The organism is Novosphingobium sp. RL4 (assembly GCF_035658495.1).
Lineage (GTDB): Bacteria > Pseudomonadota > Alphaproteobacteria > Sphingomonadales > Sphingomonadaceae > Novosphingobium.
Genome location: NZ_CP141945.1, coordinates 1350687 through 1407035, shown reverse-complemented (window position 1 = coordinate 1407035; position 56349 = coordinate 1350687). Strand labels below are relative to the sequence as shown.

Annotated in this window: 50 protein-coding genes, 2 pseudogenes and 1 riboswitch (2 of these 53 running past the window's edge); of the genes and pseudogenes, 24 read left to right on the top strand and 28 right to left on the bottom strand. The window is 64.8% G+C overall.

Translation table 11 applies throughout. The features are described 5' to 3' along the window. From cobA to U9J33_RS23140, 8 genes are all read right to left on the bottom strand, one after another. Positions 1-331 carry the beginning of a uroporphyrinogen-III C-methyltransferase gene (gene cobA / locus U9J33_RS23175; protein WP_324699305.1) on the bottom strand. The gene continues 452 nt to the left of window position 1, outside the view, so the window shows 331 of its 783 coding nt (coding positions 1-331); the start codon lies at positions 329-331; its stop codon lies off the left edge, out of view. Beyond that, on the bottom strand, positions 331-666 hold the full coding sequence (gene nirD, locus U9J33_RS23170) for a nitrite reductase small subunit NirD (protein ID WP_185999436.1): 336 nt from the start codon (positions 664-666) through the stop codon (positions 331-333). The genes cobA and nirD overlap by 1 nt, the downstream gene beginning before the upstream one ends. A gap of 5 nt (positions 667-671) precedes the next feature. After that, positions 672-3176, bottom strand: coding sequence for a nitrite reductase large subunit NirB (nirB, locus tag U9J33_RS23165; RefSeq protein WP_324699304.1), 2505 nt, complete (start codon positions 3174-3176; stop codon positions 672-674). 221 nt (positions 3177-3397) lie between these two features. Then, a complete protein-coding gene (locus U9J33_RS23160; protein ID WP_324699303.1) occupies positions 3398-4603 on the bottom strand; it encodes an alginate export family protein in 1206 nt (401 codons plus the stop codon). A 73-nt stretch (positions 4604-4676) separates the two neighbouring features. Beyond that, on the bottom strand, positions 4677-5939 hold the full coding sequence (locus tag U9J33_RS23155; RefSeq protein WP_324699302.1) for a nitrate/nitrite transporter: 1263 nt from the start codon (positions 5937-5939) through the stop codon (positions 4677-4679). A 134-nt stretch (positions 5940-6073) separates the two neighbouring features. Beyond that, complete coding sequence (locus tag U9J33_RS23150; protein ID WP_279388388.1) at positions 6074-6202, bottom strand: hypothetical protein; 129 nt, start codon at positions 6200-6202, stop codon at positions 6074-6076. Between the two features lie 54 nt (positions 6203-6256). Beyond that, positions 6257-7471, bottom strand: a complete 1215-nt coding sequence (locus U9J33_RS23145) for an ABC transporter substrate-binding protein (RefSeq protein WP_054436249.1) — start codon at positions 7469-7471, stop codon at positions 6257-6259. Continuing rightward, positions 7468-8049, bottom strand: coding sequence for an ANTAR domain-containing response regulator (locus tag U9J33_RS23140; RefSeq protein ID WP_132469701.1), 582 nt, complete (start codon positions 8047-8049; stop codon positions 7468-7470). Before U9J33_RS23140 ends, U9J33_RS23145 begins: the two co-directional genes overlap by 4 nt. A 126-nt stretch (positions 8050-8175) precedes the next feature. Then, positions 8176-8298, top strand: a riboswitch (TPP riboswitch). A 55-nt stretch (positions 8299-8353) separates the two neighbouring features. Between U9J33_RS23140 and tenA the strand changes: the two genes are divergently transcribed. Then, entirely contained in the window at positions 8354-9016 is a 663-nt protein-coding gene (tenA, locus tag U9J33_RS23135; RefSeq protein ID WP_185999431.1) for a thiaminase II, read from the top strand. A 16-nt stretch (positions 9017-9032) separates the two neighbouring features. On the opposite strand, the gene U9J33_RS23130 is transcribed toward tenA, so the two are convergent. Beyond that, positions 9033-9386 carry a YbaN family protein gene (locus U9J33_RS23130; protein ID WP_054436300.1) on the bottom strand — a complete coding sequence of 118 codons (354 nt, stop codon included), beginning with the start codon at positions 9384-9386 and terminating at the stop codon, positions 9033-9035. Between the two features lie 260 nt (positions 9387-9646). Beyond that, positions 9647-11530 carry a potassium transporter Kup gene (locus U9J33_RS23125; RefSeq protein WP_054436250.1) on the bottom strand — a complete coding sequence of 628 codons (1884 nt, stop codon included), beginning with the start codon at positions 11528-11530 and terminating at the stop codon, positions 9647-9649. Between the two features lie 143 nt (positions 11531-11673). Here U9J33_RS23125 and U9J33_RS23120 point away from each other — a divergent pair, with 143 nt between their 5' ends. The 7 genes from U9J33_RS23120 (at position 11674) to U9J33_RS23090 (ending at position 19926) form a co-directional block, all read left to right on the top strand. Then, complete coding sequence (locus U9J33_RS23120) at positions 11674-12009, top strand: hypothetical protein (protein ID WP_324699299.1); 336 nt, start codon at positions 11674-11676, stop codon at positions 12007-12009. A 98-nt stretch (positions 12010-12107) separates the two neighbouring features. After that, positions 12108-12197 carry a K(+)-transporting ATPase subunit F gene (kdpF, locus tag U9J33_RS23115; RefSeq protein WP_324699298.1) on the top strand — a complete coding sequence of 30 codons (90 nt, stop codon included), beginning with the start codon at positions 12108-12110 and terminating at the stop codon, positions 12195-12197. Positions 12198-12222: 25 nt separating this feature from the next. Beyond that, entirely contained in the window at positions 12223-13926 is a 1704-nt protein-coding gene (gene kdpA / locus U9J33_RS23110) for a potassium-transporting ATPase subunit KdpA (RefSeq protein WP_324699977.1), read from the top strand. Positions 13927-13937: 11 nt separating this feature from the next. Further along, a complete protein-coding gene (kdpB, locus tag U9J33_RS23105) occupies positions 13938-15953 on the top strand; it encodes a potassium-transporting ATPase subunit KdpB (protein WP_324699297.1) in 2016 nt (671 codons plus the stop codon). Between the two features lie 12 nt (positions 15954-15965). Continuing rightward, the gene (kdpC, locus tag U9J33_RS23100; protein WP_324699296.1) at positions 15966-16574 is read left to right on the top strand and encodes a potassium-transporting ATPase subunit KdpC; all 609 of its coding nucleotides are present in this window, start codon (positions 15966-15968) and stop codon (positions 16572-16574) included. Beyond that, positions 16571-19243: a sensor histidine kinase KdpD gene (locus U9J33_RS23095; protein ID WP_324699295.1), complete on the top strand. Its 2673-nt coding sequence runs from the start codon at positions 16571-16573 to the stop codon at positions 19241-19243. The genes kdpC and U9J33_RS23095 overlap by 4 nt, the downstream gene beginning before the upstream one ends. Then, positions 19240-19926 carry a response regulator transcription factor gene (locus tag U9J33_RS23090; RefSeq protein WP_324699976.1) on the top strand — a complete coding sequence of 229 codons (687 nt, stop codon included), beginning with the start codon at positions 19240-19242 and terminating at the stop codon, positions 19924-19926. The genes U9J33_RS23095 and U9J33_RS23090 overlap by 4 nt, the downstream gene beginning before the upstream one ends. On the opposite strand, the gene U9J33_RS23085 is transcribed toward U9J33_RS23090, so the two are convergent. Continuing rightward, entirely contained in the window at positions 19902-20567 is a 666-nt protein-coding gene (locus U9J33_RS23085) for a YitT family protein (protein WP_082370126.1), read from the bottom strand. The two genes, U9J33_RS23090 and U9J33_RS23085, sit on opposite strands and share 25 nt — an antisense overlap. 249 nt (positions 20568-20816) lie before the next feature. On the opposite strand from U9J33_RS23085, the gene U9J33_RS23080 reads away from it, so the two are divergent. Further along, entirely contained in the window at positions 20817-21197 is a 381-nt protein-coding gene (locus U9J33_RS23080; protein ID WP_054434945.1) for a winged helix-turn-helix domain-containing protein, read from the top strand. Here the strand turns inward: U9J33_RS23080 and U9J33_RS23075 are convergent, their stop codons facing one another. Together U9J33_RS23075 and U9J33_RS23070 are read right to left on the bottom strand one after the other, a co-directional pair. After that, positions 21198-22202: a cytochrome c peroxidase gene (locus tag U9J33_RS23075; protein WP_324699294.1), complete on the bottom strand. Its 1005-nt coding sequence runs from the start codon at positions 22200-22202 to the stop codon at positions 21198-21200. It abuts the gene before it with no gap. Between the two features lie 8 nt (positions 22203-22210). Beyond that, entirely contained in the window at positions 22211-22930 is a 720-nt protein-coding gene (locus U9J33_RS23070; RefSeq protein ID WP_324699292.1) for a hypothetical protein, read from the bottom strand. 78 nt (positions 22931-23008) lie between these two features. On the opposite strand from U9J33_RS23070, the gene U9J33_RS23065 reads away from it, so the two are divergent. Further along, on the top strand, positions 23009-25066 hold the full coding sequence (locus U9J33_RS23065) for a TonB-dependent receptor (RefSeq protein WP_324699291.1): 2058 nt from the start codon (positions 23009-23011) through the stop codon (positions 25064-25066). Positions 25067-25349: 283 nt separating this feature from the next. On the opposite strand, the pseudogene U9J33_RS23060 reads toward U9J33_RS23065, so the two are convergent. Beyond that, a pseudogene (locus U9J33_RS23060) lies at positions 25350-25774 on the bottom strand (integrase); the annotation flags it as partial. Between the two features lie 195 nt (positions 25775-25969). Further along, a complete protein-coding gene (locus tag U9J33_RS23055; protein ID WP_324699290.1) occupies positions 25970-26890 on the bottom strand; it encodes a LysR family transcriptional regulator in 921 nt (306 codons plus the stop codon). Positions 26891-26987: 97 nt separating this feature from the next. On the opposite strand from U9J33_RS23055, the gene U9J33_RS23050 reads away from it, so the two are divergent. Next, positions 26988-27857: an aldo/keto reductase family oxidoreductase gene (locus tag U9J33_RS23050; RefSeq protein WP_324699289.1), complete on the top strand. Its 870-nt coding sequence runs from the start codon at positions 26988-26990 to the stop codon at positions 27855-27857. Between the two features lie 34 nt (positions 27858-27891). Here the strand turns inward: U9J33_RS23050 and U9J33_RS23045 are convergent, their stop codons facing one another. Both U9J33_RS23045 and U9J33_RS23040 read right to left on the bottom strand, forming a co-directional pair. Then, positions 27892-28536 (bottom strand): alpha/beta hydrolase, encoded by a 645-nt coding sequence (locus U9J33_RS23045; protein ID WP_324699288.1) that lies wholly within the window; start codon positions 28534-28536, stop codon positions 27892-27894. Positions 28537-28791: 255 nt separating this feature from the next. After that, entirely contained in the window at positions 28792-30060 is a 1269-nt protein-coding gene (locus U9J33_RS23040) for a S41 family peptidase (protein ID WP_324699287.1), read from the bottom strand. A gap of 110 nt (positions 30061-30170) precedes the next feature. Between U9J33_RS23040 and U9J33_RS23035 the strand changes: the two genes are divergently transcribed. Beyond that, positions 30171-30788, top strand: coding sequence for a helix-turn-helix domain-containing protein (locus U9J33_RS23035; RefSeq protein ID WP_324699286.1), 618 nt, complete (start codon positions 30171-30173; stop codon positions 30786-30788). 481 nt (positions 30789-31269) lie between these two features. On the opposite strand, the gene U9J33_RS23030 is transcribed toward U9J33_RS23035, so the two are convergent. Next, positions 31270-31689, bottom strand: coding sequence for a GNAT family N-acetyltransferase (locus U9J33_RS23030; protein ID WP_054434307.1), 420 nt, complete (start codon positions 31687-31689; stop codon positions 31270-31272). Positions 31690-31957: 268 nt separating this feature from the next. On the opposite strand from U9J33_RS23030, the gene U9J33_RS23025 reads away from it, so the two are divergent. Together U9J33_RS23025 and U9J33_RS23020 are read left to right on the top strand one after the other, a co-directional pair. Next, positions 31958-32749 (top strand): SDR family oxidoreductase, encoded by a 792-nt coding sequence (locus U9J33_RS23025; RefSeq protein ID WP_324699975.1) that lies wholly within the window; start codon positions 31958-31960, stop codon positions 32747-32749. Between the two features lie 5 nt (positions 32750-32754). After that, complete coding sequence (locus tag U9J33_RS23020; protein ID WP_185999348.1) at positions 32755-33663, top strand: glycosidase; 909 nt, start codon at positions 32755-32757, stop codon at positions 33661-33663. A 567-nt stretch (positions 33664-34230) separates the two neighbouring features. Here U9J33_RS23020 and U9J33_RS23015 read toward each other — a convergent pair. Next, positions 34231-35127, bottom strand: a complete 897-nt coding sequence (locus tag U9J33_RS23015; protein ID WP_324699285.1) for an AraC family transcriptional regulator — start codon at positions 35125-35127, stop codon at positions 34231-34233. Between the two features lie 189 nt (positions 35128-35316). On the opposite strand from U9J33_RS23015, the gene U9J33_RS23010 reads away from it, so the two are divergent. Both U9J33_RS23010 and U9J33_RS23005 read left to right on the top strand, forming a co-directional pair. Then, positions 35317-36048 (top strand): SDR family oxidoreductase, encoded by a 732-nt coding sequence (locus tag U9J33_RS23010; RefSeq protein WP_324699284.1) that lies wholly within the window; start codon positions 35317-35319, stop codon positions 36046-36048. A 425-nt stretch (positions 36049-36473) separates the two neighbouring features. Further along, a pseudogene (locus U9J33_RS23005) lies at positions 36474-36806 on the top strand (hypothetical protein); the annotation flags it as partial. A gap of 259 nt (positions 36807-37065) precedes the next feature. On the opposite strand, the gene U9J33_RS23000 reads toward U9J33_RS23005, so the two are convergent. Then, positions 37066-37401: a TfoX/Sxy family protein gene (locus tag U9J33_RS23000; protein ID WP_324699283.1), complete on the bottom strand. Its 336-nt coding sequence runs from the start codon at positions 37399-37401 to the stop codon at positions 37066-37068. Between the two features lie 679 nt (positions 37402-38080). Here U9J33_RS23000 and U9J33_RS22995 point away from each other — a divergent pair. Further along, entirely contained in the window at positions 38081-38470 is a 390-nt protein-coding gene (locus U9J33_RS22995; RefSeq protein WP_221937268.1) for a putative quinol monooxygenase, read from the top strand. 7 nt (positions 38471-38477) lie between these two features. Here the strand turns inward: U9J33_RS22995 and U9J33_RS22990 are convergent, their stop codons facing one another. Next, a complete protein-coding gene (locus U9J33_RS22990; protein WP_324699282.1) occupies positions 38478-39143 on the bottom strand; it encodes a glutathione S-transferase family protein in 666 nt (221 codons plus the stop codon). Positions 39144-39228: 85 nt separating this feature from the next. On the opposite strand from U9J33_RS22990, the gene U9J33_RS22985 reads away from it, so the two are divergent. Then, the gene (locus tag U9J33_RS22985) at positions 39229-40194 is read left to right on the top strand and encodes a helix-turn-helix transcriptional regulator (RefSeq protein WP_185999345.1); all 966 of its coding nucleotides are present in this window, start codon (positions 39229-39231) and stop codon (positions 40192-40194) included. 92 nt (positions 40195-40286) lie between these two features. Next, positions 40287-41141, top strand: a complete 855-nt coding sequence (locus tag U9J33_RS22980; RefSeq protein WP_324699280.1) for a LysR family transcriptional regulator — start codon at positions 40287-40289, stop codon at positions 41139-41141. A 231-nt stretch (positions 41142-41372) separates the two neighbouring features. Here U9J33_RS22980 and U9J33_RS22975 read toward each other — a convergent pair whose 3' ends face one another. Both U9J33_RS22975 and U9J33_RS22970 read right to left on the bottom strand, forming a co-directional pair. Beyond that, on the bottom strand, positions 41373-41945 hold the full coding sequence (locus tag U9J33_RS22975) for a hypothetical protein (protein WP_324699279.1): 573 nt from the start codon (positions 41943-41945) through the stop codon (positions 41373-41375). A 455-nt stretch (positions 41946-42400) separates the two neighbouring features. Then, complete coding sequence (locus U9J33_RS22970; protein ID WP_324699974.1) at positions 42401-43843, bottom strand: efflux transporter outer membrane subunit; 1443 nt, start codon at positions 43841-43843, stop codon at positions 42401-42403. Between the two features lie 90 nt (positions 43844-43933). Between U9J33_RS22970 and U9J33_RS22965 the strand changes: the two genes are divergently transcribed. The 4 genes from U9J33_RS22965 (at position 43934) to U9J33_RS24905 (ending at position 49257) form a co-directional block, all read left to right on the top strand. After that, positions 43934-44554: a TetR/AcrR family transcriptional regulator gene (locus tag U9J33_RS22965; protein WP_185999343.1), complete on the top strand. Its 621-nt coding sequence runs from the start codon at positions 43934-43936 to the stop codon at positions 44552-44554. A 72-nt stretch (positions 44555-44626) separates the two neighbouring features. Beyond that, a complete protein-coding gene (locus U9J33_RS22960) occupies positions 44627-45712 on the top strand; it encodes an efflux RND transporter periplasmic adaptor subunit (RefSeq protein ID WP_420719900.1) in 1086 nt (361 codons plus the stop codon). Then, positions 45709-48846 carry an efflux RND transporter permease subunit gene (locus U9J33_RS22955; RefSeq protein WP_324699277.1) on the top strand — a complete coding sequence of 1046 codons (3138 nt, stop codon included), beginning with the start codon at positions 45709-45711 and terminating at the stop codon, positions 48844-48846. Before U9J33_RS22960 ends, U9J33_RS22955 begins: the two co-directional genes overlap by 4 nt. 150 nt (positions 48847-48996) lie before the next feature. Further along, positions 48997-49257, top strand: coding sequence for a winged helix-turn-helix transcriptional regulator (locus tag U9J33_RS24905; RefSeq protein WP_420719899.1), 261 nt, complete (start codon positions 48997-48999; stop codon positions 49255-49257). 223 nt (positions 49258-49480) lie between these two features. On the opposite strand, the gene U9J33_RS22950 is transcribed toward U9J33_RS24905, so the two are convergent. Both U9J33_RS22950 and U9J33_RS22945 read right to left on the bottom strand, forming a co-directional pair. Further along, a complete protein-coding gene (locus U9J33_RS22950; protein ID WP_324699276.1) occupies positions 49481-50878 on the bottom strand; it encodes a HAMP domain-containing sensor histidine kinase in 1398 nt (465 codons plus the stop codon). A 7-nt stretch (positions 50879-50885) separates the two neighbouring features. Beyond that, positions 50886-51563 carry a response regulator transcription factor gene (locus tag U9J33_RS22945; RefSeq protein ID WP_324699275.1) on the bottom strand — a complete coding sequence of 226 codons (678 nt, stop codon included), beginning with the start codon at positions 51561-51563 and terminating at the stop codon, positions 50886-50888. A gap of 148 nt (positions 51564-51711) precedes the next feature. Between U9J33_RS22945 and U9J33_RS22940 the strand changes: the two genes are divergently transcribed. Next, positions 51712-52941, top strand: a complete 1230-nt coding sequence (locus U9J33_RS22940; protein ID WP_324699274.1) for a glycosyl transferase — start codon at positions 51712-51714, stop codon at positions 52939-52941. A gap of 63 nt (positions 52942-53004) precedes the next feature. On the opposite strand, the gene U9J33_RS22935 is transcribed toward U9J33_RS22940, so the two are convergent. The 3 genes in view from U9J33_RS22935 to U9J33_RS22925 are tightly spaced (each overlapping or abutting the next) and all read right to left on the bottom strand, a layout consistent with a single transcriptional unit that may run on beyond the window. Then, a complete protein-coding gene (locus tag U9J33_RS22935; protein WP_324699273.1) occupies positions 53005-54408 on the bottom strand; it encodes an efflux transporter outer membrane subunit in 1404 nt (467 codons plus the stop codon). Next, positions 54398-55615 (bottom strand): efflux RND transporter periplasmic adaptor subunit, encoded by a 1218-nt coding sequence (locus U9J33_RS22930; protein ID WP_054437337.1) that lies wholly within the window; start codon positions 55613-55615, stop codon positions 54398-54400. Before U9J33_RS22930 ends, U9J33_RS22935 begins: the two co-directional genes overlap by 11 nt. Continuing rightward, positions 55608-56349 carry the end of an efflux RND transporter permease subunit gene (locus U9J33_RS22925; RefSeq protein ID WP_324699272.1) on the bottom strand. 2456 nt of this gene lie beyond the right edge of the window, so 742 of the gene's 3198 nt are visible here — the last part of the coding sequence; its start codon lies beyond the right edge, outside the window; it ends in the stop codon at positions 55608-55610. The genes U9J33_RS22930 and U9J33_RS22925 overlap by 8 nt, the downstream gene beginning before the upstream one ends.

Genomic DNA, 56349 nt, shown 5'->3' with positions numbered 1-56349 from the left:
GGTGATCCATCTCCTCCGCCGAACGCCCGAATACCGAGGGGTCGCCGCCCTTCAGCCGCACCACCCGCTTGCCCGCGCGTGCCGCTTCCAGCAGCAGGTCGTTGATCGAACCCTGCTCCTTGCTGTGGCGGCCGGAGCGCTTGCCGACGCTGACCCGTTCCGTCGGCGCAGGGATCAGGTCCAGCACCCCCGGCCCGACCAGCGCGTCGTAGAACACCACGTCCGCCGCCGCGATCAGCCTTTCGGCCTTGCGGGTGAGCAAGTCGGGATCGCCCGGCCCCGCACCCACCAGCCAGACCTGCCCCGGCGCGATGAGGTCCCCTGCCGCCATCACGCCGCGACCTTCAGGCTCTGCGGGTGCGCGATCAGGATACGCTCCCCCTCCATCCGCACCGGGATCGTCGGGGTGCAGCCCTTGTCCTCGCCCTGCGCCTCGCCGCTGGCGAGCGCGATGTTCCAGTTGTGCAGCGGGCAGGCCACCGAATGGCCGTGGACGATGCCCTGGCTGAGCGGGCCCTTCTTGTGCGGGCATTCGTTGACGAGTGCGAAGACCCGGTCGTCTCCGGCGCGGAACACAGCGATTTCCTTTTCGCCCTCGATCTGCACGGTCCGGGCGCCGCGCAGGGGAATGTCGGAGAGGGTGCCGATGTCGATCCAGTCGTTCATGTGCATTACTCCGCTGCAATGGCCAGGGGTTCAAGGTGCTGGTGCAGTTCGGCCTTGTGACCGGCCGCGCGTTCGGCCCAGGGGTCTTCCTGGCTGAAGCTCTGCGAATAGAGGAAGCGGCTGCGCAAGGCCTCGCGTCCGGTGTCGTCCTCGACGATGCGCTGCTTCACATATTCGACGCCGACGCGTTCGATCCACGGCGCGGTGCGTTCGAGATAGCGCGCCTCCTCGCGGTATAGCTGGGTGAAGGCGGCGCAGTAATCGAGCGCCTCCTGCTCCGTGGCGACCTTGCAGAGGAAGTCGGTGGCGCGAACGTGAATGCCGCCGTTGCCGCCGACGTGGAGTTCATAGCCCGAATCCACGCAGACGATCCCGAAGTCCTTGATCGTCGCCTCGGCGCAATTGCGCGGGCAGCCGGAGACCGCGATCTTGAACTTGTGCGGCATCCACGAGCCCCAGGTCATCCGCTCGGTCTTCACCCCAAGGCCGGTGGAATCCTGCGTGCCGAAGCGGCACCATTCGCTGCCCACGCACGTCTTCACCGTGCGCAGCGACTTGCCGTAGGCATGGCCGGAGACCATCCCGGCGGCATTGAGATCGGCCCAGACGGCGGGCAGGTCTTCCTTCTTGATCCCGAAGATGTCGAGCCGCTGCCCGCCGGTGACCTTCACCATCGGCGCGTCGTACTTCTCCACCACATCGGCGATCGCGCGCAGTTCGCGGGGGTTGGTCAGGCCGCCCCACATGCGGGGAACCACCGAATAAGTGCCGTCCTTCTGGATATTGGCGTGCATGCGTTCGTTGACGAAGCGGCTCTGCTGGTCATCCTCGTATTCGCCGGGGAGCGCGCAGAGCAGGTAGTAGTTGAGCGCCGGGCGGCAGGACGAGCAGCCGTCGGGCGTGGACCAGTGAAGCTTCTGCATCACTTCGGGGATCGATTTCATGTGCTGCGCCACGATCTCGCGCCGCACGTCGTCGTGCGTGAAGCTGGTGCACTTGCACATCGTCTTCGGGCCGGACTTGACCTCCTCGCCCAGGGTCAGCGCCAGCAGGCTCTCGACCAGACCGGTGCAGGAACCGCAGCTTGCCGATGCCTTGCAGGTGGCGCGCACGGCGTCGAGGCTGCAGGCGCCGCCGGCGATCGAGCCGACGACCTGCCCCTTGGAAACGCCGTTGCAGCCGCAGACCTCGGCATCGTCGGAAAGCGCCGCCACCGCCGCCAGCGGGTCCGCCGTGCCGCCCGAGGCGAAGGCCTGCCCCAGGATCAGGAAGTCGCGGATTTCCGAAACGTCCTCCCCCTTCTTCAACAGGTCGAAGTACCAGTTGCCGTCGGCCGTATCGCCGTAGAGCACCGCGCCCACGACCTTGCCGTCCTTCACGACGACGCGCTTGTAGATCCCGCGCGAGGCGTCGCGCAGGACGATGTCCTCGCAGCCCTCCCCGCCCGAGAAGTCACCGGCCGAGAACACGTCGAGCCCGGCGACCTTGAGCTTGGTCGACGTGACCGAACCGCGATAGCCGCTGTGGCGGTCGGTCAGGCCATCGGCGAGACTGCGGCACATGTCCCAGAGCGGCGCGACAAGGCCGTAGACGTTCCCGTCATGCTCGACGCATTCGCCCACCGCGAGCACGGCGGGGTCGCTCGTCACCATGTGATCGTCGACCCTGATGCCGCGCCCCACATCCAGCCCGGCGCCGCGCGCCAGTGCCGTGGAGGGACGAATGCCCACCGCCATGACCACGAGGCTGGCCGGGATTTCGCGGCCGTCCTTCAGGCGCACGCCCTCGACTTTGCCGTCGCCCAGGATTTCGGCGGTATCGGCGCCGGTCAGGATGGTCTGGCCCCGTGCTTCGAGCGCGCTCTTGAGCAGCCAGCCCGCCGCCTCGTCCAGCTGGCGCTCCATCAGGGTGGGCATCAGGTGGATCACGGTGACCTTCATCCCGCGCAGGGTCAGGCCGTGCGCGGCCTCGAGGCCGAGCAGCCCCCCGCCGATCACCACCGCATCGCCGCCCCTGCCCGCGGCTTCCAGCATCAGGTCCACGTCGTTCATGTCGCGGAAGGAGATGACGCCGGGCAGGTCCTTGCCGGGAACCGGGATGATGAAGGGATCGGAACCGGTGGCGATCAGCAGCCGGTCGTAATGGACCTTGCGGCCCGACCGCGAGGTGACGGTCCTGCCCGCACGGTCGATCGCGGTGACCGGGTCCGACGTGACGAGTTCGATGCCGTTCCCGTCATACCATTCGCGGGTATTGATGACGATCTGGTCGAAGGTCTTCTCTCCCGCCAGCACCGGCGACAGCATGATGCGGTTGTAGTTCACATGCGGTTCGGCGCCGAAGATGGTGACGCGGTAGCGCCCGGCATCGCGCGCCAGCAGTTCCTCCACCGCGCGGCATCCGGCCATGCCGTTGCCCACCACCACCAGATGTTCGCGCACATCGTCGGAGGGCACGATCAACGTGCTCTCATAGTCCGCAGAAGCTTCGATCCCGTCCTGAAATTCCATGCCCGCGTCTCCAGAAATTCGAAGGAGAAAAAGAAAAAGGCCGCCATCCGGACCCTCGGTTCGAAAACCGAAAGTCTGGATGGCGGCCTTGCCATCGTTTGCGCTTCTGCGGCCCTTCAGTGGATCGCATCGGCTATGTTTGGTTGGGACAACGTCGTCCCTTGCACTGCACAATAAACGGAATCGCCCGAACGCTCAAGCGATTCCGTAAACGGTGGCGATCAGATCGCCCAGTCCAGCTGAATCCAGTACTTGTCGGTATCGACCGCCATCTGGCGGGCGTCGTAATGCGCATAGCGCAGCGCGATCGTCGTCCTGGCGACCTTCGCACTCGCGATAATATCCACTTCGTTGCCGTAGTGCTGGTCCAGGCGGTCGCTGTCGAAGCGGTGCCAGGTTCCCTGCAGGGCGACGGCGGAGAGCGGCCCCAGTTGCTTCACGCCGTAACCGCCGCCGAAATAGAGATCGCGCAGGCCGTTCGCAGGCGTCGTCAGGAACTTGTCCGTCCAGCCCTGGAACTTGAAATTGGTGCCGAGCGGGACCTGGAAGCTGGTCAGCGCGGTACCATCGGCAGCGCCCAGCACTTCATAACCGGCGTTGAGCTTCCATCCCTTCACGTCCAGCACCGCATCGGCCAGCCAGTAGTCGGCATGGTAGCTGTTGGGATTGTTGTGCCAGTCGTACTGGCGGGCATAACTTGCCTGCCAGGACAGTTTCGCCGCCTTGCCGAAGCCGTGGCTGCCCACGAAACGCCCGCCATAGGTCTGGCTGGACAGGCGGAACCCCTGCACCGCCGCTTCGTCCTGATCCACCAGATAGGCAAAGCCGGTGAACGTGCCGACCGGCGTCGCATAGGACAGGTTGGCGAAGACATTGTCCCCGCTCACCGCCTGCTGGCGGGCGCCATGTCCGTCGATGCCCCAGATCGTGCGCACGCTCCAGGCGTAGGACACATCGAGCTTCAGGCCCTTGAGCGGGGTGAGTTCGGCGCGCACGGCATCGAAAGTCTGCGCGTTGTCGCGAAAGCCGGCGTTGCCGATGAACCGCTCGTCGTCGAGCGCGATCTTCTGGCGGCCCGCGGTCAGCGTCACGCCCTTCGCCTTGTACTGAAGCTGGGCGACATAGAGCGCGATGTTCTGCGGATCCGATACCTGCGGACGGATCGCGGCGCCGTTCAGGCCGTCGTAGTAATGGTCCACCACCGCCAGCGTGCCTTGTCCGACGACCGTGGCGCTGAAGGCCCCTGTCGTCGCCGTGGCGCCGCCGCGAACGCGCAGGATCACGGCATCGGCGGCCGGGTCGATGTCGTCCTGATCGACATGTTCATAACGGGCCCGCGCCTCGACGATGGGCTTCAGGTCCACTTCCTCGGCATGGGCGGACCCGGTAGCGGCCAGCGCGGCCACCGTTCCAAACAAGTATCGCATTGAACTGATCTCCTGGGGGGCAAGGGTCAGCGGCGTCCAGACCAGCCTGTCCGAACGCCGCGATGCACTCCCATTATATGCGGGCGGCGGTCTTCCAGGTCGCGCGCCAGCGAGACTTGACCAGCGCCACCGAGGCGAGCGCGGCCAGCGCAAGGCCCGCGAAGATCAGGAAGCCCGGCGCGAAACTGCCGGTCATCTGCTTGGCCAGGCCCAGCGAACTGGCGAGATAGAACCCGCCGATCCCGCCTGCCATGCCGACAAGGCCCGTCATCACGCCGATCTCGGCCTGGAAGCGCTGCGGCACCAGTTGGAAGACCGCGCCGTTGCCGGTGCCCAGCGCCAGCATGGCCATCACGAACATGCCGAGCGCGCCCGGCAGGCTGGTGGCATTGGCAACCCCGGAAAGCGCCAGCGCGGCGACGAGGTAGACCACCATCAGCGCCTTCACGCCGCCGATCCGGTCAGCCAGCGCACCGCCCATGGGCCGCACCAGCGACCCGGCAAAGACGCAGCCCGCCGTGCAGTATCCCGCGACGATCGGGGTCAGGCCGAACTGGTCGGTAAAGTAGATCGGTAGCGAGGCGGCAAGGCCCACGAAACCGCCGAACGTCACGGCATAGAAGCCCATCAGCCACCATGCATCGGCCTGCCGCAGCGGTTCGAAATAGTCGATCAGCTTGCGCGGAGCCGGTGCGTCGGGGGCATCCTTCGCCATGACCATGTAGGCGACGAAGACCAGCGACAGCGGGATGCAGGCAAGGCCGAGCACCGCATTCCAGCCGAACATCTTGGCCAGCATGGGCGCGAAAAGCGAAGCGAGCACGGTGCCGGAATTGCCCATGCCGGCCAGCCCCATGGCCTTGCCCTGGTGCTCGGGCGGGTACCAGCGGCTGGCGAGCGGCAATGCGATCGCGAAACTCGCGCCCGCAAAGCCGAGGATCACGCCGAGCGCCAGCGTTCCCGCAAAGCTGTTCACGCCTGCAAGCCATGCGGAAAACAGCCCGGCGATGACGATGATCTGGCTGATCGCGCCGGAACGCTTGGGTCCGATCCGATCGACGAGCAGGCCGTTGACCACCCGCAGCAGCGCCCCGGCGAGCGTGGGGGTGGCCACCATCAGGCCCTTTTCCGCCGGGGTCAGCGCCAGCGTCTTCGAAATTTCCGGGGCCAGCGGCCCGAGCAGGACCCACACCATGAAGGCGAGGTCGAAATAGAGAAAGGCGGCGATCAGCGTGGGTGCATGACCGGCCTTCCAGAAGCTGGTTGTCGGCGCGTCGACCGGCGCATTCCCGGCCGTCTCGGCCTCTCCATCACGTTTCCAGTAAGCGGTTGCCATCGTAGGTCCCCCATAAACGGACACGAAAAAAGCCGCAGGCCGGACGTCACCCTCTGGTGAGCCCGGTCAGCGGCTTTGCTGCGAATATCGGTAAGGATGGCGCCCCGCCCTTGGAGCAGCGCATCCGAACATGGTCACGCTACATCGCGTGAGGCCTGTATCATCAGGCGATTCGCTTCATGTTGCAAGGCACAATATTCGCCGCCCGTGATCATCGCCGCATGAATGCGCGCAAGGGTGGCGCCGGAGAAGCGCAAGTCCATCAATTCAGATGGATTTTCCGCAAGGGCGCAATCGCCGCCGCTGGAACGAACCGGTCAATCCGGCTTCGCGAAGCCCGCAAGATAGTCCTCGATCCGTTCGGGATCGAACACGCGCCCGTCGAAGAAGCTGTCCGGCCCCAGCGTCAGGTCGCCCTGACGCGAGCCCACGGCGAGCGGCGCCGCCACCGCGCCTTCCAGCTTCATGCTGGCGCCCGGCATCGGCATGTCGCTGCCCGCCAGAGCGCGGCGGAACACGTCCGGACGGAATACCGCCCCCGCCCTCGCCGCATTCTCGGGCGTATGTTCGACCATGCCCCAGCGCGCGAGTTGCGAATAGATCCACAGCGCCTGGCTGCGCCAGGGAAACGGCGTCGCCTCGCGCGAGAACAGCATGAAATCGGGATTGGAGATCGGCGCATCCCCCGCCCGCGCGACGATCTGCCCGGTCAGCGCGCGCTGGATGAGATCGGCCGGCTGGTCGAGATAGCGGGGATCGGACAGCAGGTGCGCCAGCGCATCGTGGTTCTCCGGCGCATCGCACCACGCGGCGGCCCGCGCCAGCGCGCGCAGCAGCCGGTCGACGGTTTCGGGGTTCTCTTCCAGCCAGTTCTGGCGGAAGGCGAGCACCTTTTCCACGCCGCGGCGCCAGATCCGCTCCCCCACCGCCACGGTTTCGGCAAGGCCCGCCTCGATCGCGGCGCTGCCCCAGGGCTCGCCCGCGATGAAACCGTCGATCTCTGCCGCCAGCAGCGCCTCCACCATCAGCGAGGGCGGCAGCACCCGCAGCACCACGTCCCGGTCGGGATCGACGCCTGCGCTCGCCAGCCAGTAGCGCAGCATGAGCGCATGGCTGGAGAAGCGATGGACCACGCCGATCACCGGCTTGCGGCGCCAGAGGCCGATGGCCCCGGCGAAATCGTGCGCCGTGCCCAGCGGATCGGCGAGGCGGCTGGCCGGATCGGGATAGAGCGCGGCGGCGAAATCCTTCGCCATGACCAGCATGTTGCCATTGACGCCCAGCTTGTAGGGCGCGGCAAGCGCGGCGGGCTGCTGGCTGAGCCCCAGCGTCACCGCGACGGCGAGCGGCGCCAGCATGTGCGCGGCCTGCACCTGCCCATAGACCAGCCGGTCCCGCAAGGTTGCCCAGCTCGTCGTGCGCAGCAGGTCCAGCGCGAGCCCTTCCTCCTCGGCAAACCCTCGTTCCCGCGCGGCGGCAAGCACCGCCACGTCGTTCAGCGGCAGGAAGGCGATGCGCAGGTCCGTCGTCATATTCCGCCTCCCAGCAGGTCGCTGGCGGTGATGAGCGCCTGCGCCACGTCCACGATCTTCTTGCCCTGGTTCATCGCACCCGAGCGCAGCAGCGCATAGGCTTCCTGTTCGGAGAGGCTGCGCTGCGCCATCAGGATCGACTTCGCCCGGTCGATCACCTTGCGGTCGGACAAGGCTGTGCGCGCCTCGTCCAGTTCAGCCTGTATCCGTGCGAAGGCATTGAAGCGCCGCACCGCCAGTTCGAGCACCGGCTTGACCCGTTCCTTGCGGAGCCCGTCGACGACATAGGCCGAAACCCCGGCATCGATGGCCGCACCGATCATCGCCTCGTCCGACTGATCCACGAACATGGCGATCGGCCGGGCGAGCGCGCGGCTGACGGTGAGCATCTCCTCCAGCGTGTCGCGGCTGGGGCTGCCGAGGTCCATCAGGACGACATCGGGCGCCATCCGCTCAAGCCGGGCCACGAAGGCGCCGCGCGGCGGAACGATGTGAATGTCGTCATAGCCCGCATCGCGCAGGCCCTCCTCGAGAACCGTCGCGCGCAGCCCGCTGTCGTCGATGATGACGATTCTCATCGATTCCCCAATTTGATCGAACCCGTGCCCGTGTTTCCCCGCACATCGCCGAGAGCCGGTGCCGCGTCAATCGCCGTCCACCGGCCGTTGACGCGGCTCGCGCCTTTTCCTAGGCCGCCGTGACATCTTCAACCCACGGGGTGTCCTGGCGCTGTCAGGGCTGAGAGGCGGATCGGGGCCGTTCCCAGTCCGCAAACCCGCGAACCTGATCCGGCTCATACCGGCGGAGGAATAGGGACATGCACTGCTGCGGCTCGATGACTTTCGCCTTCACGCCGGGCGCCATCTTCAAGGACGAAACGCCATGAGCTTCTGCGACGCCATCTGGGACGAGGTCGCCCCGCTGCGCCGGTCGATCCTCGCGCATCCGTTCCTTGCCGAACTGGCGGGCGGCACGCTGGAGGCGGAGAGCTTCCGCCACTACATCGTGCAGGACAGCCTCTACCTTGCCGAATATGCACGCGTGCTGGCCATCGCGGCCGCCCGCGCGCCCACGGCGGCGGGCCGGCTGGAATTCTCGGACGGTGCCAAAGTGGCGGTGCAGGTCGAGGAAGCGCTGCACCAGGCGTTCTTCGCCCGGTTCGGCGTAACGGCACAGATGGCACAGGACAGCGAAGCGACGCCGGCCTGCCTCGGCTACACCGGCTATCTCGCCACCCTTGCCGCCACGCGCAGTTACGAGGAACTGATCGCGGGCATCCTGCCCTGCTTCTGGGTCTACTGGGAAGTCGGCTGCGACATCAAGCCGCGCGCTGCCTCGCCCAATCCCTATGCGGCATGGATCGACACTTACGCAGCCCCTTCGTTCGGCGAGGCGACCGCGCGCGTGCGCGCCCTGGTGGACGAAGCCGCCGCCAACGCCGCCCCCGCCACCCGCGCCGCCATGGCCACCGCATTCCGCAATGCCACCCGCTTCGAATGGATGTTCTGGGATTCGGCCTATCGCCGCGAGGGCTGGCCGATCTGACGGTTAAGGTCCGGCCTCAGCTCTCGCCGCGCGGTTCGCGGCGCCGGATCACCCAGGTCGCGCAGCCCAGCAGCACCGCCGCCACGCCCAGCGCCGGCAGCGGCCCGGGGCGCGCGATCAGGCAGAACGAGACGAAACCGATGGTCATCCCGGCAAGGGAGGCGATCTTGGCCGGGCGCGGGATCGCCCGCTCCGCCCGCCATGCCCGCAGCCCCGGTCCGAACCGGGGATGATTGAGCAGCCACGCCTCCAGCCGGGGCGAGGACCGCGCGAAGCAGGGCAGCGCCAGGATCATGAAGTCGGTGGTCGGCAGCAGCGGCACGAAGATGCCGATCACCCCGATCCCCACCAGCAGCAGCCCCAGCGCCATCCACGCCAGCCGCGCCGGACGGCCCCGCCGCAGGATCTCGTCGGAGGGCGCCCACACCGGCTGCGGAGACTGGACCGAAGTGGACTGGACCGAAGCGGACTGGACCGAAGCGGACTGGCCCGAAGCAGCGGGCGCCGCGGCAGCCGGATCGGCCGTTTCAGGCGGGGGCGACAGGGTGGAAGAGCTATTCGGCACGGATCACCATGGGCCCGTGCTATCGCAGTTGCGACTAATTCTCAACAGCACAATGGCTTGTGCCGTCAGATTTCAAGCTGGCTGCCCAGTTCGATCACGCGGTTGGTCGGCAGCTTGAAGAACTCCATCGCGCTCTGCGCATTGCGGACCATCGAGGCGAAGAGCTTTTCCCGCCACAGCGCCATGCCGGGTCGGCTCGACGGAATAAGCGTCTGGCGCGAGAGGAAATAACTGGTTTCCATCGGCTTGAACGGGCCGCCCGCGCGGTGCTCGGCGGCAAGCGCGGCGGGAATGTCGGCCTCGTCCATGAACCCGTAGCGCAGGACCATCCGGTAGAATCCCTGCCCGAGATCCTCGACATCGCAGCGATCCTCGGCGCCGACGTGCGGCACCCCGCGATTGGCGACGGTAAGGATCACCACGCGGTCATGGAGGATATGGTTGTGCTTGAGATTGTGCAGCAGGCCCGGCGGCACCCCCTCGACAGAGGAAGCAAGAAACACCGAAGTGCCCGCCACGCGCCTGACCCGCTCGCCCACCGACTTCAGGAAGACCTCGATCGGAATCGAATCCTCGTGCAGCCTCTCGCGCACGAGGCGGCGGCCGGTCGCCCAGGTGGTCAGCAGGGTGAAGACCACCGCCGCGACCAGCAGCGGGAACCAGCCACCATCGGGTATCTTGGTGACGTTGGAAGCGAAGTATAGCCCGTCGATGAAGAGGAAGCCCAGCGTCACCCCGCCGGCCACCAGCGGGTGCCATTTCCACACGGTGAAGGTCAGCACGCCCAACAGGCAGGCGGTGATAAGCATCGTCCCGGTCACCGCGATCCCGTAAGCCGCCGCCAGGTTGCCGGAACTGCGGAAGCCCAGGACCAGCAGGATCACCATCACCAGCAGCGCCCAGTTCACCAGCGGCACGTAGATCTGCCCCACTGCCTTGGCGCTGGTGTGCAGGATCTTCAGCCGCGGCAGGAAACCGAGCTGCACCGCCTGCTGCGAAACCGAGAAGGCGCCCGAGATCACGGCCTGGCTGGCGATGATCGTTGCCATCGTCGCCAGCGCGACGAGCGGCAGCCGCGCCCAGTCCGGCGCCATGAAGAAGAACGGATTGCTGATCGCCTCGGGATTGCGCAGGACCAGCGAGGCCTGTCCCAGGTAATTGAGCAGGAGACAGGGAAAAGCGACGTAGAGCCAGGAGATCGAGATCGCCTTGCGCCCGAAATGCCCCATGTCCGCATAGAGCGCCTCGGCCCCCGTCACCGCCAGCACCACCGATCCAAGCGCGAGGAAGGCGAGCTTGGGGTTCACCATGAAGAACTCCACCGCATGGTGCGGGCTCAGGGCCGACACGACCTCGGGCGCCCGCGCGATCGAGGCGATGCCCAGCGCCGCCAGCACGAGGAAATAGACGATCATGATCGGCCCGAACAGCTTGCCCATGGCGGCGGTGCCGTGGGACTGGACCGAGAACAGCCCGATCAGGATCACCACCGCGATCGGCACGACGAACGCGGAAAATTCCCGGTTCACCACCGTCAGCCCCTCCACCGCCGACAGCACCGAAACGGCGGGCGTGATGATCGCATCGCCGTAGAACAGGGCCGTGGCGATAACGCCGAGCATCGCGATCAGCGGGCTCCAGCGGTTCTTGCCGATCTTGCGCCCGATCAGCGCCAGAAGCGCAAGGCTGCCGCCCTCGCCGTTGTTGTCCGCGCGCAGGATGATGAAGACGTACTTGATCGTGACGATCAGCATCATCGTCCAGAACATCAGCGAGATCACGCCGAACATGTGCAGGCGGTCCACCACCAGCGGGTGATGGCCGATGAAGCTTTCCTTCAGGGCATAGAGCGGCGAGGTGCCGATATCGCCGAAAACGACCCCGATCGCGCCGATCGACAGCGCCGTGAGGCTTTCATTGGGGGCATGGTGCCCGGAAGTCTCGCTCATGATGCCGGCGCCTAGTCCCACGCGCGCGAGGGCGCCATCACCTTTATGCTTTCTTTATGCGGCGGGCACAATTCCCCGTGGAACCTTAACGCCCTTCGCGCCCACTTCGCCTTCCGTCCACCACTGACGGGAGGCCTTGCGCCATGCCGCATCGATTGCCGGGAGAGCCCTGGTCCAGAGAACGCCTGGCGCGCCTGCGCGCCGGCCAGCGGTGGTGGCCGGCCGAGATCCTGAGCCGGATCGCGGCGCTGGGACTGCTGGCGGTGTTCTGGCGCCTGGCCCTGCTCGAGCACCGGCTGTCGCTGACACCGGCGCCTCACCCGCCCTGCGCCGCAGACCTCCTCGCCTGCCTTGGCATGGTCGCGCTTCTCGTGAGCGGCCTCGCGCTCGGCATGGCCGGGCCGGGGCTCCTGCGCGAGGTCGAGCTGCCCGGCCATTTCTCCGCGCGCGGCGACTTTTCCATCCCACCGAGGAGCTGATCCGATGAACGATATCGCCTGGCTGGCCATTCTCGCCGGCCTTTTCCTCCTGACGCTGGCCTTCGCGCGCCTCTGCGAAAAAGCCTGAGAGACCCGCCATGAACCTGCCGCTGCTGCTTGCCGGGCTCACCACCCTGGGCCTGCTGATCTATCTCCTCGCCGCGCTCCTGCGCCCCGAACGCTTCTGACGGAGGCCGCGCCATGACCACCGGAATGACATTGCCGGGCTGGACCCTGATCCTCCTGTTCACCGCGCTGGTCGCGGGCCTCGCCAAGCCGATGGGGCTCTGGCTCTTCGCGCTTTACGAGGGGCGCCGAACCCCGCTTCACCGCGTGCTCGGCCCCGTCGAGAACGGCTTCTACCGGCTTGCCGGGATCGATCCGAATGCCGAGCAGGGCTGGCGCCGTTACGCCCTGCACATGCTGGCGTTCAACCTCGTCCTCCTGCTGTTCACCTACTGTGTCCTGCGCCTTCAGGACGTGCTGCCGATGAACCCGCGCGGCCTTGCCGCGATAGGCGCGGACGGCGCGATGAACACGGCGGTGAGCTTCACCACCAATACCAACTGGCAGTGGTATTCGGGCGAAGTCGCGATGTCGAACCTCAGCCAGATGCTGGGGCTGACCATCCATAACTTCCTGTCCGCCGCCACCGGCATCGCGGTGGCCTTTGCGCTGTTCCGCGGATTTGCGCGGCGCGAGGCGAAGACGCTCGGCAATTTCTGGGCCGACTGCACGCGCGTCACGCTTTACCTGCTGCTGCCCGCCTGCCTGGCCTATGCGCTGTTCCTGATCGCCAGCGGCGTGCCGCAGACGCTGTCGAGCATGGTCGACACCACCTCGCTGGAAGGCCTGCGCCAGTCCATCGCGCTGGGCCCGGTCGCCTCGCAGGAGGCGATCAAGATGCTCGGCACCAACGGCGGCGGCTTCTTCAATGCCAATTCCGCCCACCCGTTCGAGAACCCCACGGCCCTGACCAACCTGGTGCAGATGCTCTCGATCTTCGCGCTGGGCGCCGGCCTGACGTGGTGCTTCGGCAAGGCGGTGGGCGACACCCGCCAGGGCTGGGCGATCCTTGCGGCGATGCTGGCGCTGTTCCTTGTCGGCGCCGGGGTGACATACTGGCAGGAAGCCGCGGGCAACCCGGTGCTCCATCAGCTCGGCCTGCCCGGCGGCAACCTGGAAGGCAAGGAACTGCGCTTCGGCATCACCGCCAGCGCCCTGTTCTCGGTCGTGACCACGGCGGCCTCCTGCGGCGCGGTCAATGCCATGCATGACAGCTTCACCGCGCTGGGCGGGATGGTCCCGCTCATCAACATGCAGCTTGGCGAAGTCGTGGTCGGCGGGGTCGGCGCGGGAATCTACGGCTTCTTGCTGTTCGCGCTGCTCTCGGTCTTCGTGGCGGGCCTGATGGTCGGCCGCACCCCGGAATACCTCGGCAAGAAGATCGAGGCGCGCGAAGTCAAGCTGGCGGTGCTCGCCATCGCCGTCCTGCCGCTCTGCATCCTGGGCCTCACCGCGCTTTCCGCCGTCATGCCGGAAGGGCTTGCCGGGCCGCTGAACAAGGGGCCTCACGGCTTCACCGAGATCCTCTACGCCTTCGCCTCGGGCACCGGCAACAACGGCTCCGCCTTTGCCGGGCTGAGCGCCGGGACGCCGTTCTACAACGGCCTGCTCTCGGCGGCGATGTGGATCGGCCGCTTCTTCGTGATCGTGCCGGTGCTCGCGGTGGCGGGAAGCCTCGCGACCAAGAAGCATACCCCCGAAACCGCCGGCTCCTTCCCGACCACCGGCCCGCTGTGGATCGGGCTGCTGGTCGCCGTGATCCTGATCCTGGGCGGCCTCACCTTCCTGCCGAGCCTCGCGCTCGGGCCCATCGCCGATCATCTCGCGATGATCTCGGGCCAACTGTTCTGAAAGCTCCTGTCATGACGACACCCAACTCGATGTTCTCGGCCCGGCTGGTCGTGCCCGCGATCGGCGATGCCTTCCGCAAGCTGGACCCGCGCGAACTGGTGAGGAACCCGGTGCTTTTCACCACGGCGGTCGTCGCCGTCCTGCTCACCGTGCTGCTGATCCTCGGCGGCGAGCCGCTGCCGCGCGGGTTCCAGATCCAGCTCATCGCCTGGCTCTGGCTGACCGTGCTGTTCGGCACCTTCGCCGAGGCGCTGGCCGAAGGGCGCGGACGGGCGCAGGCGGCCTCGCTGCGCGCCACCAAGTCGGACCTCACCGCCCGCCTGCCCGATGGACGCTCGGTTCCTGCCTCCCAGTTGAAGAAGGGCGCCGTGGTGGTGGTGACGGCGGGAGACCTCATCCCCGCCGACGGCGAAGTGATCGAAGGCGTCGCCTCCGTCAACGAAGCGGCCATCACCGGCGAAAGCGCGCCGGTGATCCGGGAAGCCGGCGGAGACCGTTCCGCCGTCACCGCGGGCACCCGCGTCATTTCCGACGAGATCCGGGTGCGGGTCACGCAGGAGCCGGGCCAGGGCTTCCTCGATCGCATGATCGCCCTCGTCGAAGGCGCGGAGCGGCAGAAGACCCCCAACGAGATCGCCCTTACCATCCTGCTGGTGGGCCTGACGATCGTGTTCCTGATCGCGGTCGCCACGATCCCGGCCTTTGCGCACTATGCCGGCGGCGCGATCCCGGTAGCGGTGCTCGCGGCCCTCCTCATCACCCTGATCCCCACCACCATCGCCGCGCTGCTCTCCGCCATCGGCATTGCCGGGATGGACCGCCTCGTGCGCTTCAACGTGCTGGCGAAGTCGGGCCGCGCGGTGGAAGCGGCGGGCGATATCGACGTGCTGCTGCTCGACAAGACCGGCACGATCACCGTGGGAGACCGTCAGGCCGCCGAGTTCCGCCCGGTTTCCGGGGTCGGTGCCGGCATCCTCGCCGAAGCCGCCCTGCTCGCCAGCCTTGCCGACGAAACGCCCGAAGGCCGCTCGATCGTGGTGCTGGCGCGCGAAGGCCACGGCCTCGTGCCCGGCGCGCTGCCGCAAGACGCCGAAGTCATCCCCTTCACCGCGCAGACCCGGATCTCCGGGCTGAAGAGCACTGCCGGACTGGTCCAGAAGGGTGCGGTAGACGCAATCCTGCGCGCCAATCCGGACGCGGCATCCTCGCCCCAGGCCGCCGAACTGCGCCGCCTCGCCGAGGAAATCGCCCGTTCGGGCCAGACCCCGCTCGCAGTCGCCCGCGACGGCCGCCTGCTCGGGATAATCGCGCTGAAGGACGTGGTGAAGGCGGGCGTGCGCGAACGTTTCATGGAACTGCGCCGGATGGGCATCCGCACGGTGATGATCACGGGCGACAACCCGCTGACCGCCGCCGCCATCGCCGCCGAGGCAGGCGTGGACGATTTCCTCGCCGAAGCCACGCCCGAGGACAAGCTGGCGCTGATCCGCAAGGAACAGCAGGGCGGCAGGCTCGTGGCGATGTGCGGCGACGGCACCAACGACGCCCCCGCCCTTGCCCAGGCCGATGTCGGCGTGGCGATGAACACCGGCACCCAGGCCGCGCGCGAAGCGGGCAACATGGTCGATCTCGACAGTGACCCCACCAAGCTCATCGAGATCGTCGGCCTAGGCAAGCAGCTCCTGATGACACGCGGCGCGCTGACGACGTTCTCGGTCGCCAATGACGTGGCGAAATACTTCGCGATCATCCCCGCCATGTTCCTGGCGCTCTATCCCGGCCTCGGCGTGCTCAACGTGATGCGCCTCGCCTCGCCGGAAAGCGCGATCCTCTCGGCCATCGTGTTCAACGCGCTGATCATTCCCGCGCTGGTGCCGCTGGCGCTGAAGGGCGTGACATACCGGCCGATGGCCGCCGGTCCGCTGCTGGCCCGCAACCTCGCGGTCTACGGCCTCGGCGGCCTGATCGCGCCGTTCATCGGCATCAAGCTCATCGACCTTGCGGTCACCGCGCTCCACCTCGTCTGAGGAAATGCATCCATGCTCAAGGATCTCACCACCGCCGCGCGCCCCGCGCTCGTGCTCACCGTGCTTTTCGCGCTCCTGCTCGGCCTTGCCTATCCGCTGGCGCTCACGGGGATCGCGCAGGCCCTGTTCCCCCGGCAGGCGAACGGCAGCCTGATCGAGCGCAACGGACAGGTGATCGGCTCGGCCCTGATCGGCCAGGCCTTCACGCAGGACCGCTACTTCCACGGCCGCCCTTCCGCCGCGGGCGCCGCCGAACGGGGCGGCTACGATGCCATGGCCTCCTCCGGGTCCAACCTCGCCCCCACCAGCCAGGCCCTTGCCGACCGCGTCAAGGCAGACGTTTCCGCGCTTCAGAAATCCCCAGGTTCCCTCGTTCCATCCGACCTGGTGACAACTTCCGCCTCGGGGCTGGACCCCCATGTCAGCCCCGAGGCGGCGCTTTTCCAGACCGATCGCGTGGCCCGGGCGCGCGGCCTTGAAAAGGCGCGGGTGGATGCGCTGGTGGCGCGGCATGTCGAACGCCCCCTGCTCGGTTTCCTGGGCGAACCGCGCGTCAACGTGCTCGAACTCAATCTCGCTCTCGACAGCATGGCGGCAGGCGGCGCACAAGCACGGCCGTGAACGATCCCCGGCCCGATCCCGACGCCCTCCTTCGCGCCGCCGCGCGCGAGAACCGAGGCCGCCTCAAGGTTTTCCTTGGGGCGGCTCCTGGCGTGGGCAAGACTTACGAGATGCTGGCAGAAGGCGCCGCTCTCGCCAGGGCGGGGCTGGATGTCGTGGTCGGCGTTGCCGAAACCCATGGCCGGGCGGAAACGGCGGCGCAGCTTGCCGGGCTCGAGATCGTACCGCTGCGCCGCATGGCCTATCAGGGCCACGCGCTGGACGAGATGGACATGGACGCCATCCTCGAACGCCGCCCGGCGCTGGTTCTGGTGGATGAACTGGCCCACACCAACGCCCCCGGCAGCCGCCACGACAAGCGCTGGCAGGATGTGGAGGAACTGCTGGCGGCAGGGATCGACGTCCATTCCACGCTCAACATCCAGCACCTCGAAAGCCTGAACGACGTGGTCGCCTCGTTCACGCATGTCCGCGTGCGCGAAACCCTGCCGGACCGGATGCTGGAGGAGGCCGAACTCGAAATCGTCGACATTCCGCCCGACGAACTGATCGAGCGCCTGCGACAGGGCAAGGTCTACGTGCCGGAGGAAGCGACCCGCGCGCTTGGCGCGTTCTTTTCCAAGTCCAACCTTTCGGCCCTGCGCGAACTGGCGCTCCGCCGCGCAGCGCAGGCGGTGGACGCGCAGATGCTCGACTATGTGCGCGCCCACGCCATGGCCGGGACCTGGGCGGCGAGCGACCGGCTGGTGGTGGCCGTCAGCGAACAGCCCGGCTCGCTCGAACTGGTCCGCGCCGCCAAGCGCATGGCAGACGCGCTGCGGGCACCGTGGACCGCCGTCCACATCGAGACCCCGCGCAGCGCCCGCTTCAGCGACGGCGAGAACGCCGCCCTCGCCGATGCGCTGCATCTTGCCACCCAGCTTGGCGGGCAAGTGGCAACGCTGCCGGCCGAGACCGTGCTCGCAGGCCTGCAGCGCTTCGCGGCGGAAGCCCGCGCGACCCAGTTGATCGTCGGGAAATCGTCCCGCTCGCGCTGGTTCGAACTGCGCCACGGCTCGATCGTCGACCGACTGGTGCGCGAAACGCAGGGGCTGGCGGTCCATGTCCTGCCCACCGGCGACAATGCGGCACAAACCCCTGTGCCGCGCCTGAGCCGGCCGCGCGGCGAATGGGGCAGCCTCTCCGGCTACCTCGTCTCCTTCGCGCTCACCGCGGCGGTGACGCTGATGGGCACGCAGATCCTGCGCACCGGCAATATCTCGGACCTTGGCCTGCTCTACCTGCTGCCGGTGATGGTCGCCGCCACGCGCTACGGCCTGCGTACCGGCGTCGTCACCGGGCTGCTCTGCTCGATCGGCTACAACTTCTTCTTCATCCCGCCCACCCACACCCTGACCATCGAGGACCCGCGCAACATCCTCACCGTACTGGTCCTGCTCGGCGTGGCGGTGGTCAGCAGCCAGCTTGCCGCGCGGGTGCGGGCGCACGCCTTGCAGGCGCAGGCCAGCGCCGCGCAGAACGGCGCGCTGGCGGGCTTCGCGCGGCTGCTGACCGGGGTGAGGACGGTGGACGACCTGGGGCACCTGCTCTGCGCCGAGATCGGCCGCCTGCTGGCCGGCAATGCGGTTCTCCTGATGCCCGGCGATGACGGCCTCTCGCAGCGCTGGAGCTGGCCGAAGGAAGCCCATCTCGAAACCCTCGACCTTGCCGCCGCGACCTGGGCCTACGACAACAATGCGCCAGCCGGGCGCGGGTCGGACACGCTGACCGCCTCGGAATGGCTGTTCCATCCGCTGGCGGCGGGCGGCGCGGCGATGGGCGTCTTCGGCCTGGCCCGCAGCGATGCCCGCGCGCCGGTGCGGCCGGACCAGTTGCCCCTGCTGCTCAGCCTGCTCGATCAGGCCGCGCTCGCGCTGGACCGGATCCTGCTGGAAGGGCAGATGGCCGAACTGTCGCAAGTGCGCGAACGCGACCGGCTGCGCCATGCGCTGCTGTCCTCGGTCAGCCACGACTTGCGCACGCCGCTGACCACGATCCTCGGCACGCTCGATGCGGTGCGCACCACCGACCCCGAGCAGGAAGAACAGATGGCGGCGGCGCGCGGCGAGGCGGAGCGGCTGCACCGCTTCGTCACCAACCTGCTCGACATGGCCCGGATCGAGGCGGGCGCGCTGCACGGCAAGGCGGAGCCGGTGGACCTGGAGGAAGCGGTATCGGGGGCCCTGCACCAACTGCGCGCGCTGCTGGGCGGACACCGGCTGGATATCGCCATCGCGCGGGACGTGCCGATGGTCATGGTGGACCCGCACCTGTTCCACCATTGCCTCACCAACCTGATCGAGAACGCCGCCAAATACGGCGATCCCGGCGGACCCATCGCAATCGCCGCGCGCCGCATCGGCCCCGGCCTCGAACTGACCGTAGCGGATCGCGGCCCCGGCATCCCGCCCGGCGAGGAAGAACGCATCTTCGAGACTTTCGCCCGGATCGAGGGTTCGGACCGCAAGGGCGGCACCGGCCTCGGCCTTGCCATCGTCAGGGGTTTCGCGCTGGCCATGGGACTCTCGGTCTCAGCGGCGGCCCGCCCGCCCGATGCGGACGGCAAGGGAGGCGCCTGCTTCACGATCCGCTTCGATCCGGCCCATCTCAGGGAATGGCCCACGATATGAACCCCAACGTCAAGATTCTCGTCGTCGATGACGAGCCCGCCATCCGCCGCCTGTTCCACGCAGGGCTCTCCCGCGCGGGCTATCAGGTGGTGGAAGCCGGCACCGCCCGCGAGGCGCTCAATGCGCTTACGATCGACAAGCCCGAAGTGGTCCTCCTGGACCTCGGCCTGCCGGACCGCGACGGGCTGGAGCTGATCCCGATCCTCAAGGGGCGCACGGCGATCATCGTCGTCTCCGCGCGCGACGCCACCGAACAGAAAGTGGCCGCGCTGGACCTCGGCGCGGACGACTATGTCGCCAAACCGTTTGACAGCGAAGAGGTCCTCGCCCGGATCCGCACCGCGCTGCGCCACCGGCTGCCGGTGGAAAGCGGGGAAAAGCCCGTGCGGCATGGCGATATCGAGATCGACCTCACCGCCCGGATCATTCGCAAGGGGGGCGCGGAAATCCACCTCACGCCAAAGGAGTACGGCTTTCTCTCGGAACTTGCGCGCAGTCCGGGCCGGGTCATCACCCACGCCCAGCTCCTGCGCTCGGTGTGGGGGCCGGGCCACGAAAGCGATGTCGAATACCTGCGCGTGGCCGCGCGGGGCATCCGGCGCAAGCTGGAGGACGATCCCTCTCAGCCGGCCATGCTTCGCAACGAGCCCGGCGTCGGCTATCGCCTGGTCGGGCTGGACTGATCGTCCTGCGCGGTGCGGCGGGCGGCGCGCAGCGGGGAAAAGCCCGCATAGCGCCCCGGCCGCAACCACAGTCCGGTAACAAGGCCCATCGAAATCGCGCTCACCGCCGACCATGCCAGCTTGTCCGCCGGCAGGAACAGTGCCGAAGCGCCAAGGATCGCAAAGTCGATCGCGATCTGCGAGCGGCCGATGTTCCAGCCCCGCTTCAGGAACAGCCAGTACGTGACGATGCCGACCCCGCCAACCCCGGCCCCGTGCCGCACCACCGCCAGCGTGCCCATGCCCAGCAGGGTGCCTGCGCCCACGGCTGCGGCGAAGGGATCGTTGACCTCGATCGTCAGCGCGTGCTCGGCCAGCACAGAGGCCAGCGCGATGCCGCCGCTCGCCGCGATCGTGCGCAGGGTGAACAGCGAACCCATCGCCCGCAGCGCCAGCGCCAGGAACGGAACGTTGAGCAGGGCGAACAGCAGGCCCGGCGGCAGCGGCGCGAAATGACCGACCAGCAGCGCCAGCCCCGCCATGCCGCCTGTCACCAGCCCCGCCGCATGGAGAATGGTCAGCCCAAGGCCGATCAGCACGCTGCCCACGGCGATCGCGTAGATATCCTCGATGCGGCCGTGGCGGACCGTATTGGCGTTCATGGGCGAAATTCGCTTCGTCTGGTGTGGAATCCTGGGAGCCATTTATGCAGGTGCGAACACCGAGTCGAGCCTTGTGATAGTCCCGGAACAATCCGGCTTTCCAGCGGGATTTCGCGCAAGGATGCATGGCGGCGAAAACCCGGCGCGCATGTAATCTTTCGCAGGTGCGAAGACCCGCTTTCGGCGCTCGCACCCATCGCCGAACTCGGCTAGATTCGCGGTCCCTATCGCCAACATTCGACCGAGCCCATGACCGACCCCTCCCACCTCAAGCTGCGCGCCCGCATCTATTGCGGAGACGAAATCGCCATGGGGCCGGGCAAGGCGGACCTGCTGGAAGCCATCGCCAGCCAGGGTTCGATATCGGGCGCCGGGCGCGCGATGGGGATGAGCTATCGCCGGGCGTGGCTCCTGGTCGATGCCATGAACCGCTGCTGGGACCAGCCGCTAGTCGAGACGGTAGCCGGAGGAAGCCACGAACGCGGCGCCCGCCTCACGGAAACCGGACGAACGGTGCTGGAACGCTTCCGGTCCCTGCAGGGCCTCATGGCCGCTCTCGGGAACTCGCCGGAATACGCCGCGCTCGAGGCCAGCTTGCGCAGTACCCCGCTGCCCGCCAAGGGCGAGTGATCAAAGCGCCTTGCCGCAGGCGGTGCGCGGCAAGGCATGCCGGGGATCGGCCAGAAACGCCGGATCGGTAAGCGCATCGAGGAAAGCGAGCAGCGGTTTCGCCTCGTCCTGCGGCATCGCCTCGAAACCCGCGTGGGCACGCAGCGCCCCGGCGAGCGTGGGAATCGACCCGTCGTGAAGATAGGGCGCCGTCACCCCGACATTGCGCAAGCCCGGCGTGCGAAACCCGCCCATGTCCCCCGCCACGCCGGTCACTTCCGCCAGACCCGCGTCATCTCCCGGAATGTCTCCGGGTGCAGCGATCCGGTGGAAGCGCGCATCTGTAAAGTCGGCCCCGGCATGGCATGAGGCGCAATCTCGCGCAAAAAAGGTCGCGCCCTGCCTCGCCTCGGCGGAAATCGCATCGGCCTCCCCGCGCGAGAACTTGTCCCACGCACTGTCCCGCGACACGAGCGTGCGCTCGAAAGCGGCCAGCGCCTTCGTGACCTTGCCGTAACCGATGCCGCCCGCCTCGCCCGGGAACGCCTTGCGGAACATCGTCCGGTAACACGGATCCCGTCCGAGCCGCTCCGCGATATCGGCTTCCCGCCCCTTCATCCCCATCTCTACCGGATGGTCGCCCAGTACCGGAACCGAGACTTGCGCCTCCAGCGTCGTCTGGCGCGGATCGGCCCATGTCAGCGGGGAAAGCCAGGCGAGGTTGACCAGCGCCGGCACGTTGCGCCGCCCCGGATCGTCCAGCGCGCCGGGGTGAGTGCGATTGCCGTCGGCGAAGGCGTGGTGCTGCTCATGGCAGGTCGCGCAGGACATCGTCCCGTTCACCGAGAGATCGGCGTCGTAGAACAGGCGGCGGCCCAGCTCGACTTTCGCCGCGCTCATCGGATTGTCGGCGGGAACGCGGGGCGCCGGAACGCCCGCGCCCCAGTCCCACCCCGGACGGGACCGTGCCGACAGGCCGGAGAGCGTCGCGGCAAGCAGCGACAGCCCGAGCAGGGCGTATCGCATCCGCCCGCTCAGGGCAGCCGGGCGACGAGCAGGGGAAGCCGGTCATCGGCATTGGCCGAGACCTGCAACAGGTAAGTTCCGGGCTCGAGCGTGAAGTCCACCATCTTGCGGATTCCCGAGCAATCAGGGCCGTGACCATGCGCGGTCGAGGTCATGGCCGTGCCGTCTCCCGCCTTTTTCCCGGCCTTGATGACATCGATCCAGGCCGCCGAACCGAGCGCGACGCGATAGCTGCCCGCCTCCGCGACATCGAACGTGTAAAGGCCGCCGAAACTGACCGAACCGCCCGGCTTTTCCGGTCGCTGGGCATAGCGCATCTCCGGGGTCGGCCGCAGACCGCCCTCGATCCCCTTGCCGATCGCGATCGTGGCGCCCGAAAGCGAGCGCGTGTCACGCGCCGCCAGCAGCCGCGTGCGCTGGTTCCAGGCGGCGAGTTCGGGCGGCAGCTCCACCGGATCGGACGGGCAAGCCATCGGACTGGGCATGCGATCCGCCATAGGCGAAGATTCGCCGCCAGGGGAGCCGGAAGCCGCCGGGCCCGGTGCCTCGGCCGGTGCCTGAGCAGGAGTTTGGGCAGGGGCCTGAACCGGCGACTGCATCGGGATGACCTGGGCCCAGGCCGTTCCGGAAACCGACAGCGCGGCAAGTATCAGCGCCGTTCCAAGCCCGGCCCAAGGAGGCGCACGCCCCATCATCGTGGATGCCCCATTGTTGTAATCGTCTTTCATGTTCGCCCTCGACTATATACCACCAGATATAGAGAATCGCCGGAATGGCGACAGGCCAAAAATATGGGGGTTTCATTCATGCGTTCCGCATCAGCACTTGCGGTTACTTTTTCCTGCGCGCTCGGGCTGCCGGTTCTGGCCGCGCCCGCGCTTGCCGAAACTGCCGCGACGACCGAACAGGGCAGCGCCTTCACGCTGGGGCAGATCATCGTCACCGCCCCCACGCAATCCACGCCGACGATCTCCTCCTCCACGCTCGACGCCGACGCCATGCGGCTGTTCCAGCGTGCCAGCCTGGACGATGCGTTCAATCTCATGCCCGGCGTCTCCTCCTCGAACAGCGGCGGTTCTCGCAATGAACGCCTGATCAACGTGCGCGGTTTCGACCGTTACCAGGTGCCGCTCTCGATCGACGGCATCCGCGTCTACCTGCCCGCCGACGGGCGGCTCGATTACGGCCGCTTCCTCACCGGCGATATCGCGCAGGTGCAGGTGGCCAAGGGCTATGCCTCGGTGCTGGACGGCCCCGGGGCGATGGGCGGTGCGATCAACCTCGTCACCCGCAAGCCCGTCCAGCCGATCGAAGCAGAGGCGCGCGGAACCCTGGACCTGGGCCGAAAGGGCGAATACGCAGGCTACAATCTCTTCGCCCTGCTCGGCACCCGGCAGGACAAGTGGTACGCGCAGGCCAGCTACACCCGGCGCTTCACCGACCACTGGGATCTTCCCGGCGGCTACGAACCTGCCGCAGGTTCGGCGGAAAACGGCGGCCACCGGGACTTCTCGCGCACCGAGGACTGGCGCGTCAACGCCAAGCTGGGCTTCACCCCCAACGCCACCGACGAATATTCGCTCAGCTATACCCGGCAGGAAGGCTCCAAGAACGCGCCGCTGCACATCTCCGATGCCCCGTCCAGCCAGCGCAACTGGTCGTGGCCCTACTGGAACATCGACAGCATCTACTTCCTCTCCACCACGGCGCTCGGCGATGTGGCCACGCTGAAGACGCGCGCCTATCGCAACGGCTTCGACAACCTGCTGCGCGCGTTCGACGATGCGACGCAGACCACCCAGACCAAAGGCCGCGCCTTCAACAGCTACTATGCGGACACTGCCTGGGGCGGTTCGGCCCAGATCGACGTGAACGTCAGCGGGTCTGACCGCTTCAGCGTCGCGGCCCATTACCGGCGCGACAAGCATGTCGAATGGCAGCAGGCCTTCCCTTCCGGCACCACGGAACCCCGGCAGACCAGCATCGAGGAGACCTACAGCATCGCGGCCGAAAACCGCCTTGCCTTCAGCCCCGCCCTGGCGCTGACCACCGGCGTCAGCTTCGACTGGCGCAATCTCACGCGGGCGGAGGACTACGCCAGCAATGTCCTGATCGCCTATCCCCTGCATAACGGTAAGGCGCTGAACGGACAGGCGCAGCTCGTCTGGACGCCGGACCCGCTGACCAGCCTTCACGCCGGAGTCTCGTCACGCGCGCGCTTCCCCACTATCTTCGAGCGGTTCAGCTCCCGCTTCGGCGGCGCGGTGTCCAGCCCGGACCTCAAGGCCGAACGCGCCACCAATTACGAAATCGGCGGCACGCGCGATTTCGGCCCGCTCCACGCCGAAGCCACGTTGTTCTACTCGCACCTGAACGACGTGATCGTCGCCTTCCCGTTCCTCTACCAGGGCCAGTCCGTGACCCAGAGCCGCAACCTCGGCAGCGGCAACTACTACGGCGGCGAGATCGCCCTGACGGCAAGGCTGACCGAAACGCTGAGCCTCGGCGGCAACTACACCTACACGCACCGCGACCTCGACGACCCGACCAACTCGGCCTTCCAGCCGACCGGCGTTCCCACGCACAAGGCCTTCGTCTGGGCCGACTGGGCGCCGCTGGGCGGCCTGCACATCCTGCCCAACGCCGATATCGCGTCGAACCGCTGGACGGTGAACACGGCCGGAACCGAATACTATCGCACCGGAAGCTACGTGCAGGCCAACCTGACCGTGAACTACGAGGTCCGCGAAGGCATCGTCATCGGCGCGGGCGCACGCAACCTGTTCGACGATTATTATGTGCTGGCCGATGGCTTCCCCGAACCGGGCCGCAGCTTCTTCCTGTCGTTCCAGTACAAGTATTGAAAGCGATCCCTGCATCGCACCGACATTGCCCCGGGACGATGCAGGGACGCCCACGTGAATGACCGGGATGGGCAGATGGTGTTGGAAAACTCTGGCTTGAAGTAGCCTGTGTGGTCTGATTCACTGTTCCAGCAGGACGGAGACAGGCTGATGATGGGTGAGCGGACGATGGCGCAGGAGGCGCTGTTTTACAGCTTGAACCTGGAACGGCACGTGCCGGCAGGCCGTCTACTGCGATCGATTGACAGGTTCGTCGATCTGTCCGGCATCCGCGAGCAAGGGTCTTGGATGGGCGCAGAGAGTGAGTGCCATAATCTTCGCCGGGAAGTCCGATCCCCGTGACCCATTCGTCAACAAGGCGAGCATATTGCCTGGTGCTTATGTGGGCTGCGTGATCGGTACAGCTAGGAAATGCAAAATCCTCCAACAACCCGCCTCTCAGTTCCAGCCATTTGAGCAGGCTGGCGCGAGCATCGGTCATCAGTTCAAACTGGGCCCGTCTGCCGGTCCTTTGCTGTACGACCGTGGCCCGTGTTCGAATTTTCCGATCACAAAAGATATCGCTGATCCTGATTTTCACCAGATCGCATCAAAGAAGCGGATCGCCCATATCTGACGGGGCTTGAGCGCTCGCTTTGCTCCAACCTTGCGCCCGGCGTTCCAAGATACCCGCTCGCGAGCGCCGGGATCAAACTCTGATAATCCCATGACACATCTCCTATGGCCCTGACGGCCAGAGGTAGAACACTTCTAGAGAGGCCGACCCATTGCGGCCGTTCAGCAGCCAATTTTTCAGTCTTCGCTGCTGCCTATCCGGTTCGGGTAGTTGTCGACGAGTCGAGGACATTCAGATCAGTGCGGGCGAAGGCCCTGATTGCAAATCCTGCTGCAAGCGGACAGTCGTTAACCTTGCGCTTGCGGCGCAGCTTGCTCCTTCCGGGTGAAGTCGATGAATGCCCTGAGTGGAGGCGGAAGCTGGCGGCGGCCGGAATAATACAGCATCGGCCCCGAGAACGGCTCGTCCCATTCGTCGAGTATCCGTTCCAGGGCCCCCGACTGCATGGCCGGGGCAAGCCAGTCCTCGAAGAGCCTTACGACACCGAGCCCCGCCATTCCGGCCTCGACCAACAGGTCGCAAGCCGAACCGGGCTGGATAAGGAGAGGACCGGGCGGGTCGATACGGATCACTTCGTCACCGCGCTCAAATTCCCAGATGGCCAGCGCGCCGCTGGAGAAGCGCAGGCGCAGGCACGCGTGGTGAAGTAGGTCGCGGGGATGCGCGGGGCGGCCATGGACATCGAGGTAGGCCGGAGCCGCCGCCGTGATTATCCGCTGCGACCGTGGTCCGATCGGTAACGCGATCATGTCCTGCTCCAGCCGTTCCTCGTAGCGGATGCCGGCGTCGGCCCCGGAGGCGAGAATATCGACGAAGCTGTCTTCCACGGTCACTTCCACCCGGATCTGGGGATGCGCTTTCAGGAATGTCGGCAGGATGCCGGGAAGGACGGTTCTGGCGACATTCGCCGGGACGTTGAGCCGCAGGGTGCCGGCCGGCTGGTCGGTCTCGGCATGGACGGCGTCGAGTGCGGCATCGATCTCGTTAAGGGCGGGGGAGAGGCGCTCGAACAGCCGGTTGCCCGCTTCGGTGGTCGAGATGCTGCGCGTCGTGCGGTGCAGCAGGCGCACGCCCAGCCGCGCCTCCAGCCGCCGAAGCGCTTCGCTGAGACCGGATGCGGAAACGCCCGATACCCGGGCGGCCTCGCGAAAACCGCCTGCGCGGGCCACGGCCACGAAAGCCGATAGATCGTCAAGTTCAGTCGCCATTGTGCATATTCTCGCACAGCCTGTGCTTAACTGCACGGCTTATCGATCGTTGGCAAGCGGTCCATATGCCTAGGTCGTAAACTCAGGAGATTTGCGCATGACCGATCTTGTACCCGCGAAGACCTTTGAACTTGGCGACCGTACCGTCAGCCGGATGGGCTATGGCGCCATGCAGCTTGCAGGGCCTGGCGTATTCGGCCCGCCGCGCGATCGCGCCGCCGCCATTGCGGTCCTGCGCGCCGCAGTAGAGGCCGGGGTCAACCATATCGACACGAGCGACTTCTACGGACCGCACGTCACCAACCAGATCATCCGCGAAGCGCTGCATCCCTATACCGATGATCTGGTCATCGTGACCAAGGTGGGCGCCGTACGTGGCGACGACGCCGCGTGGCTGCCGGCGCAAAGCCCCGCCGAACTGACGCAGGCGGTGCACGACAACCTGCGCAATCTGGGCCTGGAGCAGCTCGAAGTCGTCAACCTGAGGCTGATGGGCGATGTCCACGCACCGAGCGAAGGATCGCTCGAAGTACAGTTCTCCACGCTTGCGCATTTGCGGGAGCAAGGCCTGATCCGGCATCTTGGCCTCAGCAACGTCACACCTTCGCAAGTGGCCGAGGCGCAGAGGATCGCTCCCGTGGTCTGCGTCCAGAATCAGTACAATCTCGTCCACCGTGCTGATGATGCACTGTTGGAAGACCTGGCCGGCCAGGGGATCGCCTATGTCCCGTTCTTCCCGCTGGGCGGGTTCAGCCCGATCCAGTCGGATGCGCTTTCCCGGATCGCGGCGCGGCTCGAAGCCAGCCCGTTGCAGGTTGCGCTGGCCTGTCTGCTGGCACGTTCGCCCAACCTGCTCCTGATCCCCGGCACCTCGAGCGTTGCGCATCTGACCGAGAATCTGGCGGCCGCGAACCTGCGGTTGTCGCAGGATGTTCTCGACGAGATGGACGTCGTGGCGGGCACCTGAAATCTGCCGCCGTCAGAGGGTGCACGCGCGGTGTTCAACCGATCACGGTCCGGGCGAATGCCGCAGCTGCCTCAAGGCCATCCTGCCCGACGCTGTGGCCCAGCCCTGGCGAGACGTGCATCTCGACAGGCACGCCGGCTGCCGTGAGTGCGGCGCTGGCCAGATCCATGGAACGGAACGGCACGACCTCGTCTTCCGTACCGTGGATCAACAGGACCGGAGGGCGGCTGCGGATATCCGCTTCCAGCAAATCCGGTGCGACCAGCATGCCCGAAATCCCGATGATCCCGGCGACGGTTTCTTTCCGGCGCAACCCGACGTGGAGTGCCATCATCGTCCCCTGACTGAACCCGACGAGTAGCAGGCGGTCGCCGGTCAACCCGGCCGCTTGGAGTTCTGCAGTAAGGAAAGCATCGAGAGCCGGCGCCGCAGCCGCCGCGCCGGCCGCATGTTCCGCCGCCGAGAAGGTCTCGATCGGCCACCACTGGTAAGCGGCTGCCATGTGAGGGATCTGCGAAGGGGCATTCGGCGCTACAAAGGCCGCATCGGGCAAGGTGGGCTGGATCATGCGCGCCAGCGAGATCAGATCTTCGCCATTGGAGCCGTATCCATGAAGCAGGACCACCAGTCCGGTGGGGGCCGTGCCGGAGAGCGTAGCGAGGCGGGGGCCGTCGAGCATCAGGATAATCCTTTTAGATTGGCAATCTCAGCATAAATGCCTGCATTATGAAATTCGAGGATCCGACCCATTGTCGCCTTCCCGCCGTCGACCCTTCCCAGCCATTCCGCACCCAACTTTCCGTTCCAAGTTGCGGCCAGCCCGCTTTCTCGACCTAGACGTTCGGGACAGGCCGGATCCAGATCGGCTGATTTTGTTGCAAACCCGCAAGGAACCTTCCCGACGGGTTTGCGGTTGCCTTGCGCCGGTCCTTTCCTAAGGAGCGGTGTGGCGACCACTGGGGACCGTCGGCTCCAGAAACCCTGGTGCAGATGTCCCCAAGGGTGGCTCAAGCACAAAGCGCGGGTAGGAGAGAACCAATCCTGTATTGGGGAGCGTTATGGATTGCACGCCGCCGGATTGCTGTGTTCGTGCGCTGTTTCCGACCCCCCTGAGAGTGCCGAAGCCATAATCACGCACGACATTTCCGAACAGCACGGCGGATGAGTACGTCAATGGACCGATCAGGACCTCAACCTTGCCGTTGAAATGCAGCGCTTCGCCAAGGGTTGGGACGGTCGCGGTCTCGATGCTCCCCGATGAAAGTGAGCCATCGCGTTCGCGTTTAACGTAGGTCGAGCCCTGCTTGTAAGGTTTGGTGGCAATGTAGCGGAGGATACCTTCTTTCCACATGTCGTCATCGCCGCCGCCATTGGCGCTGACATCGATTACCAGACGCTGCGTAGAAGCCGCCTTCATCTGTGCGAAACAGTCATGCGTAAATTTGAAATACTGTGCCTTGTCGCTCCAAGCGAATGAGGCAACCTTCAGCGACGCTGTGTGGTCCGCGTTGATGCGGCAGGAGTAAAGGCGATCAAAATTAGCCTCTTGCTGCAAAATCGCCGGAAGCACATGCCCCGCCGAGACCCGATGCGACATCGGAGAGCCTGCGAATTGAAGATCATAGACTGCCGGAGTGCCATAGAGTTTGGCAAATCCAAGCCACCAGCGCTGCGATAGCAAGGCTGCCCGAAATGCCGGCGTATCTCCATGCATACGAGCCAGCAAAGCGTACGTTACGTCCTGGGCATCACGACCACTTATTCTCACGATCCTACGCCCGGCGAACGGCGTCATCTCGCCGCCCAGTTTTGCCGTAATGACCGGATAGCCCTGCTCGTCGAGTTCGACTTCGAAAGGGAAAAATCCGGTTCCTCGACGTACTTCCGCTGCGCTCTGTTCTCGCCAATTCGGCAAGCCGATGAACAAGTGGCCGTCCGCGAGCAGCGGGTTAAGTTGGGCCATGGCCGCCCACGCCTCCCCCTGCGTCATGGCACGAGACAGCTGCCCGCGTATTGACGCTGCGGCGGCTTCCAGGCGCTCTCGGGTCGTCGAGCGTTCAAGTTGCGGATGTTGCCGTTCGATTGTGTCGATGGCGAAGCGCAGATCTGCCTGCAGAGCAGCGGGCTCAAATGATTGCGGAGCAGCTGCCAAGCCGATGTTAGGCAAAAGGCATACCGAAACCACGATCGCAGCAAGGACCATTGAACAATTCATGATCGGCTTTCCTCATTTGCAGCCTCGTACGGATCACGGACTTCCATCGAGCGATTCGTTGAAATATATGAGCTGTATTTCAACAGGAGTCCATGCGGATGAGTCATCAATTCGATCCGGGGGCGCTCACCGATCCGGCGATGATCCGACTGCTGAGTTCGCCAATGCGCCAGGAACTGATGGACACTTTGGCTGCCATCGGGGGCGAGGCGAGCGTTGCTACGTTGGCGGAAGAGCTGGGGCGTCCGGCAGATGGCTTGTATTATCACTTGCGTGCGCTCGCAGCGGCTGGGTTGATCTGCGAAGTGCCGGCGGACGATAACGGCGATCGGCGATACCGATTGGCAAGCCACGATGGCGGTCCAATTCGGCTGGCCTACGATCTGCGTCCTAATGGTAATGCTGCCGAACTGAGAAATTTCGCTCATGGATTGATGCAAATAGCTGAACGCGATTTCCAGGATGCGCTGGGTAGAGTGAATGCGGTAGTTTCCGGTCCTAAACGAGAATTATGGGCTTCGCGCAACAAGGGCTGGCTCAGCGATAGCGACCTGACCGAGGTCAACACTCTGCTCGAACGCTTGAGTGAATTGACGAGCCAACCGAAGGACGAAGGCAAGAATCACCTTGTTAGCTTGGTCTTTTCGTTGGCGCCGATTGATCCACGACCGAAGCGAAGGGCTTCTGGCAAGGCACGGAAGGGACCGGTGTCGTAGCTCGCATACAGCGTGGGCCTGAGCCGTCCATTCGTCGCGACGCAAAGAGCGGGATGGCTGCCTGGAATCGGCACGTAGCAACTACTTCTGCCGTCAACCCTTGTCGGTCGCTCGGCTCTCGATTTTGCGCTACCAGGTGCGGACTGGCAGCTTTCCCATTTTGGATGCCTTCGACTGGCCGTTAGCGGAATGTCGCGTTCGGAAAGGCGCGAGTGAGATGGCTGCCGATCGGGCATTACGGAAAACATCTCTGAACGGGGTTTCCGACATATTTTCAATCCGACGGGGCTTTCCGTACAGCGGACTTCATCGTATGATGATGATCGGTGTACATACGAGCCTTTGCAAGTTCCTTCTTGCATAAGCGGGCATTAATGCAGTCTCGCTACACGACAATCAGGCAATTTCCGACGCCTCAGGCTGGAAATCCCTGCCGTAAACTGCCGTCGGCCTCCATCATATTTTTTCTGGAAGATTGAGATCAAAGCTTCTTACGAAGAAAAAGCCGCTTTTGGCCGATGGGATGATCGTCGATTATGGCGAATACCTCAAAGCCCAGCTTTTCATAAAATCCGCTAGCCTGAAATTCGAATGTGTCGAGCCAGACCCCGATGCAATCATTGGATCGAGCGATATTTTCAGCTTGTTCCACAAGGGCTTTGCCATAGTTCTTGCCACGATATTCTAGCGGAATGGCAAGCATTTCTATAATGAGCCAGTCATAGGCGCACTGGCCCCAAAGCCCTCCTACATTGTCACCCATCTCATTGGTTAGCAACACGGCGATGGGCCGAATACACGGATCACCCGCACGCATTATGTTGTGAGTGTGTAGGGGCCTGAAAATCGCTTCGTATTCAGCGTCGGAGGGATTTTGAGATGTTTTTATAAGTAACGTCATGACGTTAGCATATATTGAAGTGCTTGATCCGCAACGACTGAGCGGGGCGTATCGCCTGAATCAATCGAAGGTTGAACCACACTAAGTCCTCCCGACAATCGGGTGTTTTCCGGCACGGCCGGTTTCGGGAGCCTGCCTTAGGGCACTGAGCGACTGACAAAGGGCGCAAAGCGGCCCCAAAGTAGCCATGCCCCTGAATATGTTATGCCCAGACAATCCAAGGTGATTGAGCAACGGCACCTACGACACCTTCGGGTGTTATCTGCGCATGGCGCATCACACATTATCCTTCGGCCAGACATCGGTCGCGATCGTGACGGGTGGGGAATCGGGAATCGGGCGCTCCGCCGCGATTAAACTGGGTAAAGCGGACCTCCCTGTCGCGCTGACCTATTTCGCAGATCAGGGCCGAGCGAATGCAGTCGTCGCCGAAATCACCGACAGCGGTGGGAGGGCCGTGGCTGTACGGACCGATGTCGGCGATGAGCAGAGCGTCGAGGCACTCTTCGATCTGGCAGAAGAGCGCTTCGGCACGGTCGACCTTCTCGTCAATTCGGCCGGGCTGAATATGACGGGCGTGATGCTGCGCGATATGGAGTTGGTCCAGTTCGATCGCCTGATGCGCGCCGATCTCTACGGTCCGTTCCTGACATGTCGGCGCATGGTGCGCGCGCTGGATGGTGCGAACCGAGGCGGCCGGATCGTCAACATATCCTCGATTCACGAGCGCGCGCCACGTGCAGGCGGGGTCGACTATGACGCCGCCAAGGGAGGTCTCGCGCAGCTTACAGCGACCCTCGCGCTGGAACTCGCGCCGAAGCGTGTGGCGGTCAACGGGATCGCGCCTGGCATGATCCTGACCCCGATGAACCAGAGCGCGCTCGATCATCCCGACGAACTGCGGCGCAAGGAAATGGCAATACCTTGGGGCCGCGCAGGAACGCCGGACGAGGTGGCCGATCTGATCCTGTTCCTGCTCTCATCCGCCGCAGACTATATCACCGGCACCACGGTTACGATCGACGGCGCGCTGTCGCTGACCGTTGCGCAAGGAGCCTGACGGGAATGGCCGCCTATGTTGTCGAGGAATTGCAGACCGTCACGCTCGATATCGCCGGGCCCGACGGGCGATTGGCACATCATGATTTGATGAGCCCCTATGTGTGGATGGAGGGTGAGACCTATCGCTTGCTCGTCCGCGTCGTTCCCAATCCTTTGAGGCCGGACGATCCGACCGGAGTTATCTGGGCCGGGGAATCAGATGATGGTCTCGTTTTCCGAATGAGTGAGGCACCGGCGATCCTGCCTGGCCCTAATCCCGACGATGCCGGCGGATGCGAGGATCCGACCGTCGTGCTTGGTGAGGATAGCGCCTATCTTGTCTTCTACACTGGCGTCGATGCCGCCCGGTCACAGGGCGCTCTGCTGGTGGCGAAAGGGCGCGACCTAACCAGCCTGCGCGAACAACGGGTCATGCTCAAGGCGCCCGACGGCGAAGGCAACATCAAGGAAGCGACGCTGGCGCAGGGATCGGACGGGCGGTTCCGACTCTTTTACGAATATGCCAGGGGCAATGCCTCGCGGATCGGCATGGCGGAGGGGGCGACGGCCGAAGGTCCGTGGACGGTAATCGATGATCCATTCACGATCCGGGAGGACAGCTGGGACAATTGGCATCTGTCGACCGGACCAATCGTCCAGCAGCCAGGCTGTGATCCGGTCATGTTTTACAACGGGGCGACGGTGGACGCGCGTTGGCGCATCGGCTGGATCAGCTTCGCACCCGATTTCAGCTGCGTGACCGGGCGAGGCCTTGAACCGATCCTCATGCCGCCGCCCGCCAAGAGCCGGGACGCCACCGACATTGCCTTTGCGGCGTCATGCATTGTGACTGGTGACGCAATCTGGCTCTATTATTCGTTGGAGGACAAGATCCTTCGCCGCGCACGGATCCACCGTTACACCACGCGGTAGATCAGCCTAAGACTTGCGCGAGACGGATGATCGGCAATCTTGAGGATTGGCAGATCGGTTGCACTGACCGGACCCGCGCGACGCATCGATTTAGATTTCGGACGGCGGCTTACAAGCGAGGCTGTTGCATCTTTGAAAGGCTAGAGTTGGCATTTTGCTGCTTTCCCGCCGTCGACCCCACGCAGACACTCGGCTTTCATTTCGAAACTCCAAAGTGCAGACCGTCAGCTATATCTCGCGGCTGTCGCTCGGATTTGTGCAATAGCGCCATCGGCAAGTGCCGCTTGCTGTTAGGGCAGAGAAGCTTTGTTCTCTAGCGCATGATCCCAAACATGTGTCGTCTGTCTCGATGTCGCACCCAATTTGTCGCGCCAAGGGGGACATGAGATGCGGACGGTTCGCAATGCTCGGGGAGCGGACCCTATTTTGCAAGCGACGATGATCAGCGAGTGTTTGTCGATCCAGTCTTTGGCGCTCTCCAAGCGCGCCATTGCTCCCTGTAACGAAGCCGATCACAGCTGGGCAATTATCGTCGCCCCGCATCGGACCGAACTACGCCTCGCCCCCTCAAATCGCCATAGCCATCTGCGGCGTTGCCCTTAACCGCCTCAAGTCGCGGACAGGCGGGGCGCCGAAGAGGCGACGATACTCTCGGCTAAACTGGGAAGGACTGTCATAGCCAACACGGAAGCCCGCCTCTGCCGCATCAAGCCGGTCGGCTAGCATCAGCGCCCGCGCTTCCTGCAACCGCAGCTGCTTTTGATATTGCAGCGGAGTCATGGCGGTGGCGCGGCGAAAATGATCATGGAAGCTCGACATGCTCATGCCGGCAAGGGTGGCAAGGTGCGGTCCGCTAAATGGTTCGCGGAAATGGGCCTTAAGCCAGGCGATCGCTTTAGCCAGCTGGCTGGTGCGGCTTTCGCCGCTCGCTATCGCCCGCAGGACGCCTGCGCCCGGCCCGGTCATCATCCGCACCAGCAATTCTCGCTCGATGAGCGGCGCGAGCAGCGGCGCGTTCGCCGGATCGCCGAGCAGCGCCGTCAACCGCGTCGCCGCGTCAATCAGTTCAGGTGTCATCGGGTGTAGCGTCATCCCGCCGCTCTCCTCCGTGCCCGCCGGCAGGGGCGGCAGGGTTAGCGCGATCTCCGACAACAGGGCGGGGTCGAGATAGAGGCAAAAGCAGAGATAAGGCGCGTCGGCGCTCGCGCGTGTCACAGCGCCTGTGATGGGCAGGTCAAGTGAGGCGACGAGGTAGCTGGCAGGGCCATAGTCGATCACCGCATCGCCCAGCAGCACGCGCTTGCCGCCCTGCGCGATGATGCACAGCGCCGGACGCTGCACCATATGCACCGGCTCGCCACCCTGATCCGAGCGGACCAGCGTGAGCCGAGCGATGGGCGTGTCGACGATGCCTTCGCACTCGGCGTATCGGGCAATCTGTCGAGCCAGTTCTTGATGCGCCATCAGCGCTTCTCCCAGAGCCTTCGGTATGATCCGCCTACACAGTCGATAGCGACCGATCCAGCCCGACGCTAGAAATCTGGAATATCGTGCAATCATCCCGGATGACCGTTCTACCTCCTTCCGACCAGATAGCGCCATCTAACGGGCATTGGATCGATGGTTCGGTCCGTCTGAACAGGAGTGACTATCATGACTATCGAGGACAAGGTCATCGCGATTACCGGCGCCAGCAGCGGCATCGGCGAAGGCACGGCGCGGCTGCTAGCGGCGCGCGGCGCGAAGCTGATGCTGGGCGCTCGCCGCACCGACCGGCTCGCCGTGCTGGCGGAGGAACTGAACGCAGCTGGAGGCACGATCGCCTTCCGGTCGCTCGACGTCACCGACCGCGGCGATTTCGAGGCGTTCATCGCCGCGGCAGAGGCCGAATATGGCCGCGTTGATGTATTGGTCAACAATGCGGGCCTGATGCCGCTGTCGCGCTTCGACAGCCTTAAGGTTGACGAATGGGACCGGATGATCGACGTCAACATCCGAGGCGTCCTGCACGGCATAGCCGCCGCCCTCCCTCGCTTCAAGGGCCAGGGCAGCGGCCAGTTCGTCAACATTTCTTCGATCGGCGGCTATGCCGTGTGGCCGACCTGCGGCGTCTACAGCGCGACAAAATACGCAGTGCGCGCCATCTCGGAGGCGCTGCGCATGGAGCATGACGACATTCGCGTCACCATTATCGCACCGGGCGTCGTGGAATCTGAACTGGCCCACACGATCACCGATCCGGTCGCGGCGCAGGCAATGATCGATTTCCGCTCCATCGCGCTTACGCCGGACGCGATCGCGCGCGCCATCGCCTATGCAGTGGAGCAGCCGGCGGATGTGGATGTTAATACGCTAATCGTCCGGCCGGTTCGCTCAACAATCTGACGAGGATGGGGGCATTCGCATATGCCCCCCGTAACTCGGCCGCAGACAAAGTCCTAAGCGCTCTTGAATTTCTCGAAGACTATATAGGATAAATACGGCCAAACTTTGCAACCTCTCGAATTTTTACTACGAAGCCAACCTCAAAAATCGCGCTCGACCTGACGATCTATCTTGTCCGAACCGACCCATTTACGAAATTCTGACCATGCTTTTGCTTACTTCGGTGCGGACGGTCCGATCAGGTAGCTTCCGATTAACATACGATGCCCGATTCGGTGCTTGAAATGTCAGCTCATGTCCGACCCGGCCATCAGCAAGTTTGACAGCTGCCGGGCAGCGAAGCCCCCGCCCCATGTATCGCCCCCATCAGGGACAAAGTCGGGTGGCGGGTTCAACGACAGTTTCGGGCCGCCGGGCATGGCTCCGCCGCCTGCATATCGTGGACGGAAGTGTTTCTAGGCGGAACCTCGGCGATGGTGACGGCAGCAGTCTCTGCCGGACTTGCCATTTCCGCCTTCTCCTGCCGGCTGGCACCGCCGGGAACGATGGAAGTCAGTCAACGCTTCGGCCTGCCGCCGCTGCCGTCCACCGAGCTCGTGATGTTCTCCACGCTGACCGACATGAAATCGCGTGAGGCCCTGCGTACCCTGGCCGCCACATTCCGCGACCATCGCCCCGGGACCAAATTAGAACATCTCAGGCCCGATGAAACTGTCGGTCCTGTTCTGCCTTACCCCATGCGCGATCCATGCCCGTGATTCGAGTGATAGGGAACAGGGCTGAGGAGGCGAAGGGACCGAGCGCCTGAGTTGAAAATGTCAGCTATCATTGCTCCTTGCTGACGCACTCGCCCCTTATGAGACGCTCAGCACCCGTTTGCAGCGCGGCAGGTGCCGACGGTCCGCAATCCGGCAGGTGTCAACCAGATATTGCCGTTCACCAAGTGTGGTGCGTACGTCCGGACCGGACACAAAGCGACAGTCGTTTAACGAACACCGGCTTCTGCCAGGCGTTGAATCAAGCGGATTTGCGCTTGGCTCTGACCTTGGGAGCAGGCAATTCCTGGAATGTGATACGAACGATCTCGGCAAGCCACTCACTGTCATCCCACTGTTCCGCGTCGATCAGGAGACAGGGCTTTGCACCGGGATACGGAGGTGCTTCTTCCGCGCCGGCAGCGAATGCCCGCCCTCCAACCGTGGACTTTACGAATAGGTGGTCGTCGCAGACCAATGCGACCATTTTCCCATCACAATAAATGCCGAATTCGCCAAACATCGCCTTGGCTGTAACGGTGCCCCCGCCTGCCATCTGCTCAACAAGGAATTCGACGGTTTTACGATCAGACGCCATAAGGCGATATCGCTGGTCCTGATGAAAAGGTCGAGGGTCAATCGACCCTTTGCGGCCACTCAGGGTGCAAATCCTGATCGCCAAGTGCGGAAGGTCCGGTATCGCTGAAACCCGCCATTCGTTCATTGGATGGTGAGCAACGGCCGGAAAGACTGACATTGGGACCTCGGGCCTACGCAGTTTTGCGGTTTCCAACGCAGGAAAGCAAACCATCCAAGATTGAAAAACCCCGAGCCAAAAGGCTTCGGACGTTGGGTGTTTTAATGATCCGGAACTTTAAACCTTCACGATCAGCGCCCTGGTGGGCGATCAGCATGTTCAGGTTTTCGCCGCCATGATTGCAAGCGGCCATGAGGACGTATGAAGTCGCCTGCGCCGGCGATACGGTCCACTGCTTGAGGATGAGGCGATCGTTCGGGCAGGGTTTGATTGGAGCGAGCCATTGGCGTGCGCGATGGTCTCGGCGAGCAGCTCGCGGTAATAGCAGTACCGACCAAACTAGGTCGTTCATTAGAGGTGCGAATGTCGGGATCGGACAGGAGCAGTGGCGGGACCTAGGGACGCTTCCGCCCGGCAGTTATCTGCGGTTGACGCGGATAGCTGCGGATCAGTAGTCCCGCAGGTAGCTACAGCTGCTGATGTTCCTTCCTCTCGCGTAACCTTTCGTTATGGTGGAGAAATGGACATTGAGCGACGCACCGTACTCACGGGCATGGTGGCATTCTCGGCAGTTGGACCAGCTGCCGCAGCAGAAAAAGGGGACGCCATGTACGGATTGATCAGCAAGATGACTGCACGCCGCGGTGAGTGGGACGCCCTTTCGGCGATTCTGATAGCCGGCATTGCCGGAATGCCCGGCTGTTTGAGCTACGTCGTCGCCGCTGATCCGACGAATTCGGACATCATCTGGATCACTGAGGTTTGGGAATCGAAGGACCTGCACGCGGCTTCCTTGGCGCTTCCCTCGGTGCGAGACGCGATCATGAGAGGACGTCCCCTCATTGCGGGAATGGAGAGGGTAGCCGAGACGTCGCCGGTTGGCGGCTTCGGCCTCGGTACCCAAAGGTAGCAATGAACTACGGCAGGTCATTTGCCTTGCTTGCATCGACAGCCCGCTGATGAGTGGCGGCGAGTGCCTCATCTTGACGCGCAATCTTGATCGCCGCAGGGCGGCCGGCAATCCGCGCAGCATAGGAACGGAAAGTGTCGTTGCCGGGTATCAGCTTGAACGCGATCATCCAGTTCAATGCGCCGCCCCACAATATGTCCGCAGCGCTGAAATCGTCCCCAAGCAGATACGGCCCGCTCCGCAACTGTTCTTCCAGCGTGTTTACGACATGATCGTAGTCGCCATAGGGTGACATTGCTGAGGGCCCGGGCTCGCGGCCTAGTGCCTTGTCGGTCACTGCAGGTTCAAGGCACGCAGCATAGTAGACGAGCCACCGGAGGTAGGAGCCTCGGCGAATATCGTCGATGGGTGGAGCCAGCTTCGCATTCGGGAACAGATCGGCAAGGTAGATAAAGATCGCGACTTGCTCCGTCACGAGCACGCCGCGATGCAGGATCGCAGGCACCTTGCCGAGCGGGTTGACCGCGAGGAAATCAGGTTTGCGTTGCTCGCCTGCTTTGATGTTCAAAATGGCCAGCTCATAGGCCGCGCCGAGTTCCTCCAGCAGCGTGAGCACGCCGGCGGAGCGCGATTGCGGCGCGTGGAACAGGGTAATTGGCTCGATTGGGTTCATTGCGGGTTTCCTGATCGGTGTCGACAAGCCGTTATCGAACCGCCAAGCTGACATCTTCTGTCAGGTATGCGGATAGTTTTAAACGATGCGGGCGACCCGGCTGCTTAAGATCCTTATGACCCTTCAGGCACGGCGCCGGGTGTCGGCCTCCGCACTTGCCGAAGAGTGCGAAGTATCGGTCCGGACGATCTACCGCGACGTGGATGCACTCAGTTCGGCAGGTGTACCGATTTACGCCGATCGTGGTTCGGAAGGCGGGTATCGGTTGCTTGAAGGGTATCGCACGCGCCTGAACGGCGTGTCGGAGCGGGAGGCGGAGGCCATGTTCCTGTCGGGACTTCCCGGGGCAGCCGACGCTCTCGGACTAGGTGCAACGCTGGTGACCGCACAACTCAAGCTGTCGACGGCGCTACCGGAGTCGATGCGGTCGTCAGCGGATCGTACGCGGACGCGGTTTCATCTCGATGCGCCGGGGTGGCTCGATAGAGGCGAAACGCCCGAGCACCTGCGGACCGTATTTGAGGCAGTGTGGCACGATCGGCTTATCGACATCCGCTACCGGAGCTGGAAATCCGAGCGGCGCCGACAGGTAGCGCCACTTGGTCTCGTCTTGAAAGCGGGCGCCTGGTATTTGATCGGATCAGTCGGGGCGAGCGTTCGCACTTATCGTATCAGCAGAATTTGCGATCTGGCATTGCTCGACGAGCATTTCGAACGGCCTGCGGCTTTCGATCTTGCCGATTACTGGAGAGAGAGCACGGCAAGGCTGGAGGAAGAGCTTCATTCCGCCTCGGCCGTCGTCCGACTGACACCGGCAGGCATCAAGATGCTGCCGGCGTTCCTATCCCCGTATGCGCAGTTGGAGATGGTACTCGGCGATGAGGATGACGCAGGTTTTCGGGTTGCCACGCTTCCAGTCGGCTCTGTCTCGCATGCCTGCTCCGAGCTTCTACGATTTGGAACCGATGTCGAAGTGATTGGGCCGCCCGCGCTCCGGGAACATATGATAAAAGTGATAGATCAGCTCGGCCGGACATACTTGCGACCCTGATTGAGGTAAAATGGATTTCCCATATTCTGTTGGGTTTCACGGCGCGCTTCGCGCCGACCGCTCTTCAGCATTCCAGACATGGAGCGCGGTGGGTGAGCCGCAATGTGGCGGCCCTGGAGACGCATCTTCGGCAGCGGCTCTTGCAACGATCCACCCGCAAACTGCACCTGACGCCCGAAGGCGAACGCTACTATGTCGAAGCCCGCCGCATCCTCGACGCCGTGAACGAAGCCGAGTCTGCGCTGAAGAGCGAGGCCAGTCCCTCTGGTCTGCTCCGCGTCGCTTGCCCAACGGCCTTTGCTCACGCGTTTCTGATGCCCCAAGTCCCTGAGTTTCTGCGGACCTACCCGGGTCTCGATCTCGACCTGCAGATTTCCGATCGTTTCGTGAACCTCATCGACGACGGCGTCGAGCTGGCCCTGCGGATCGGACACCTCAGCGACAGCGCCTTGCGCGCACGGCGTGTCGGCCTTTTCACGCGCATTTGCGTGGCGGCGACGGATTATCTCGACGCGCGCGGCACGCCCGAAACGCCGGGCGACCTGATCAACCATGACTGCATCGTCTATTCCCTGCTGTCGACGGGCGCGACCTGGCGCTTCGCCGACTTGGAAGTTACGGTGTCCGGCCGACTTCGCGTGAGCGCCCCACAAGCCGCGCGCGAGGCCGCCCTGGCCGGCCTGGGCGTCGCCCTTGGGCCGCATTGGCTGTTCGAGGACGGCCTCAGGAGCGGTCGCCTCAAGCGGATCCTCACCGGATGTGAGGCCACCCCCGTTCCCATACACATCCTCTACGTCGCCAACCGCCTTCTTCCGCGTCGCGCCACGGTGTTCATGGATTTCATGGCCGCAGCGTTTTCCAAGATCGAGACGCTGAACGTCGACCTTTTGCCTTCCGGTTGCGGTGACGACCGGTGGCCGCCGTCTCGGAAGCGGACAGGTAACTAGCGGCCCAGTTCCGGTCGCAATTCGCGCCCAGCGAGCCGACCGTTGAGTGACGGCTTATGGTAATGAACCAGCCGCTGGACTCTCCGCGCGGAACGGAAGAGTTGTCCCAGGCCTTGCCCATCACAGCGGACCCTTTATCGTGGTTCAGCCATCAATTTTCCAACCTCAAGTCAGGATGTTCCGCTTTCTCGATTGCTGCCGCCCGCGCCGCAGACAACGGTAGGCACACCATCACTCCGGCGTGTCGTCATTTTCGACCTTGGCCTGCGCTGCGAGTTTAGCGTCGATCGCTTCCAGCGCTTTGATGAAACGCTCATGCGCCAATTGCGCCTTCGGCATCAGCTTTGGGCTGATACCCCCAGCGGCGAGAATCTCGGCGCGAACCTCCATCATCTTTTGCGCCTTCTTAATCGCATTGACCGCCACCAGGTCTTTGGAGATCGGGACGTAGCGGGTCGGTAGCCCAAACCGAGGATGGGTGCGAATTGCCTTGTCATCCGGCACGAACACTATGCGCGGTTCCCCATCAACCGTGGGGGTAACGTCGCGCCGGGTGCCGTCCTGTTGCTCCCATATCGCGTGGTGCTCTGCCTCCAGCCATACGCCAGGCTTTTCCCAAATGATCCACCCCATGATCGCCTTGCCACCATGAGCGCGGATCGCCCGATCGACGTTATCGAAGCACTCGGTTTGCATGCTTCCCTCTAGAGGCTCCACCTCGATCCACTCGGGCACACCCTTGAGTGCGATGCGAGCAAAGCGGATGACCTGGTCGTCGATTTGGGCGGGAGCGATCGGTTTCATGGTCGGGCATCTATGCCTCACTCACATTTCCAGCAAGACGCACTCGCCAGACTGAAAGGGCGCCTGGCAGACCTGTCGACTCTCAAAGGCTTGATGCCGTGCTCGCCGTTCCGTGCTCGCCCCTGCCCGGTCGTTCAGCACCCAATTTTACGCTCTCAGGTGCGGAATGGCAGCTTTCCCATTTTGGATGCCTTCGACTGGCCGATAGGCGACCGTCGGGTGCTGGGCCTGGTTGTGGAGATAGCTAACGCTTAGGCGGCGTCGGCCGCCGACCAAAAAGTTATCCTGAAGGGGCGGTATGAATGAAGGGTTTCACCGAAAATGGCCGCCGCCGTCCCACTTGCCTGGCAACTGCCTCACTACGCCTCAACATGAGGGGGCCACAGGTTGCTTTCACAAGCGGCTCATCGGAAAATCTGCGACTGACAGTCTAAAGAGCCGAATTTCGCCGGCGATCAACCCGCGGCGCTCCATCCTCCGCCAAGGGCACGAAACGATGCAATCGCGCCTCGCGTTGCTGCGGCGCGCGCCTGGATCGCGCCATCGCGGGTTTCGAGCAGGCGACGGTCGGCATCCAGCACCTCGATCAGGCTTGCCATTCCGCCCTTGTAGGCGGCCATGGAAGCGTCTCGCGCCCGTGACAGCGAACCTTCGCCCTGGACGAGGGCCGTCGCGCGCGCTTCCTGTTGCAGCAGTGTGGAGAATGCGTCCTCGACATCCTGCGAGGCGCGCAAAACCGTCAGGCGGTAAGCTGCCAGCGCTTCGACATTGCGTCCCTTGGCGGCCTTTATCTCGGCGTCGACCCGCCCGAAATCAAACAGCCGCCAGCGCAGGCCAAACACGCCATTGGCCTGCGTGGCATTGCCGGTAAACAGGCCGCCTGCAGCCGTGGTCGCCGTTCCCAACAGGCCGCTCAGAGAGAATTTCGGATAATATTCCGATACCGCCACACCAATGCGCGCGTTGGACGCGGCAAGCGTGCGCTCCGCAGCTATGATGTCGGGGCGACGGCGCAGCAAGGCGGCCGGCCCCCCGGCCGTCGAGATCGCAGGCGGTGCTGGGACTGGCGTCGAGGCTGCAAGTTCGGGGCGTGTCGTGCCAGGCTGAACGCCGATCAACACGTCGAGTGCATTCATCGCCATGTCGAGCTCGTTTTGCAGAGCCGGGACGGAGGCGCGGACCTGCGCCAGAGCGCCTTCCGCTTGCCTCAACTGAAGTTCGGCAGCCACACCCTTGCGATATTGGAGCGCCACAAGGTCGACCAGCCGCTGCTGGGTTTCGAGTTGCAAACGCGCGACATTGAGCCGCGCCTGCAACATTCGGATGGCAACATAGGTATCGGCGATCTGCGCCGCGACGGATAGGCGCGCGGCAACCGCGCCGGCTTGTGATGTCTGCCAGTCGGCGCGCGCCGCATCGCGAGCAGCGTCGCGCCCTCCAAACAGGTCGATTTCCCAGCTGGCACCGAGGCTCAGCTCATAGGTCTCGGTCGACCGCTCGAACTGGGGAAAAGCACTGCCGATCCGTCCGATAGGCGTGTCACGGGACTGATAGACCTCACCGGCCTGTCCGCTGACCTGACCCGAGGGCATCAGCGCGGCATCCGCACCCTTAAGCGCCGCGCGCGCCTGGACGACGCGTGCGGCCGCCTGCTGGAGATCAAGATTCTGCACCAGTCCCCGTTCGACAAGGCTTGTAAGAAGCGGATCGTCGAACGTGCGCCACCATGCAACCAGGTCTGAGGATTCCGATGCGGACGATCGCGCCTCGACCGCAGGTCCGCTCGTAAAGGCGGCCGGCTGTATCGACACCGGGGCTACATAGCGCGGCCCAACTCCGCAGCCGGCAAGAAGGACGGAGCCGCCTACGGCGGAAAGAATCGAGTTCAGGGGACGCATCGCTTCCTCAGGACGCAAATGGCAAGATATGACTGATATATATAATGGTCACTCGTTGTCAATTATGGCCTATGTCATTATGCTTGAGCGATGAGCAGCAGCACCTACACCAATGACTCCCCGGTCCGAGGGCCCGCAGAACATGCCGTGCGCGACCAGATCATCGCGGCGGCGCACGAATGTTTTGCCCGCTATGGCTATGCCAAGACTACCGTGGCCGACCTCGCCAAGGAGATCGGATTCTCAAAAGCCTATATCTATCGCTTCTTCGAGTCGAAGCAGGCGATCGGGGAAGCAATCTGCGGTTCGCGACTGGAGCAGATCTTAACAGAGGCGCGCGCGGCGATCGATCAAGGCAGCAGCGCGACAGATCGTCTTCGTCGCATGTTCAAAAGCTTGACAACCCGAAGCGTCGACCTTTTTTTCCATGATCGCAAGATTTATGACATCACGGCCCATTCTGCCGCTGAGCAATGGGGTTCGTCCCTGGCATACAAGCAGACGCTCAACCACATGCTTGCCGAAATCATCAAGAGCGGCCGGGAAAGCGGCGAGTTCGAGCGCAAGACGCCGCTCGACGAGACTTGCCGGGCGATCTTCCATGCCATGACGCCCTTTGTCGATCCGCTCCATCTCGAGCGCAATCTCGACCTGCTTCCCGAAGCTCCATCTGAAGTAATGAGCCTCATTCTGCGCAGCCTCGCGCCGTGACAATGACCAGTGACCTATTGACATAATGGTTACACGACAACAATGCTCCTCCAAAGTTTGGAGGATCCAGCCTTGTCGAGTCGTTTTCTAGGAGCAGGCCTTTGCGTCCTTGCTCTCCCGCTTTCCCTCGCAGCATGCAGCAAGGCGGATGGCGACCCGCGTACGGAGCCGCCCCTGGTAAGGGTGATGACGTCCGCGTCGCAGGGCGGAATCAATCGCGAATTCACCGGTATCGTCGCAGCCCGTGTGCAGAGCGATCTGGGTTTCCGGGTCGGCGGCAAAGTGATCGAACGCCTCGTAAATGCCGGACAGGTCGTACGGCGCGGCCAGCCGCTTATGCGGATCGATCAGACCGATCTCGCGCTTGCAACGCGGGCATCGCAAGAAACGGTGCAGGCCGCGCGTGCACGCTCGGTGCAGACCGCAGCCGACGAGAAGCGTCTGCGCGACCTCGTCGGCGCGGGAGCGGTCTCGGCTTCCACTTACGATCAGGCAAAGGCCGCCGCGGATTCGGCCCGTGCTCAGCTCGCGGCGGCGGAAGCGCAGGCCCGGGTTTCGCGCAACGAAGCGAATTACAGCCTCCTCATGGCCGATGCCGACGGCACGGTCGTCGAGACGCTTGCGGAACCTGGGCAGGTGGTGGCAGCAGGCCAGATTGTTGTCCGGCTGGCCCGGTCCGGCCCACGCGAAGCCCTGGTGCAATTGCCAGAGACGATCCGACCGACGACCGGCTCGACGGCCCGTGCCCGCACTTATGGCGGCGCGACGGGGCCGGCGCGCCTGCGTCTTCTTTCCGATGCTGCCGATCCGGCGACGCGCACCTTCGAAGCCCGCTACGTTCTCGAAGGCGCACCGGCGGACGCTCCGCTCGGATCGACGGTTACTGTTTCGCTGGCGCAGCCCGGAGATGCGTCATCGACCGTGGTGCCGCTCGGCGCAATTCGGGACGAGGGCAAAGGTCCCGGTGTCTGGGTGATCCGCTCCGGCTCGCCCGCGAAGCTCGCGTGGCGGCCTGTGCGGATCGCGGCGGTCGGTGAGGAGACTGCGACGATCGCATCGGGCCTCAAGGCAGGTGAACGCTTCGTTGCCATGGGAGCCCACATGCTGCACCAGGGTCAGGCCGTGCGCACTGCGCTGGTGCCGGGAGCCGCGCAATGAGCGAGCATGCGCCCGAAAAGCGGGGTTTCAACCTCTCCGCGCTCGCCGTGCGCGAGAAATCCGTCACTCTCTTCTTCCTGATTGCCATCGTCGGTGCAGGTATCTTCTCCTTCCTCAGCCTTGGCCGGGCGGAAGACCCCAGCTTCACCATCAAGGTCATGACCGTGGTTACCGCTTGGCCTGGCGCGACCGCACGGGAAATGCAGGACCAGGTCGCCGAGCCGCTCGAGAAGCGGTTGCAGGAACTGCGCTATTACGACCGCAGTGAAACCTTCACGCGGCCCGGCCTTGCCTTCACCACGCTGACGCTGATCGACAAGACGCCCCCGAAAGAGGTGCCGGAGCAATTCTACCAGGCCCGCAAGAAGCTGGGCGATGAAGCCGCGAAGCTGCCTCAGGGCGTGGTTGGACCTTTCATCAACGACGAATATGGCGACGTCACGTTCGCTCTTTACGCGTTGAAGGCAAAGGGCGAACCGCAGCGGCTGCTCGCGCGCGAAGCGGAGAGCCTGCGCCAGCGATTGCTCCACGTTCCCGGCGTCAACAAGATCAACATCGTCGGCGAGCGTCCCCAGCGCATCTATGTCGAGTTCGCCCAAGAGCGTTTGGCGACCCTGGGTGTATCCCCTCGCGATATCTTCACGGCGCTTGCGAGCCAAAATCTGATCACCCCTGCCGGCGCGATCGAAACGAAGGGTCAGCAAACCCTGGTGCGCCTGGATGGCGCTTTCGACGATCTGACGAAGATCCGTGATGTGCCGATTGTCGCCAATGGGCGGACACTGCGCCTGTCCGACATCGCCAGTGTGACGCGCGGCTATGAGGATCCGGCGACATTCCTGGTTCGCAGCGAGGGCGAACCCGCCATTCTGCTTGGTGTCATCATGCGAGAGGGCTGGAATGGCCTCGATCTTGGCAAGTCGCTCAAGGCCGAGATCGAGAAGATCTCGTCCGAGCTGCCGGTGGGCATGAGCCTGACGCCCGTGACCGATCAGGCCGTGAACATCAGCGAAGCCGTCGACCAGTTCATGCATACATTCCTGGAGGCGCTTGCGATCGTGATGATCGTCAGCCTCGTCAGCCTCGGCTGGCGGGTAGGCATCGTCGTCGCGGCCGCCGTGCCGCTGACGCTTGCGGTGGTGCTGGTCATCATGTGGGCAACTGGCCGGGTCCTCGACCGCATCACGCTGGGCGCGCTCATCCTCGCGCTTGGCCTTCTGGTCGATGACGCCATCATCGCCATCGAGATGATGGTCGTGAAGATGGAGGAAGGTTACGACCGCATCAAGGCCTCGGCCTATGCCTGGAGCCACACGGCCGCACCGATGCTGGCGGGCACGCTACTGACGGTCATCGGCCTGATGCCGGTTGGGTTTGCCCAGTCCACGGCTGGGGAATATGCCGGAAACATCTTCTGGGTAGTAGGCTTTGCCCTCATCGCCTCCTGGTTCGTGGCGGTGATCTTCACCCCTTACATGGGCGTGAAGCTGCTGCCCAATATCAAGCCGGTCGAAGGCGGGCATTCCGCGATCTATGAGACGCCGCGCTACCAGAAGGTGCGCCGGGTCATAGGTTGGGCGGTGCGCCGTAAGAAGCTGGTCGCACTGGCGACCCTTGGCGCATTCCTTGTTGCCGGCGCGGGTATGCCGCTGGTGAAGAAGCAGTTCTTTCCCGCTTCCGACCGGCCCGAAGTGCTGGTCGAGGTGCAGATGCCAAAGGGCACTGCGATCGCCCAGACGGCGAAATCCGCCCAGGAGGTCGAGGCCTGGCTGCGCAAGCAGCCGGAAGCCAAGGTCGTCACAACCTATGTCGGACAAGGCGCTCCGCGCTTCTTCATGTCCCTTTCGCCTGAGTTGCCCGATCCGTCGTTCGCCAAGATCATCGTGCGCACGCCGGATGAGGAATCGCGTGATGCGCTCAAGGTCCGCTTGCGCCGGGCTGCGGCAGATGGGCTCGCGCCTGCCGCACGCGTGCGCGCGACGCAGCTCGTGTTTGGTCCCTATTCGCCGTTCCCTGTCGCCTTCCGTGTCAACGGACCCGATCTCGCAACGGTCCGCTCCATCGCGGCCAAGGTCCAGAACGTCCTTCAAGCCGATCCCATGATGCGCACCGTCAACAGCGACTGGAGTGAGCGGGCGCCCGCGCTGCACTTCGTGCTCGACCAGGATCGTCTGCGCGCGATTGGCCTCTCCTCCAGCGACGTAGCGCAACAGCTTCAGTTCCTCTTGACCGGCGTCACCGTGAGTCAGGCTCGCGAAGACATCCGTACCGTCGATGTCGTAGTGCGCTCTGAGGGGCCCGATCGGCTCGATCCGGCGCGTATCGGCGACTACACCCTCACCGGCGCGGACGGGCAGCGCGTCCCGGTCAGCCAGATTGGCCGGATGGAAGTCCGTATGGAGGACCCGATCCTCCAGCGCCGCGACCGGGTACCGACCATCACGGTGCGCGGCGATATCGCCGATGGGCTTCAGCCGCCCGACGTATCGGCGGCGATGGCGAAGAAGCTGCAGCCGATCATCGACGATCTGCCGGTCGGCTATCATATCGACATGGCGGGCTCGATCGAGGAGGCTGGCAAGGCCAATGCCGCGCTTGCGCCGATCTTCCCTATCATGATCGTGCTGATGATGATCGTGATCATCCTTCAGGTGCGCAGCCTGTCGGCAATGTGGATCGTCCTGCTGACCGCGCCGCTCGGCCTGGTTGGGGTGGTGCCGATCCTGCTGCTGACGGGCCAGCCCTTCGGGTTCAACGCAATCCTGGGGCTCATCGCGCTCGCGGGCATCCTGATGCGCAACACGCTGATCCTCATGGGCCAGATCCACGACAACGAGCATGCCGGACTGTCTCCTTTTGATGCGGTGGTCGAGGCGACGGTCCAGCGCTCGCGTCCCGTCATCCTGACAGCGCTGGCTGCCGTGCTGGCGTTCGTGCCGCTCATCAGTTCGGTGTTCTGGGGATCCATGGCGGTGACGCTGATTGGCGGCACCTTGGGCGGAACCGTCCTTACCCTGTTGTTCCTGCCCGCGCTCTACGCACTCTGGTATCGCATCGCGCCGCCATCGGGCGATGACCGGTCGGCGACGCAGGCCACCGCGCACGGCCCGGCGCCACGGGAACGCCTGGCATGAGCAGCGCCATCTTCAGGACGAGGTCCGATCTATCGAGAGATGTTCCATGGCAATAAGTGAAAGGTTGCGCAGCACTTGGTCGAGCCTCTGGCGCTATCTCGAGGTGCTCGACCACGCCGCTGCCTATGATCCACTCGAAGAGCAGCGGCGGTGGATCGCCGGTCTCGAGGCCCGCATTGCAGAGGTGGAGGCGGCGCTGTCGTCGGGACAAGAGGGGCCATTCCCGCCGTCTCAGCCAATATCCTGGCGCGTAGGCTGCGCGAGCTCGAAGAAGCCGGGATCATAAGCTGGCGGGCGCTGACAGCCCCTGCTGGCTGCAGGGGCTATGAACTGACAACCCTTGTCGAAGCGGCGCACCCGGTCATCGGGACAATCGATCGATGGGCATCGGTGCTTGTCCGGCTAGGGTAGTTTGAACCAAGGTCTCAGAATAATCTGCCGAAAGAATAGCCTGTATGGTGTGATTATCATCGGAAGCCATCCGACAGCACTCTGCTCGGCCTCGGTCGATGGACACTAGCATTACAACTGGCCGAAGGGTCTGCTCTGGCTAGGTCCGGTCATAATCTGAATGTCCGCTCCCAAGCCTGCGAAAATCTCGGTCGAACGGCTTGGTTGGGCGCTATGCAGGTGTTTAATCCGAGGCTGCCTGGATGGGCATGCTTGCCGAAGCTTGTGCGGGAAAGCGCAGGATTACCCGCAGGCCCGGTGCCGCGTCGGCAAATTCGATTCTGGCACCGTGGACCTGGGCGATGGCGGCGACCATGCTCAGGCCGAGCCCTTCGCCGGGAATGCCCGCCGAGCCTTCCGCACGGTAGAACGGCTCGGTCACGCGCGCGCGGTCGGCCGGGGCTAGGCCCGGGCCGTCGTCCGCCACGCTCAGCACCACCTCATCCGCCCGCCGGACTGCGCGAACTTCCACCCTTCCTCCGTCAGGCGCGTGCTTGAGCGCGTTGTCGAGCAGGTTCGAGATCGCCTGAAACACCATGTCGAGGTCGAGATCGGCCACCAGCGGGCGCCGCGCGAGAAGCTCCAGCTCGATCTCTCTCCGCTCGGCTTCCGGCTGGTAGAATTCGACCACGTCTTCCAGAAGTTGCACCAGATCGGTGCGCTGGAGCCGCACCGTGGCCCGGCCGCCTTCCAGCCGGGAAATGCGGATCAGCGCGGCGAATATCTGGCGGAGCCGGTTGGCCTCCACGATGGCCTCGCCGATGGCGATGCGGGCTGCCGGGTCGTGGCCGAGATCGTGTTCCAACACTTCAAGCTTGCCCGCCAGACGCGCCAGCGGGGTTCGCAGTTCGTGCGCGGCGTTGTCGGACACCCGGCGGACCGCGTCGAACAGGCTCTCGATCCGCGAAAGCATCAGGTTCAGCGTTACGCAGAGCCGGTCGAAGTCGTCGTTCGTGCCCCGCACTGGCACGCGGCCGGAAAGGTCGCCTTCCATCACCTGCAAGGCCGTGGACGTGATCGTGTCGATCCGCTTGCCGATGGTGTGGCTCATCAGCCAGCCGCCGGTAAGCCCCAACGCCAGCGTGCCGCAGAGCATCCACAGCGCGCCGGTGCGCAACATGTCTTCATCGTCCACGATATCCTCGACATCGCGGCCCACGATCAGGCGCCCGCCGTCCGGCATCGTCTGGTCGCGCACCAGCGCGGAGTGGTCGATCTCGAAACCGTCCACGAACCTGTCGGCCTCGATGATGGACAAGTGCCGGTTCGGTACCGGCGCCCAGCTCGGCAGGTTGGTGGCGAGGATTTCGCCGTCCGGCGCGATCAGGGCATGGAACGGGATACGCTGGTCCGCGCGGTGCGAGCGTCGCTCCAGCGCCGCCCGCGCCGCCGCGATCCCGTGCGCGCGGTAGATCGCGGCGATCTCGCTTGCCTCGGCCTCCACCACCGAACTGACCTGATCCATCGGCCGCTCCACGCGGAACCAGTAGCCCGCGCCGATCATCAGCCCGACGGAAAGGCTGAACAGCACCGCGTAAGTCAGCGCGAGCCGGAACGACAGGCTGCGCAGCAGGCGCTTCATGGTCTTGTCACTCCGGCCGCATGACGTAGCCAAGCCCGCGGATCGTGTGGATCAGCGGCGCCTCTTCGTCCTGCGCGATCTTCTGGCGCAGCTTGGAAATGTGCTGGTCGATGATGTTGGTCTGGGGATCGAAATTGTAGTCCCACACGTTCTCCAGCAGCATCGAACGGGTCACCACCCGCCCCGCATTCCGCGCGAGATAGGCGAGAATCCGCAGTTCGCGCAGGGTCAGGTTGATCCGCCGGCTGCCCCGGGAAACCACGTGAGCAACAAGATCGATCTCCAGGTCGGCCACCCGCAAGAAGTCGCTCGGCTCGGTGACGGCGGCGCCGCGGCGACCGAGGCTTTCCACCCGCGCCAGCAGTTCCGACATCGCGAAGGGCTTGGCCATGTAATCGTCGCCGCCCGCGCGCAGGCCGCGCACGCGCTCGTCCACATCGCCCAGGGCGCTGACGATCAGGACCGGCGTGGCGTTCTCCGTCGCGCGCAGCGCCGCCAGCAGCTTGAGCCCGTCCAGCGAGGGGAGCATCCGGTCCAACACGATGACGTCGTAGGTCTCGCAAGTGGCCTGGATCAGCCCTTCGCGCCCGTCCGCCCGATGCTCGACAATGTGCCCGGCCTCGCGAAGACCCGCCGCGACATGGGCAGCCAGACTGGCATCGTCTTCGACAAGCAGGATCTGCATATGCGGTTATCGTCGGCCCGTGATCGCAGGAACATGTGCTCGTACCGGCCCCGCGCGCCCACGTCGAGTGCGGCGAGCCGAATGCAACATGGGCAAATCCAAATGTTTCCGCAATCATGGCGAGACACTGGCGCGGCATAGGCCGAGCATGAACGCAACTGTTGCAGCCGCATCGCAAGTCGTCCTCCCGCCTCCGGCCACCACCCTGAAGGGCGCCGCGCCGCGCCTGATCCATGTACTGGCGATCGGCGGCGCGCACCAGTTGCCGCATATCGTACCGGTGGCTTGCGAACTGGAACGGCGCCATCCCGGCAGCGTGACCATCTTCGTCCCCAAGGCCGCCGACGTGCAGGCCGTGCGCGATCTCGCGGCGAGAATGGGCCTGCCCCTGCCGGCGCTGGTGGAAATGCGCCTGCCTGCCCCGCTGAATGCACTCGTTCCCGGCTTCGCGCGAAAGATGGCGCGGCTGATCTACTGGTCGCCGCTGCTGCGCGATGCCGAACTGATCCTCTGCGCGGAACGCACCTCCACGATCCTGCCGCGCCTCTGGAAGCAGTGCCCGCCGCTGGTGCACATTCCCCATGGCGCCGGCGACCGGGCGGTCGGCTTCGAAAAACGCTTCGAACTGTTCGACCATGTGATCGTGGCGGGCGAAAAGGACCGCGACCGGTTGCTGGCTGCCGGGCTGGTGACGCCGCAACACTGCACCGCCGCCGGGCCGATCAAGCTGGCGGCGATGCTGCGCGCCGGGCTCCATCCCGCGCCGCTGTTCGACAATGGCCGCAAGACGATCCTCTACAACCCGCACTTCACCAAGAAGCTGAATTCCTTCGACGCCTTCGCTGCGAAACTGATCGATGCGGTGGTGCGTGACGGGCGCTACAACCTCGTGGTCGCGCCCCATGTGCGGATGGCGGCCCGTTGGTCTGCAAGCCGCCGACGCGAGTGGGAAGCGCTGGCAGTGCCGGGGCAAGTGATCGTCGACCTCGGCTCGCCGCGCTGCAACGACATGACATATACCTGCAGCGCCGATCTCTATCTCGGCGATGTCAGCAGCCAGGTCTACGAATTCCTGATCCGCCCGAGGCCGTGCCTCTTCGTCAACGCGCACGAAGCGCAGTGGCAGGACTGCGAGGACTACGCGATGTGGCACTTCGGCGATGTGGTGGCGCCGGACGCCGATCCCGTGGCGGCCATCGACCAGGCCTTCGCCGACCACCGCGCCTATGTGGCCTGGCAGAAGGAGCGCATGCGCTATTCGATCGGCGGGCTCGACTGGAAACCGGACGGCACGCCCTTCATCGCCTCCCAGGACCCGATCCGCCTTGCCGCGGACATCGTCTCCCGCGTCGCCGGGCTTTCACCGGCCCTGGCCTGACCGCAGCTTTCGCCGTCCTTGCGCGCGGCGCGCCGCACGCAAGGACGGTAAGTGTATGCGAACCTAGCTCATGCCGCCCATCGCCCGGACATAAGCGACATTGGCGCGCAGCCGCGCCGTCTGTACGCTGATCCACGAGCGCTGCGCGTCGAGCGCGTCAGTCTGGGCGGTGACCACTTCGAGATAGTCCGAAGCGCCGTCGCGGTAGCGCGACAGGGCGATCTCGCTGGTGCGCTGCGCGGCCTGCGCCGCATCGCGCTGGGCCCCGGCCTGCGTCTCCAGGTGGTGCATCGCCGCGATCGCATCCTCCACGTCCTGGAACGCGCCGAGCACGGTGGAACGGTAGCTGGCCGCCACTTCCTCGTACTCCGCGCGAGACATCTTCACTTGCGACTTGCGCGCGCCGCCGTCGAACAGCGTCAGCAGCGCCGAAACCGGGCCGAGCGACCAGAAGGTGTTGGGCGTCTTCAGCAGGTCGCCATTCGTGGTCTGCCAGCCCCCGGCCGCGCCGAGGCCGATCGAGGGGAACCACGCCGCCTTGGCCACGCCGATGCGGGCATTGGCGGCAAAGACCCTGCGCTCGGCTGCGGCGATGTCGGGACGGCGCTGGAGCAGTTCCGAAGGCACGCCCACGGCAACGTCCGGCACATCGAGCGGCTCGCTGCGCATCGGCAGCGAGAATTCCGACGGCACCACGCCGACCAGCGCCGCCAGTTCGTGCTCGGTCGCCGCACGCTCGTTGGCGATGGCCGAGACTTGCGCACGGGCATTACCCAGCACGGTGCGGGCGCGATTGACGTCGATGCCCGAGGCGATGCCGCCCGAATGCCGCGTGTCAGTGAGCTTGAGCGCGCGCTCGAACGCCTCGACCGAACGGTTTAGCAGGTCCGCCTGTGCATCGAGCCCCCGCAGCCGCAAGTAGGCATCCGCCACCGAGGCCTGGAGGCTGAGCCGCGCCGAGGCGAGATCGCCGCCGGATGCCACCGCCTCGGCATTGGCGGCTTTCACCGAATTGCGAACCCGGCCCCACAGGTCGAGTTCGTAGGACAGACTGCCGCCGACCACGTAGTTGTTATAGGTGCGTGCCGTACCCGTCGATAGCGGGCGGCCGGCCGAAACGCGGTCTCGCGATGCCTCCGCGCTGGCACCGACCGTCGGATAGAGATCCGAGGCGGTGACACCGGCGGCCGCGCGTGCCTGATCGTAGCGGGCGAGCGCGGCGGCCAGCGTCGGGCTGGCGGCTTCGGCCCGCTTTTCCAGATCGTCCAGTGTCGGGTCGCCGAACATCGTCCACCACTCGCCGCGCGCCTCGACATCGCGCGGGGCCGCCTGCGACCAGCCCGCCACTTCGCGGAAAGCCGGCGGTGCGGCGGTTTCGGGGGCGTGATAGTCGGGCGCCATCGAGCACCCGGCCATGGAACACCCGGCGAAAAGCAGCGCTGCGGCTGCGCGCAGCCTAGCCGCCATGAGCGGCGCCCTTTGCTGCCGCAGGAGCGGCAGGCTTCGGCGCGGCCTTCTGGATCTTCACCTGATCGCCGCTGCGCATCGAATCCGGCGGGCTGTCCACCACTCGGTCGCCCTGCCTGACGCCGACCGAAACCACCACCGTCTTGCCAAGATCGCGCGCAATGGTGACCGGGCGCACGGTAACGCGGTCGTTCGCGCCGACCACGGCCACGCTCGGGCCCTTGTCGGTATAGAGGATCGTGCTGCCCGGCAGGGTCAGGCCCTGCACGCCGCCCGCAACGTCGAAGTGGGCTTCCACGAAGGCGCCCGGCTTCAGCGCGCCTTCGCTGTTGTCGGCCTGGACCTCGACGAGGACCGCGCCGGACTGCGCATCGACGGCGCCCGCGCTGCGGGTAACGGTGCCGGGGAACTTGCGCCCCGGGAACTCGGGCAGTGTCAGATCGACGTTCACGCCCTGGATGACCTGCGCCGAATAGATCTGCGGCACCCGGACATAGACGCGCATGCGGTGCACGTCGGAAACGGTGAACAGCGGCTGCGCAGCGGCATTGCCCGCCACCACCAGCGCGCCGATCTGCGCCGAGCGGCTGGTCACGACACCCGCGAACGGGGCCGAGAGGCGGGTGAAGCCGCGCGTGGCTTCCAGTTCGCGAACGCTGGCGAGCGCGGCATTGGCGAGCGCGGTCTTCGCGGCGAGATCGCCCGCCTTCTCATCCACTTCCTGCTGCGAGACGGCGTCCTGCTTGAGCATGGCGCTCCAGCGCTTCGAGGTCGTGGCGGCGAGCCGCTGGTTGGCCAGCGCGGTCTGATAGTCCGCCTTGGCCTGCGCCAGCTGCTGGTCGACTTCGGGCGCATCGAGCACGGCGAGCGTCTGCCCGGCGCCCACCTTGTCGCCTATGTCGGCCTGCCAGCTGCGGACATAGCCGTTGGTGCGGGCATAGATCGCGGCGCTGTTGAACGCCTGCGCGGTGCCCGGCAGCGCAAGGCCGCCCGCGTCCGCCGCGCTCGCCGGGGTAACGACGGCGACGGTGGGCACGGCGGCATCCTCGGCCACGGCTTCGAGATCGCGCGTGGCGCTGAGGCGCGTGGCGATGCCCGCGCCGACCACGGCCAGCGCGATCACCGCGGCGCCGATGCCGACCCGCTTCAGCGTGCGGGTTTCCGGCCCCGTGGGCTGGGCGGCGAGTTCAGAGGTCGAATCATGCATGGGCGGCCTGCACTTCCTGGGGGGCAGCCTTCTCGCGGCGACGGCCGTGGACGAAGGCGAAGACGGTGGGAACGAAGAGGAGGGTTGCGATGGTCGCGCAGATCAGGCCGCCGACGACGGCACGGCCGAGCGGAGCGTTCTGCTCGCCGCCTTCGCCGAGGCCGAGCGCCATGGGGCCCATGCCGATGATCATCGCCAGCGCGGTCATCAGCACCGGGCGGAAGCGGACGAGGCCCGCCTCCATCGCCGCCTTCACCGGGTCTCCCAGCTCGGCGAGCTTTTCGCGCGCGAAGCTGACGACGAGGATCGAGTTGGCGGTGGCCACGCCCATGCACATGATCGCGCCTGTCAGCGCCGGGACCGACAGTGTGGTCCCGGTCGCGAAGAGCATCCAGACGATACCCGCGAGCGCGGCCGGAAGCGCGGTGATGATGACGAAGGGATCTAGCCAGGACTGGAAGTTGACCACGATCAGCAGGTAGATCAGCACGACCGCCGCCAGCAGGCCCCAGCCGAGGCCGGAGAACGCGGTATTCATCGTCTGGTACTGGCCGCGGATAGTGATCGTCGAGCCCTTGGGCGCTTCGGCCTTCAGCTCGTCGATCGCCTTCTGCACGTCACCCGCCACGGCGCCGAGATCGCGGCCCTGCGGAGTGCCGTAGATGTCGATGACCGGGGCGATGTTGTAGTGCGAAACGACCGGAGCCGTGGTCGAGCGATTGACCGTCGCCAAT

Excerpts from the sequence above, each read along its gene's own strand:
- nirD (WP_185999436.1), bottom strand. The coding sequence starts at position 666 with ATGAACGACTGGATCGACATCGGCACCCTCTCCGACATTCCCCTGCGC.
- nirB (WP_324699304.1), bottom strand. The coding sequence starts at position 3,176 with ATGGAATTTCAGGACGGGATCGAAGCTTCTGCGGACTATGAGAGCACG.
- U9J33_RS23160 (WP_324699303.1), bottom strand. The coding sequence starts at position 4,603 with ATGCGATACTTGTTTGGAACGGTGGCCGCGCTGGCCGCTACCGGGTCC.
- U9J33_RS23155 (WP_324699302.1), bottom strand. The coding sequence starts at position 5,939 with ATGGCAACCGCTTACTGGAAACGTGATGGAGAGGCCGAGACGGCCGGG.
- U9J33_RS23150 (WP_279388388.1), bottom strand. The coding sequence starts at position 6,202 with ATGGACTTGCGCTTCTCCGGCGCCACCCTTGCGCGCATTCATGCGGCG.
- U9J33_RS23145 (WP_054436249.1), bottom strand. The coding sequence starts at position 7,471 with ATGACGACGGACCTGCGCATCGCCTTCCTGCCGCTGAACGACGTGGCG.
- U9J33_RS23140 (WP_132469701.1), bottom strand. The coding sequence starts at position 8,049 with ATGAGAATCGTCATCATCGACGACAGCGGGCTGCGCGCGACGGTTCTC.
- tenA (WP_185999431.1), top strand. The coding sequence starts at position 8,354 with ATGAGCTTCTGCGACGCCATCTGGGACGAGGTCGCCCCGCTGCGCCGG.
- U9J33_RS23130 (WP_054436300.1), bottom strand. The coding sequence starts at position 9,386 with ATGGCGCTGGGGCTGCTGCTGGTGGGGATCGGGGTGATCGGCATCTTC.
- U9J33_RS23125 (WP_054436250.1), bottom strand. The coding sequence starts at position 11,530 with ATGAGCGAGACTTCCGGGCACCATGCCCCCAATGAAAGCCTCACGGCG.
- U9J33_RS23120 (WP_324699299.1), top strand. The coding sequence starts at position 11,674 with ATGCCGCATCGATTGCCGGGAGAGCCCTGGTCCAGAGAACGCCTGGCG.
- kdpF (WP_324699298.1), top strand. The coding sequence starts at position 12,108 with ATGAACCTGCCGCTGCTGCTTGCCGGGCTCACCACCCTGGGCCTGCTG.
- kdpA (WP_324699977.1), top strand. The coding sequence starts at position 12,223 with ATGACATTGCCGGGCTGGACCCTGATCCTCCTGTTCACCGCGCTGGTC.
- kdpB (WP_324699297.1), top strand. The coding sequence starts at position 13,938 with ATGACGACACCCAACTCGATGTTCTCGGCCCGGCTGGTCGTGCCCGCG.
- kdpC (WP_324699296.1), top strand. The coding sequence starts at position 15,966 with ATGCTCAAGGATCTCACCACCGCCGCGCGCCCCGCGCTCGTGCTCACC.
- U9J33_RS23090 (WP_324699976.1), top strand. The coding sequence starts at position 19,240 with ATGAACCCCAACGTCAAGATTCTCGTCGTCGATGACGAGCCCGCCATC.
- U9J33_RS23085 (WP_082370126.1), bottom strand. The coding sequence starts at position 20,567 with ATGAACGCCAATACGGTCCGCCACGGCCGCATCGAGGATATCTACGCG.
- U9J33_RS23080 (WP_054434945.1), top strand. The coding sequence starts at position 20,817 with ATGACCGACCCCTCCCACCTCAAGCTGCGCGCCCGCATCTATTGCGGA.
- U9J33_RS23075 (WP_324699294.1), bottom strand. The coding sequence starts at position 22,202 with ATGCGATACGCCCTGCTCGGGCTGTCGCTGCTTGCCGCGACGCTCTCC.
- U9J33_RS23070 (WP_324699292.1), bottom strand. The coding sequence starts at position 22,930 with ATGAAAGACGATTACAACAATGGGGCATCCACGATGATGGGGCGTGCG.
- U9J33_RS23065 (WP_324699291.1), top strand. The coding sequence starts at position 23,009 with ATGCGTTCCGCATCAGCACTTGCGGTTACTTTTTCCTGCGCGCTCGGG.
- U9J33_RS23055 (WP_324699290.1), bottom strand. The coding sequence starts at position 26,890 with ATGGCGACTGAACTTGACGATCTATCGGCTTTCGTGGCCGTGGCCCGC.
- U9J33_RS23050 (WP_324699289.1), top strand. The coding sequence starts at position 26,988 with ATGACCGATCTTGTACCCGCGAAGACCTTTGAACTTGGCGACCGTACC.
- U9J33_RS23045 (WP_324699288.1), bottom strand. The coding sequence starts at position 28,536 with ATGCTCGACGGCCCCCGCCTCGCTACGCTCTCCGGCACGGCCCCCACC.
- U9J33_RS23040 (WP_324699287.1), bottom strand. The coding sequence starts at position 30,060 with ATGGTCCTTGCTGCGATCGTGGTTTCGGTATGCCTTTTGCCTAACATC.
- U9J33_RS23035 (WP_324699286.1), top strand. The coding sequence starts at position 30,171 with ATGAGTCATCAATTCGATCCGGGGGCGCTCACCGATCCGGCGATGATC.
- U9J33_RS23030 (WP_054434307.1), bottom strand. The coding sequence starts at position 31,689 with ATGACGTTACTTATAAAAACATCTCAAAATCCCTCCGACGCTGAATAC.
- U9J33_RS23025 (WP_324699975.1), top strand. The coding sequence starts at position 31,958 with ATGGCGCATCACACATTATCCTTCGGCCAGACATCGGTCGCGATCGTG.
- U9J33_RS23020 (WP_185999348.1), top strand. The coding sequence starts at position 32,755 with ATGGCCGCCTATGTTGTCGAGGAATTGCAGACCGTCACGCTCGATATC.
- U9J33_RS23015 (WP_324699285.1), bottom strand. The coding sequence starts at position 35,127 with ATGGCGCATCAAGAACTGGCTCGACAGATTGCCCGATACGCCGAGTGC.
- U9J33_RS23010 (WP_324699284.1), top strand. The coding sequence starts at position 35,317 with ATGACTATCGAGGACAAGGTCATCGCGATTACCGGCGCCAGCAGCGGC.
- U9J33_RS23000 (WP_324699283.1), bottom strand. The coding sequence starts at position 37,401 with ATGGCGTCTGATCGTAAAACCGTCGAATTCCTTGTTGAGCAGATGGCA.
- U9J33_RS22995 (WP_221937268.1), top strand. The coding sequence starts at position 38,081 with ATGGACATTGAGCGACGCACCGTACTCACGGGCATGGTGGCATTCTCG.
- U9J33_RS22990 (WP_324699282.1), bottom strand. The coding sequence starts at position 39,143 with ATGAACCCAATCGAGCCAATTACCCTGTTCCACGCGCCGCAATCGCGC.
- U9J33_RS22985 (WP_185999345.1), top strand. The coding sequence starts at position 39,229 with ATGCGGGCGACCCGGCTGCTTAAGATCCTTATGACCCTTCAGGCACGG.
- U9J33_RS22975 (WP_324699279.1), bottom strand. The coding sequence starts at position 41,945 with ATGAAACCGATCGCTCCCGCCCAAATCGACGACCAGGTCATCCGCTTT.
- U9J33_RS22970 (WP_324699974.1), bottom strand. The coding sequence starts at position 43,843 with ATGCGTCCCCTGAACTCGATTCTTTCCGCCGTAGGCGGCTCCGTCCTT.
- U9J33_RS22965 (WP_185999343.1), top strand. The coding sequence starts at position 43,934 with ATGAGCAGCAGCACCTACACCAATGACTCCCCGGTCCGAGGGCCCGCA.
- U9J33_RS22955 (WP_324699277.1), top strand. The coding sequence starts at position 45,709 with ATGAGCGAGCATGCGCCCGAAAAGCGGGGTTTCAACCTCTCCGCGCTC.
- U9J33_RS22950 (WP_324699276.1), bottom strand. The coding sequence starts at position 50,878 with ATGAAGCGCCTGCTGCGCAGCCTGTCGTTCCGGCTCGCGCTGACTTAC.
- U9J33_RS22945 (WP_324699275.1), bottom strand. The coding sequence starts at position 51,563 with ATGCAGATCCTGCTTGTCGAAGACGATGCCAGTCTGGCTGCCCATGTC.
- U9J33_RS22940 (WP_324699274.1), top strand. The coding sequence starts at position 51,712 with ATGAACGCAACTGTTGCAGCCGCATCGCAAGTCGTCCTCCCGCCTCCG.
- U9J33_RS22935 (WP_324699273.1), bottom strand. The coding sequence starts at position 54,408 with ATGGCGGCTAGGCTGCGCGCAGCCGCAGCGCTGCTTTTCGCCGGGTGT.
- U9J33_RS22930 (WP_054437337.1), bottom strand. The coding sequence starts at position 55,615 with ATGCATGATTCGACCTCTGAACTCGCCGCCCAGCCCACGGGGCCGGAA.